At 58.1% G+C, this 57,671-nt stretch carries 48 protein-coding genes, 1 tRNA gene and 1 pseudogene (2 of these 50 cut by a window edge); 33 read left to right on the top strand and 17 right to left on the bottom strand.

Annotated features, from left to right (window positions below):
• From BLS30_RS04780 to BLS30_RS04770, 3 genes are all read left to right on the top strand, one after another.
• Nucleotides 1-64, top strand: partial view of an HpcH/HpaI aldolase family protein gene (locus BLS30_RS04780; RefSeq protein ID WP_090226935.1) — the 3' portion only. Its footprint begins 722 nt before the window's first position; the window shows 64 of its 786 coding nt (coding positions 723-786); the start codon falls outside the window, past its left edge; the stop codon is at nucleotides 62-64.
• Between the two features lie 262 nt (nucleotides 65-326).
• Nucleotides 327-1,247 carry a LysR family transcriptional regulator gene (locus BLS30_RS04775; protein ID WP_280136725.1) on the top strand — a complete coding sequence of 307 codons (921 nt, stop codon included), beginning with the start codon at nucleotides 327-329 and terminating at the stop codon, nucleotides 1,245-1,247.
• A gap of 124 nt (nucleotides 1,248-1,371) precedes the next feature.
• On the top strand, nucleotides 1,372-3,276 hold the full coding sequence (locus BLS30_RS04770; protein WP_090226932.1) for a sodium/substrate symporter small subunit: 1,905 nt from the start codon (nucleotides 1,372-1,374) through the stop codon (nucleotides 3,274-3,276).
• 18 nt (nucleotides 3,277-3,294) lie between these two features.
• Here the strand turns inward: BLS30_RS04770 and BLS30_RS04765 are convergent, their stop codons facing one another.
• The 4 genes from BLS30_RS04765 to BLS30_RS04750 form a co-directional block, all read right to left on the bottom strand.
• Entirely contained in the window at nucleotides 3,295-4,617 is a 1,323-nt protein-coding gene (locus BLS30_RS04765; protein WP_090226929.1) for an extracellular solute-binding protein, read from the bottom strand.
• 123 nt (nucleotides 4,618-4,740) lie between these two features.
• Entirely contained in the window at nucleotides 4,741-6,603 is a 1,863-nt protein-coding gene (locus BLS30_RS04760) for an AsmA family protein (RefSeq protein WP_090226927.1), read from the bottom strand.
• A 356-nt stretch (nucleotides 6,604-6,959) separates the two neighbouring features.
• The gene (locus BLS30_RS04755; protein ID WP_244512361.1) at nucleotides 6,960-8,687 is read right to left on the bottom strand and encodes an ABC transporter permease; all 1,728 of its coding nucleotides are present in this window, start codon (nucleotides 8,685-8,687) and stop codon (nucleotides 6,960-6,962) included.
• A 146-nt stretch (nucleotides 8,688-8,833) separates the two neighbouring features.
• Nucleotides 8,834-9,628: a sensor histidine kinase gene (locus BLS30_RS04750; protein ID WP_090226924.1), complete on the bottom strand. Its 795-nt coding sequence runs from the start codon at nucleotides 9,626-9,628 to the stop codon at nucleotides 8,834-8,836.
• A gap of 298 nt (nucleotides 9,629-9,926) precedes the next feature.
• Here BLS30_RS04750 and BLS30_RS04745 point away from each other — a divergent pair.
• Together BLS30_RS04745 and BLS30_RS04740 are read left to right on the top strand one after the other, a co-directional pair.
• Nucleotides 9,927-10,003: transfer RNA gene (locus BLS30_RS04745), tRNA-His, on the top strand.
• 49 nt (nucleotides 10,004-10,052) lie between these two features.
• Nucleotides 10,053-10,517 (top strand): nucleoside deaminase, encoded by a 465-nt coding sequence (locus tag BLS30_RS04740; protein ID WP_046477310.1) that lies wholly within the window; start codon nucleotides 10,053-10,055, stop codon nucleotides 10,515-10,517.
• A 68-nt stretch (nucleotides 10,518-10,585) separates the two neighbouring features.
• Here the strand turns inward: BLS30_RS04740 and BLS30_RS04735 are convergent, their stop codons facing one another.
• On the bottom strand, nucleotides 10,586-11,263 hold the full coding sequence (locus tag BLS30_RS04735; protein ID WP_076605287.1) for an SH3 domain-containing protein: 678 nt from the start codon (nucleotides 11,261-11,263) through the stop codon (nucleotides 10,586-10,588).
• A 257-nt stretch (nucleotides 11,264-11,520) separates the two neighbouring features.
• On the opposite strand from BLS30_RS04735, the gene BLS30_RS04730 reads away from it, so the two are divergent.
• Nucleotides 11,521-12,153, top strand: a complete 633-nt coding sequence (locus tag BLS30_RS04730) for a COG3650 family protein (RefSeq protein ID WP_090226922.1) — start codon at nucleotides 11,521-11,523, stop codon at nucleotides 12,151-12,153.
• 6 nt (nucleotides 12,154-12,159) lie between these two features.
• Here the strand turns inward: BLS30_RS04730 and BLS30_RS04725 are convergent, their stop codons facing one another.
• On the bottom strand, nucleotides 12,160-13,104 hold the full coding sequence (locus tag BLS30_RS04725; protein WP_090226919.1) for a LysR family transcriptional regulator: 945 nt from the start codon (nucleotides 13,102-13,104) through the stop codon (nucleotides 12,160-12,162).
• 120 nt (nucleotides 13,105-13,224) lie between these two features.
• Here BLS30_RS04725 and BLS30_RS04720 point away from each other — a divergent pair, with 120 nt between their 5' ends.
• Complete coding sequence (locus tag BLS30_RS04720; RefSeq protein ID WP_090226917.1) at nucleotides 13,225-13,560, top strand: hypothetical protein; 336 nt, start codon at nucleotides 13,225-13,227, stop codon at nucleotides 13,558-13,560.
• Nucleotides 13,561-14,131: 571 nt separating this feature from the next.
• Nucleotides 14,132-15,376, top strand: coding sequence for a zinc metallochaperone GTPase ZigA (gene zigA, locus BLS30_RS04715; protein WP_090227416.1), 1,245 nt, complete (start codon nucleotides 14,132-14,134; stop codon nucleotides 15,374-15,376).
• Nucleotides 15,377-15,492: 116 nt separating this feature from the next.
• Here zigA and BLS30_RS04710 read toward each other — a convergent pair whose 3' ends face one another.
• Nucleotides 15,493-15,879 carry a hypothetical protein gene (locus BLS30_RS04710; protein ID WP_090226914.1) on the bottom strand — a complete coding sequence of 129 codons (387 nt, stop codon included), beginning with the start codon at nucleotides 15,877-15,879 and terminating at the stop codon, nucleotides 15,493-15,495.
• Between the two features lie 180 nt (nucleotides 15,880-16,059).
• Here BLS30_RS04710 and BLS30_RS04705 point away from each other — a divergent pair, with 180 nt between their 5' ends.
• Both BLS30_RS04705 and BLS30_RS04700 read left to right on the top strand, forming a co-directional pair.
• Complete coding sequence (locus BLS30_RS04705) at nucleotides 16,060-16,452, top strand: hypothetical protein (RefSeq protein ID WP_139165288.1); 393 nt, start codon at nucleotides 16,060-16,062, stop codon at nucleotides 16,450-16,452.
• Between the two features lie 64 nt (nucleotides 16,453-16,516).
• The gene (locus BLS30_RS04700; protein ID WP_090226909.1) at nucleotides 16,517-17,122 is read left to right on the top strand and encodes a hypothetical protein; all 606 of its coding nucleotides are present in this window, start codon (nucleotides 16,517-16,519) and stop codon (nucleotides 17,120-17,122) included.
• A gap of 17 nt (nucleotides 17,123-17,139) precedes the next feature.
• Here the strand turns inward: BLS30_RS04700 and BLS30_RS04695 are convergent, their stop codons facing one another.
• Nucleotides 17,140-19,134 (bottom strand): PhoX family protein, encoded by a 1,995-nt coding sequence (locus BLS30_RS04695; RefSeq protein ID WP_090226906.1) that lies wholly within the window; start codon nucleotides 19,132-19,134, stop codon nucleotides 17,140-17,142.
• Between the two features lie 207 nt (nucleotides 19,135-19,341).
• On the opposite strand from BLS30_RS04695, the gene BLS30_RS04690 reads away from it, so the two are divergent.
• The 5 genes from BLS30_RS04690 (at nucleotide 19,342) to ada (ending at nucleotide 24,680) form a co-directional block, all read left to right on the top strand.
• On the top strand, nucleotides 19,342-19,821 hold the full coding sequence (locus BLS30_RS04690; RefSeq protein ID WP_090226904.1) for a DUF3617 domain-containing protein: 480 nt from the start codon (nucleotides 19,342-19,344) through the stop codon (nucleotides 19,819-19,821).
• A gap of 59 nt (nucleotides 19,822-19,880) precedes the next feature.
• Nucleotides 19,881-20,882, top strand: a complete 1,002-nt coding sequence (gene ahr, locus BLS30_RS04685; protein ID WP_090226901.1) for an NADPH-dependent aldehyde reductase Ahr — start codon at nucleotides 19,881-19,883, stop codon at nucleotides 20,880-20,882.
• Nucleotides 20,883-21,034: 152 nt separating this feature from the next.
• Complete coding sequence (locus tag BLS30_RS04680) at nucleotides 21,035-21,844, top strand: hypothetical protein (protein ID WP_090226897.1); 810 nt, start codon at nucleotides 21,035-21,037, stop codon at nucleotides 21,842-21,844.
• A 219-nt stretch (nucleotides 21,845-22,063) separates the two neighbouring features.
• Entirely contained in the window at nucleotides 22,064-23,494 is a 1,431-nt protein-coding gene (locus BLS30_RS04675; RefSeq protein ID WP_046477320.1) for a short-chain fatty acid transporter, read from the top strand.
• A gap of 106 nt (nucleotides 23,495-23,600) precedes the next feature.
• Nucleotides 23,601-24,680: a bifunctional DNA-binding transcriptional regulator/O6-methylguanine-DNA methyltransferase Ada gene (gene ada, locus BLS30_RS04670; protein ID WP_090227413.1), complete on the top strand. Its 1,080-nt coding sequence runs from the start codon at nucleotides 23,601-23,603 to the stop codon at nucleotides 24,678-24,680.
• Nucleotides 24,681-24,736: 56 nt separating this feature from the next.
• Here the strand turns inward: ada and BLS30_RS04665 are convergent, their stop codons facing one another.
• Together BLS30_RS04665 and BLS30_RS17955 are read right to left on the bottom strand one after the other, a co-directional pair.
• Nucleotides 24,737-25,042: a hypothetical protein gene (locus tag BLS30_RS04665; RefSeq protein WP_046477321.1), complete on the bottom strand. Its 306-nt coding sequence runs from the start codon at nucleotides 25,040-25,042 to the stop codon at nucleotides 24,737-24,739.
• 269 nt (nucleotides 25,043-25,311) lie between these two features.
• Nucleotides 25,312-25,677 (bottom strand): hypothetical protein, encoded by a 366-nt coding sequence (locus tag BLS30_RS17955; protein WP_046477322.1) that lies wholly within the window; start codon nucleotides 25,675-25,677, stop codon nucleotides 25,312-25,314.
• A 239-nt stretch (nucleotides 25,678-25,916) separates the two neighbouring features.
• Between BLS30_RS17955 and BLS30_RS04660 the strand changes: the two genes are divergently transcribed.
• Nucleotides 25,917-27,032 carry a DUF1236 domain-containing protein gene (locus BLS30_RS04660; RefSeq protein WP_170832407.1) on the top strand — a complete coding sequence of 372 codons (1,116 nt, stop codon included), beginning with the start codon at nucleotides 25,917-25,919 and terminating at the stop codon, nucleotides 27,030-27,032.
• Between the two features lie 54 nt (nucleotides 27,033-27,086).
• On the opposite strand, the gene BLS30_RS18490 is transcribed toward BLS30_RS04660, so the two are convergent.
• Nucleotides 27,087-27,506, bottom strand: coding sequence for a PilZ domain-containing protein (locus BLS30_RS18490; RefSeq protein ID WP_090226892.1), 420 nt, complete (start codon nucleotides 27,504-27,506; stop codon nucleotides 27,087-27,089).
• Between the two features lie 410 nt (nucleotides 27,507-27,916).
• On the opposite strand from BLS30_RS18490, the gene BLS30_RS04650 reads away from it, so the two are divergent.
• From BLS30_RS04650 to BLS30_RS04625, 6 genes are all read left to right on the top strand, one after another.
• The gene (locus BLS30_RS04650; protein ID WP_046477324.1) at nucleotides 27,917-28,576 is read left to right on the top strand and encodes a response regulator transcription factor; all 660 of its coding nucleotides are present in this window, start codon (nucleotides 27,917-27,919) and stop codon (nucleotides 28,574-28,576) included.
• Between the two features lie 278 nt (nucleotides 28,577-28,854).
• Entirely contained in the window at nucleotides 28,855-29,118 is a 264-nt protein-coding gene (locus tag BLS30_RS04645; protein ID WP_046477325.1) for a hypothetical protein, read from the top strand.
• 141 nt (nucleotides 29,119-29,259) lie between these two features.
• Entirely contained in the window at nucleotides 29,260-30,216 is a 957-nt protein-coding gene (locus tag BLS30_RS04640; RefSeq protein ID WP_090226889.1) for an HpcH/HpaI aldolase/citrate lyase family protein, read from the top strand.
• 55 nt (nucleotides 30,217-30,271) lie between these two features.
• A complete protein-coding gene (locus tag BLS30_RS04635; protein WP_046477327.1) occupies nucleotides 30,272-31,450 on the top strand; it encodes a malate--CoA ligase subunit beta in 1,179 nt (392 codons plus the stop codon).
• A gap of 16 nt (nucleotides 31,451-31,466) precedes the next feature.
• Nucleotides 31,467-32,366, top strand: coding sequence for a succinate--CoA ligase subunit alpha (gene sucD / locus BLS30_RS04630; RefSeq protein ID WP_090226886.1), 900 nt, complete (start codon nucleotides 31,467-31,469; stop codon nucleotides 32,364-32,366).
• Between the two features lie 58 nt (nucleotides 32,367-32,424).
• The gene (locus BLS30_RS04625) at nucleotides 32,425-35,292 is read left to right on the top strand and encodes a phosphoenolpyruvate carboxylase (protein ID WP_046477329.1); all 2,868 of its coding nucleotides are present in this window, start codon (nucleotides 32,425-32,427) and stop codon (nucleotides 35,290-35,292) included.
• A gap of 196 nt (nucleotides 35,293-35,488) precedes the next feature.
• Here the strand turns inward: BLS30_RS04625 and prmB are convergent, their stop codons facing one another.
• A complete protein-coding gene (gene prmB, locus BLS30_RS04620; RefSeq protein ID WP_090226882.1) occupies nucleotides 35,489-36,406 on the bottom strand; it encodes a 50S ribosomal protein L3 N(5)-glutamine methyltransferase in 918 nt (305 codons plus the stop codon).
• Nucleotides 36,407-36,518: 112 nt separating this feature from the next.
• Nucleotides 36,519-37,742, bottom strand: coding sequence for a hypothetical protein (locus tag BLS30_RS04615; RefSeq protein WP_052743729.1), 1,224 nt, complete (start codon nucleotides 37,740-37,742; stop codon nucleotides 36,519-36,521).
• Between the two features lie 134 nt (nucleotides 37,743-37,876).
• Between BLS30_RS04615 and BLS30_RS04610 the strand changes: the two genes are divergently transcribed.
• Nucleotides 37,877-39,289, top strand: coding sequence for an FAD-binding oxidoreductase (locus tag BLS30_RS04610; RefSeq protein WP_046477331.1), 1,413 nt, complete (start codon nucleotides 37,877-37,879; stop codon nucleotides 39,287-39,289).
• A gap of 232 nt (nucleotides 39,290-39,521) precedes the next feature.
• Nucleotides 39,522-40,324: pseudogene (locus tag BLS30_RS04605) on the top strand (phytanoyl-CoA dioxygenase family protein).
• Nucleotides 40,325-40,376: 52 nt separating this feature from the next.
• Here the strand turns inward: BLS30_RS04605 and BLS30_RS04600 are convergent.
• Entirely contained in the window at nucleotides 40,377-41,798 is a 1,422-nt protein-coding gene (locus BLS30_RS04600; protein WP_090226879.1) for a thermonuclease family protein, read from the bottom strand.
• 315 nt (nucleotides 41,799-42,113) lie between these two features.
• On the opposite strand from BLS30_RS04600, the gene BLS30_RS04595 reads away from it, so the two are divergent.
• Together BLS30_RS04595 and BLS30_RS04590 are read left to right on the top strand one after the other, a co-directional pair.
• Nucleotides 42,114-42,644: a tetratricopeptide repeat protein gene (locus BLS30_RS04595; RefSeq protein WP_090226876.1), complete on the top strand. Its 531-nt coding sequence runs from the start codon at nucleotides 42,114-42,116 to the stop codon at nucleotides 42,642-42,644.
• Nucleotides 42,645-42,764: 120 nt separating this feature from the next.
• Nucleotides 42,765-42,947 (top strand): hypothetical protein, encoded by a 183-nt coding sequence (locus tag BLS30_RS04590; protein ID WP_046477334.1) that lies wholly within the window; start codon nucleotides 42,765-42,767, stop codon nucleotides 42,945-42,947.
• Nucleotides 42,948-43,004: 57 nt separating this feature from the next.
• Here BLS30_RS04590 and ubiG read toward each other — a convergent pair whose 3' ends face one another.
• Complete coding sequence (ubiG, locus tag BLS30_RS04585) at nucleotides 43,005-43,769, bottom strand: bifunctional 2-polyprenyl-6-hydroxyphenol methylase/3-demethylubiquinol 3-O-methyltransferase UbiG (RefSeq protein ID WP_090226873.1); 765 nt, start codon at nucleotides 43,767-43,769, stop codon at nucleotides 43,005-43,007.
• A 281-nt stretch (nucleotides 43,770-44,050) separates the two neighbouring features.
• On the opposite strand from ubiG, the gene BLS30_RS04580 reads away from it, so the two are divergent.
• The 6 genes from BLS30_RS04580 (at nucleotide 44,051) to BLS30_RS04555 (ending at nucleotide 52,237) form a co-directional block, all read left to right on the top strand.
• Nucleotides 44,051-45,313, top strand: coding sequence for an aspartate kinase (locus BLS30_RS04580; RefSeq protein ID WP_046477336.1), 1,263 nt, complete (start codon nucleotides 44,051-44,053; stop codon nucleotides 45,311-45,313).
• Between the two features lie 231 nt (nucleotides 45,314-45,544).
• The gene (gene ptsP / locus BLS30_RS04575; RefSeq protein WP_090226871.1) at nucleotides 45,545-47,830 is read left to right on the top strand and encodes a phosphoenolpyruvate--protein phosphotransferase; all 2,286 of its coding nucleotides are present in this window, start codon (nucleotides 45,545-45,547) and stop codon (nucleotides 47,828-47,830) included.
• Nucleotides 47,831-47,917: 87 nt separating this feature from the next.
• The gene (locus BLS30_RS04570) at nucleotides 47,918-48,856 is read left to right on the top strand and encodes a RodZ family helix-turn-helix domain-containing protein (protein WP_046477338.1); all 939 of its coding nucleotides are present in this window, start codon (nucleotides 47,918-47,920) and stop codon (nucleotides 48,854-48,856) included.
• A gap of 99 nt (nucleotides 48,857-48,955) precedes the next feature.
• Nucleotides 48,956-50,044, top strand: a complete 1,089-nt coding sequence (gene prfA, locus BLS30_RS04565) for a peptide chain release factor 1 (RefSeq protein ID WP_046477339.1) — start codon at nucleotides 48,956-48,958, stop codon at nucleotides 50,042-50,044.
• Nucleotides 50,037-50,930, top strand: a complete 894-nt coding sequence (gene prmC, locus BLS30_RS04560; protein WP_052743731.1) for a peptide chain release factor N(5)-glutamine methyltransferase — start codon at nucleotides 50,037-50,039, stop codon at nucleotides 50,928-50,930. The genes prfA and prmC overlap by 8 nt, the downstream gene beginning before the upstream one ends.
• 596 nt (nucleotides 50,931-51,526) lie before the next feature.
• Entirely contained in the window at nucleotides 51,527-52,237 is a 711-nt protein-coding gene (locus tag BLS30_RS04555) for a DUF4167 domain-containing protein (protein WP_052743732.1), read from the top strand.
• Between the two features lie 71 nt (nucleotides 52,238-52,308).
• On the opposite strand, the gene BLS30_RS04550 is transcribed toward BLS30_RS04555, so the two are convergent.
• Complete coding sequence (locus BLS30_RS04550) at nucleotides 52,309-53,079, bottom strand: MOSC domain-containing protein (RefSeq protein ID WP_046477340.1); 771 nt, start codon at nucleotides 53,077-53,079, stop codon at nucleotides 52,309-52,311.
• Nucleotides 53,080-53,309: 230 nt separating this feature from the next.
• Here BLS30_RS04550 and clpB point away from each other — a divergent pair, with 230 nt between their 5' ends.
• Nucleotides 53,310-55,907 (top strand): ATP-dependent chaperone ClpB, encoded by a 2,598-nt coding sequence (gene clpB / locus BLS30_RS04545; RefSeq protein WP_046477341.1) that lies wholly within the window; start codon nucleotides 53,310-53,312, stop codon nucleotides 55,905-55,907.
• A 201-nt stretch (nucleotides 55,908-56,108) separates the two neighbouring features.
• Here clpB and BLS30_RS04540 read toward each other — a convergent pair whose 3' ends face one another.
• On the bottom strand, nucleotides 56,109-57,671 hold the 3' portion of the coding sequence (locus tag BLS30_RS04540; RefSeq protein ID WP_052743733.1) for a M23 family metallopeptidase. 471 nt of this gene lie beyond the right edge of the window; the window shows 1,563 of its 2,034 coding nt (coding positions 472-2,034); the start codon falls outside the window, past its right edge; it ends in the stop codon at nucleotides 56,109-56,111.

Genomic DNA, 57,671 nt, shown 5'->3' with positions numbered 1-57,671 from the left:
ATTGCTCATTGACGGAGCACGAGGCCAAGTTACGGCCCTAAGGGCACAGATCCCAGCGAAGTGACGGGCCTTAGCCCAATTCAGGGTACAATCTTAGATCAGTCTCTCGCCGACGCCCTTTTTGTTACGAAGCGTCGTTGTCTGCTCAAGAGATCCGCATCTATAGGGGATTTAATACTATATCAATTTTATCAAAAATTTGAATTGATCCCGAGACTGAGTATCTTGTTAATTAAGCCAAGCCAAAGCCCATAATTTCAAAGAATAAACCGCAATCGAGAAAAGATGTTTTCAGGAAAAAGCTACAAAAATTCGAGGGAACTGCTGTGAAGAAGAGAGCAGATCCCCGGCAGGACCTAAATTTGTTTATAGTCTTTGACGCAGTTATGGATGAAGGATCTCTCTCTAAAGCTGGAAAGCGTTTAGGGCTAACCCAACCTGCAGTAAGTCATGCCTTGCGGCGTTTGCGTGTAATGACGGGTGGCGAACGTCTGTTCGAGCGTACAGGGCGCGGCGTCAGGCCAACAGCGCGCGCACACGCGATTGCAAACAATGTACGTCCAGCTCTAGACGCGCTCCGCTCGACTTTGCGCCACACAGGCGTGCCGTTTGATCCGAAAACAAGCCGGCAAACTTTTTTGCTCGATTTCCCGTTCGGGATCGACGCAATCCTTGTTCCCGAATTGTCGGCAAGGGTGCGCGACTGTCCCAATATTGAATTTCGAATTGCTGGCGGCCGGGCCCGGGATATGCTTCGCGATCTTCGGTACGGCGAAACATGGCTCGCGCTTGATTATGAACCCATGAACGCGCCGGACTTTCATTCCGAGTTATTATATGAGGATCCGCTTGTTCTGATTTCACGGCGCAATCATCCGCTTTTGAACAAGCCATTGGACCTTGGGGATGTAAAAGCGCTGCCTCACGTAGTCGTTGGCCGTACTGAAGAGGAAGGGAAAGCCGCGACGTCTCTCCATCTCGAAAAGCACGGTGTCTTGCGGCGCATAATGTTTTCTGTGCCCACGATCGCAACGTTGCCCTTCGTCGTCGAGAACCAACACTACGTGGCTACGACAACTCAAAAGGTCGCGCGCTATTTCTCTCGTCTCTGTGAGATCGACATCCACCCTCTGCCGGCAGTTGTTCCCCCGCTGCCGACCTACATGGTCTGGCATCGCTGCTTTGACAGCCACGAGGGGCACGGCTGGCTGCGCAACATGCTGAACGATATCTGCACGGCCTTGTAACAATCAGTCTAGCCGAAGACATGTAACTGCCTTTGCCATAGACCGGCCCACAATTGTTTGCCATGTCCCTCATCTAGCTTGGCAAGCGTCGGCTCCAAGCCGTTCGAGGTCGGGGGACATTTACATGGCCGTGACATCACGCGAGAACGCACCACGATCAAAGCGCGCCCTGTGGGTACCACTTTTGATCTGGAGCATTTTCGCATTCGCGTTGCATTTCGCTGCCCCGCTTCTGAATGGCGTGCGTATCCTCGGCTTTCCTCTTGCCTATTATTTGGCAGCGCAGGGGGCCCTCATCATTTTTGCGATGCTTGGGTTCTGGGTAGCTCTACCTTGGCGCGGCGCGCCACGCGCAAACATTGCCCCCCTCTTCGTTGGTATGAGTACCGCAGGGTTGTGGATGTCGGGCGCGGCACCGGTTGCGCTCATCGGAGCGCTCTATGCCTACGGCTACGATGGGCTCGCTTTTGCGCTTGGCCTTACGGGAGGCTTCGTGCTCGTCGGCTGTGTGGTTGCGCCAGCGTTCGCCCGCGCGCAATCTGCATCGCTAGAGGATTTTCTGGCGAAACGTACCGGCGGCATTGCTGCGCCTTACGCTGCCACCGCCATGCTTCTGGTTTGTCTGACTCTATTGGTCAGTGCGGAGTTTGAGGTTGTACGCCGGCTTGTGTCCCCGCTCTTCGCGAACACGCGCTTTACGGACGCAAGCGGCGCGCTCGGAGAAGCTTGGGTTTTGGTGCTACCCGTCATCATGGCAACAATCATCGCTGTTATCCAAACGAGAGTTACGCTCTCGCTCCAGGCAGTGAGTTATGTCGCGATCCTCTGTCTCGTCGGCGGAGCCGCCGCCCTGATGTCCCTGGTGGCGTTCGACATCGCCATACCTCAGTTGGCGTACGGACACGGGTTGCAAGACCTGGCAGTATTGGAACGCAGTCTAATTCTCGATGGCTTATCCGACCCCGCCGTTGTCCAGCCCTTCGCGAAATCAAACAACAGCTTTTCGGCAGAGAACTTTGCTGCGCTTTCAATATCTTTGATGCTCGGCGCTGCCGTCGCACCCCATCTCTTGACTCGGATAAGCTCATCCGGGCCAGACCCGATTGCACGTCAAGCGAGCGCGTGGAGTCTGTTCTTTGTTGTTCTGCTGGTCATCACGCTGCCAGCGATCGCAACGCTCACCAAGCTGGATATCTACTCGAGTATCGCGCGCGGCATGACAATGAGCTCCGTTCCAAACTGGCTGGAGCAATCTGCGTATTCGACAACTCCTCCCCTCTGCGCGCATGAGTGTGCAGAGCCGGGAGGGCGTCTTCATGTTCAGGATGTCACGATAGATCCCGAAGCGATTTTACCTTCCGTGGCGGCAATCTCCCGCCTGCCCGAGGCGTTAAGCTGGCTGCTGATTGGTGCGCTTGCCGTTGCGGCTTTGCTCTGTGCGGGCAGCATGATTGCGGTGATGGCCGGCGCCTTGCGCTTTGTCCTGTCTGCCCCAGAGACCGAAGGAGGAGAACAGCCCAATCGGAAGTCCGCTCTTGTGAGAGCGGCTCTTACCGTGCCTCTTGCGGTCATCGCCGGCGTTGTAGCGGGACAGCTTCAGGCTGACCTGATAACGCGCATCGCATGGGCGCTTTCGCTGGCCGCATCGGGTCTGTTCCCAATGATACTTCTGGCGGCTATATCGCCGCGCGCAAATTCGATTGCGTTGGCGGTCGGTGGCATCACCGGGTTTGCCGTGGCTCTTTATTACATCGTCGGCACGCAGAATTTTCCGGTCCAATTCCTTGGTCTCTGGCACGAAGTCTCGAACATGCCCCCCTGGCGTTTGGAAGCCTTTGAGGAAGTTCGTCAAAACTGCCGGGACGCGGTGCCAGGCGCGTGCGCCGAAGCTCAAACAATGGCACGAGAGTTGGCCAACTGGTGGGGCATCGATACACGCGCTGTCGGCATCATCGGAGCCCCGATTGGTTTTGTTGTCGCCTGCCTCGTATCCCTGCCCACTCAGCTTCTCCGCCGCGCAACCGTCTGACGATTCCCAGATCTCAGTTTACTCAGGCTTCCGCACCGGCTTTGGCATCGGCTTGGGGCGCATGGCAGCTTCTCGTTCTTCTACCCATGTGGCGAAGCGTGCATCAATCTGTGTTCCGTTCTCGTCCCACCACGCCGCGTCAAAAGGCACTGCGCGTGCCATATTTTCAGGGCGCGTCGGGAGGTAAGGCGTAAGATCAAGCCCAATACTGACATGTTGCTTCACGAGTGCGGTCGCTGAAACGCGCGCTGGTCCGTAGGCAATCTCCTCCGCGACAGCCGCCAACTGCTTTGGGGCCGTAGCGAACCCAACGAACTCTTTCGCGATGTCTTGTGAAGACCCGTCGGCTGGAATGGCCCAGAAGCTCATAGTGTAAACCTGACCGTCCCAAATAATTCTGATTGGCGCGCCGTAGGCTGCTGCATAAAAGGCCTGCCCGTTGAATGTCTGCGCAAAGACCGCCGAACCGTTCATCAGGTCTTCTTCCGTTTGTTTCGCTGTCTCCTTCCACACGAGATCCTTGCCAAGGCTATCGAGCTTGGCAAATGCACGCTCTAGACCTTCATCGGTCGATAGGTGCTGATAAATAACTTCCGGCGCAACGCCATCGGCGATAAGGGCCATTTCCAAAAGATAGCGCGGCGATTTAATAAGTACCCGCCGACCGGGAAAACGGGTTGTGTCGAACACGTCCTGCAGAATATTCGGTGTACCGGCTTTCAAAGCGTTCTCATTGACCGCGAAGACAGCGGACCAGACCATTGAGGCTGGCCCACAGTCGTGCACACCATCCGCTATAAAGTCTTGTTGCGCCGTGTCGGCTGTATCCGGAGCGGGGGTAAGCAAAGAGGCGTCGACTTTGGCGAGTTCACCGGATTGGCACGCAGCATCGAGGGCTGCCGCGTTGAGTTCGACAACGTCACCTCTGAGCGCTTTGCCGTCTCCATCCGTCAGGACCTCGATGGCGACGTCGTGAGAACGTCCGAAGGGTACGGCAACGGCCTTCTTCTGGGCTTGCCCATAGGCGCCGCCCCACGTGCTCACCGTGAACCTCTTCTCTGGCGCTTCGGCCACCACGGCAGGATCAGCCTTTTGCTGGGAAGATGTCGACGACCCTACGTCCTTCGTGGGCGCGGGAGCCTCTACGTCCGCTGACGGTGTAGCGGCTGTGTCATTCTCGGGTTGAACATCAGAACGCGCGCCTGTCTTCGCTGCGTTCTGGCCATCGCTTGGCGTAGCCTGCTGCGCTGTTTCGTTGCTGGACGGGCTTTGTGCAAAGGTTGGCAGAACGCCAGCGGCAAATAACATCGCGACGGCAATGGAAAAACGAAATCGAAACATTTACGGGGGTTCCTCAACGACTACGAATGAGTATCGGCGGGCAAAAATACTCTACGGCAATCGATCCCGAGCGTCGACGTCGCAGGTTCGAAATTCCGTTAAGTGAGGGATTTTAGTCTGAGTTTAGCCCCGGCCCGGCGTGTCTGCAGGTCGTCCGTCTGGATCCCGTCGGCCGGCCTGTCGGCTCGGCGCACGGGTCACTGAGATTCCCGGCGCGTGCCAATCTCCCCGAAACTGGATGAGATCCCCCATGGGCGTTTCATCATTGGAAGTCGGTGCTTCGGCGCCAATCCAAATATTGGCGTCCAGGTTTTGAGCTGCAACGTCTATTGTGCCGCTTCCGAATACAAGTTGTGATCCCGATTTTGCAGAGAACGTCTCGACAAGGGCTAAACCATCCGTGAACGCCAACCGCATGTCGAACTCGCTCAAGTTCGTCAGGCCGGTCGTCGTGCCCCAACCAACTGGAGCGGCGACGCCGGTACTGTGCTCTGCGACCATCTTGGCGAGGTCGAGCGTAAGTGCAGCACCATCAAGAACACGAACCTCGATCCGACCGGACAGCGTGCTCATGATATCCGAGTACCGGTCGCCTGTGGCCTTGACATTGATGATGGCATCGCCGCGCCCGGTAACGACCGCCCCGCCAAACAAGGCCGTCGCGAGATTGCCGACCTCAAAACCTTCCAGGCGCCCGCGGACCCCCAATTTGGGGTCCGGCTCCGTCGCATCGAGGCTGATTTGTACCGTGCCTTGGCCGCCACCCTCGAACTCCAGTTCGGCAAGGTCGGCCAGCATCTTGCCATCGCGTAGTGAGACTGCAGTGGCGCTGCGTCCGAGAACGAGCGAGCCAATTTGAACGCGTTCAGCCGACAAGCGCAGATCAGCATCAACGTCTCGCAGCAGCGGCATTGTGATGGCTTCTCCGCTGAGCCCGAGCCGCGCTGGCAGCCAGTTCGACGACTTGCGCATCGTCGCTTCGATCAAACTTTCTTCACGCACATCATCTTGAACAAGCAGACCGGTGAGATTTAGTTCGTCAAACGCGAGGGTGCCATCGACTTGTGGACGCGGCGATTGGTAATTGACTGACATCGCGCCGGTTGCACGGTTTCCGTCAAACTTAAAGACCGCGTCTTGGAAAACCAAAATGCCAGCAGACCAATCGATCAGGCCCGTTGCGGAAAATGCTTCAATTGCGGATCGGGCTGGCCAACCGATATTAAGCCATCGAGCGGCCTTGCCGAGATCAGAGAACTTCAGTTCTGAGTTTGGAGCGATCAATCGGGCTCGGTTCCCAACGCTCAGGTGGCCTCGCAATGTGGTATCGATGAGATCGCCGGTTATCTTCGCTTGTATCGGTAGCCGTCGTTCCAGACGAGCGTGATTGCCGATATTCAGCGAGGTCCTGAAGGAAAGCTTTTCGCCGCGCAGCCAGAATGTACCGGTGACAGCAAGCGTGTCCCTGCTGGCAAGCTTGACCAGCGCTTCGACGCCGCGAAGCTCTTGCACGGTTTCCCGATCAGAATGAAGAACGATCGTACAATCGCTAAGCGCCAACGAACTGAACTGCATGCTGGCTAGGGCCGCTGCAAGTGGTGCGAAAAGCGAAGCTGGTGCGGCGTCTGCTGCCTCGGGGCCAACACCTGCGAGATTGACGGCGATACGTCCGTCGCTGAGCGTCAGCTGCGCATCGCCACTCATAATGATTTTGTCAGCTGAACCGGCGCCCTGAGCAGCCCTTTGGCTCCGTTCGCTAAGCGCGATCGTTCCACTCTCTACGACAACGTATGGGCCGCCAAACAGAGCGACGGGTACCGTCACCCTATAGTGGTGCTGGTCCGCGGCCATGACCGTGGATGTGTTGAGCACGACTTCAGAGCGATCGTGCGAGACGAAATACGGCATCGCCATTGCAAGCAGCGCTAAGCCGAGTACGCCGAAAACTGCGAGGAGATGACGCCGTATTTGCATCAATCGTTTCATAATGACGCCGCCAAGGGAGATGCTAATCCGAGCCACGCGAACATGCGCAAGAGCCTGCCTCCCCAATACCCTTCAGCAGCGACGCTGCTAAACGAACGTCGGCTCTCCTTGTAAGGGAGGGACCGGTATCGCACAAGCGCTGAGACAAAGGCAGTGGGCCGCGGCAGGCTAAAAATTCTGAGCCAAACCGTTGCAGCCAGACTACAGAAATCGCAGCAAAATGCGAGCGTGGTCCGCAGCTTACTCGATAACGACTGTGGGTAAAGCGTTGCTGAATTACCTCCGTAAACGGATGCATTATTGCGCGTTTACATGAGCTTCAGGCGGTAACCGACCTTCCTACCGGAGAATATTGCTCAGGTTCCGGGACGACCACCGGCAACAGCACGGTGCAGGAGAAGGACCGGCACCAGGCCAACGATGACGATTGCAACCGCCGATAGAGAGGCTTCTTCGAATTGCTCCAGTGCCGCGAAGCTATAGACGTGTGTCGCGAGCGTGTCGAAGTTGAATGGTCGCAGCAGGAGTGTCGCCGGCAACTCCTTCATGGCATCTACGAAGACGAGAAGCGCTGCCGTGCCGAGCGCCGGCGTCAACATCGGCAGGTGTACGCGCATGAGCGCTGACATCGGGCTTGAGCCCAGAGCGCGCGCGGCCGCATCCAGATTGGGCGATATGCGTTCAAGCCCCGCCTCGATCGTGCCGAGGCTGACGGCCAGAAACCGGATCGTGTAGGCAAGAACCAAAGCGAAGATCGATCCTGAAAGCAGCAATCCCGTCGAAACCCCAAGGCTCGAGCGCATGAATGCGTCAACCCAATTATCGAAGGCCGCAAGCGGGATAAGCAACCCTAGCGCAAGAACAGTTCCTGGTACCGCGTAGCCGAGTCCAGCCGCCCGTACGGCAGGCCGTACGATGTTGTTGTTGGCGACGCGACGGGCATAGCCAAGGGTAAGCGCGAGTGCTGAAGCGACGATAGCCGAAAGCGCCGCCAGCATAAGACTGTTGGCCGTCGCGCCAAGGAACCCGGCCGCGAGCCCTTCTCCGAGGAAGACAACGGCGTTACGAGCCAGCAGAAGAAACGGCACAGCGAACCCAAGAACGAAGGGAAGGCTGCAGACCGCAGCGGCCAGATAACCGCGGACTCCTTCAATGTCCTGGAACGATATGGAGCGATAGCGTCCGGTTGTGTGGTGTACTTGCGCGCCGCCGCGCGCGAACCGTTCGAGAAGAAAGAGCGCAAAGATGAATAGCAACATGATGCTGGCAAGCTGCGCGGCACCGCCGAGATTGGAGCGTTGCAGCCACGTTGAATAGATGCTCGCCGTCAGCGTCTGAACACCCAGATACTGCACCGCTCCGATGTCATTCAGCACTTCCATAAGAACGAGGGCCGAGCCGGCCGCGATCGCGGGGCGCGCCAAGGGTAGGGCGACGGCCCAGAATGTCCCCATGGGCGACCGTCCCAAGGTCCGTGCCACTTCCAACGCGCAAACGGACTGCTGCACGAAGCTCGCGCGTGCGGTCAGGTAGACGTAGGGGTAAAGAACGGCCGACATCACGAAGATCGCGCCGCCCAACGATCGGATATCGGGAAACCAGTAGTCCCGCGCCGAAGTAAATCCGAACACCGTGCGAAAGGCCGTTTGCACCGGTCCCGCAAAGTCAAGCAGTTCGACGTAAGCGTAAGCGATAATGTACGTCGGTACGGCCAAAGGAATGACCAGCAGACGGTCGAGCAACGCGCGGCCAGGAAAGCGATACATGGTGACAAGCCACGCCGTCCCTGTACCAACGGTCAAGGTCAGAAATCCAGTGCCCACCATCAATAAAATCGTGTCTCGCAGTGAGACGGGTAGAACGCTGCTGACCAGGTGTGGCCAGATGTTTTCATGTGGAGACACCGCGAGGACGAAGATCGTCGCGATGGGCATGAGCATGATGGCGAGGATGATCGCGACAGTCGCCGTCCATAGCGGGGATGCGCGCCGTCGCGCGCGCCAGCGACGAACGTGTTGCCCAAGTCCGGCAAGAGATCGCATCGCGTCCTGCAGCGAAGGACGCGTCCGTGTAAGCCAACTCATTGCTGCTGCAATCCCACCCAGTTCTCTGCAACACCGTTGAACGTGGCGAGAACAGTTTCGGGCATTGTGTCGGGTGGCATCACGGTAGGCTCCTAACAAAGGTCCCGCTGCCTTAGCGCATCTCGGTCGTTCTCGCCAGTTCTGCCCTAAGGCGCTCTGCTGACGGCCCAATGAGTGGCAGGATTGAAGGTGATCGTCGCGCGCGTACCTTGCCCAGGCTGGCTGGCCAGCGAAAATTCCGCACCGTTTGCTTGGCTGAGGGCCTTGACGAGACGCAAGCCGATGCCAGAGCCACCGCTGCCATCGGTTGGCGGATGAGACCTCACGCCGTCCAGTGCGCGCAGCAACTGGTCCTCGTCCATGCCACCGCCGTTGTCGATGATAGCGATAACCGTACGTCCGGAGGGATCGGGGTGGGCTTCAATTAAAACTTCGCCACCGCGCGGCGTGAACTTCAATGCGTTCGTCAGGAGATTGACGAGAATCTGTCGCACGCTGGTGGGATCAGCAACGAGCGTTGGCAGGCCCGGACCTACCGAAACCTGAAGCTTGAGACCGGCTTGTTCAGCAAGCGGCTGCAGGGCAGAGGCGGTCGCGCGAACCAGGGCCTCCGTATCGATTTCGACGGGCTCCAATTCGTCGCTTGCCTGCTCGAGAATGCGCCGCGCCAGAAGCCGGTCGATCAACTTCAGCATTTGCGCCGCGTTCTCGTGGATATCTCCCACGTAGCCGCGATAGCGCTCGTTCGCTAAAGGCCCCAGTCGCTCGTCGCGCATGATCTCAGCGGCAGCAACTATGGCGCTGATTGGTGTTTTCAGTTCGTGAGCAAGTTCGTGAACGGTGGAGCTGCACAACGACTTCGCCTCTTCACGCGCCACAACGTCACAGCGGCTGTCGGCCGGCCGGTCTTTCTGCTCCAACTGGTAACCGTTGTTCGTCATCGCCAATCTGGCTGACTAGCCCCAAGTCCGCGTGCACGAAGTCCTTGATGGTCCTTGTCAGGTGCCATCAAACCGCTGCGGTGCCCTCCCCCGAGATACACCTGCCCCATCCTACCGATGTATGACACACTTGGAAGCCCGGATACGCATTTCGCGGCAAATTCCCACTGTTTTGGCCGCACCCCCCTTGGCCTCTCTGTGCAGAGCGGCTATTTTCACTTGACGCGAGCACCCTCCGCGATGTTTTTGGGGGTTCTTTTTTGCGAGCGATGCCGTGAAAGACATCGCTACAGCGTGTGCCGCCTTAGCTCAGTTGGTTAGAGCGCTAGATTGTGGATCTAGAGGTCACTTGTTCGAATCAAGTAGGCGGTACCATTTTTCCGAATGACAACTTGAACAGCCCACCATCCGGGGGATCTTGGAGATGGCCGACGCCGTAGTCTGGCTGCGCCAGGCCTTGGAGCTGGCGCGTGAAAACGCTGTGAAGGGCGGCCGCCCCTTTGGTGCGGTTGTCGTCAAGGATGGCAAGGTCATAGCGACCGGCGTCAATGAGATCCTCAAGACGAATGATCCGACAAGCCACGCTGAACTCAACGCCATAAGGCAAGCGAGCACCGTACTAGGGACGCCCCGCCTGAATGGATGTGCCATCTATGCCAGTGGGCAGCCCTGTCCCATGTGCCTGGCGGCCATACACATGTCGGGGATCACGAGTGTCACCTACGCCTATTCCAACGCGGAAGGTGAACCCTTTGGGCTTTCGTCGGCGGCGGTTTATGACCAGTTGGCAAGGCCACTTTCCGAGCAATCGATCTCAGCACGCCATTTGCCCCTGCGGTTCGAAGACGGCGAAGAGCTTTATGCTCTGTGGAAGCGGTCAACCATCTAATCGCCTGACTGCCCAACGAAAAAGCCCCGGCGCAGGCGCCGGGGCTTTCGAATCACATCTTGCACCAATCAGTGGCGATCATGCCGGTGGTCGCGCCGGTCATCCCGACGATCGTCCCGTCTGTTATCCCGCCGATCGCGTCGATCGTCACGGCGATCCTGTCTGTACTCTTGTCTTGCATTGCGGCGATGACGTCGAGCCTCCTGGCGTATCTCGCGGGACGGGCGTTTCCAGCCGTGATGTGGTGGCGGGCGCAGCCCCGAAGGAGCGCGGTAGTTCTTGCGCCACCACCCCGCATTGCGTCTGCCGGAAGGCGGCCGATGCCAGTCGCGGCGTGGGCGGACATGGTGGGCATACCAGCGCGCACGCTCGCTATACCAGGGACGACCGACATAGTAGCGATCCCAGTAGCTTCGCGCGGCAAAGGTGACGAACGGGACGTGGTAAGCGGCAGGTCCAACGTCGAGAAGCGACACGTAGCCACCGGGGCCATCGAAGGCGAGATATTCGCTGAACACCCACCCCCGATCGCCGTCCCAGAGGACTTCGCACCAGGATTCATCATCCAGACACCCCATGATTTCAACGTCATCCCCCTCGGGGATCACGTCGATGGCGGGAAAGTCGATGTCAGGACCAGTCCTGAGGTTCACGTTAGCCGTAGAAAAGCCCGGTGCCGCCTGGGCTGCGGCGGAAGCAAGCACCATCAGAGCGGCGGCGGCGCCGATCAGCTTCAGTATTCTCATTTTTATTCCCTCGATGGGTCGGGTGAAACGAGCCGTTTTTCCCGCAGATTGGGAAAAAACAAAACCACGCAATCGTGACGCTATCACGACGCAGAGGGAGTCCTGGCCGTGAAGCCGAGGTCGGCTGCGTGCGGACAACCGCGCGACAAAATAAGAACGTAAGACGTGAGGAGTTCCGTCGTTTTATCCCGCTTGAGCCGATGCGACAAAGCGTGTCACGATTTGCCGCGAATAACCTAGCCCAATGAGAGACGCAAATGGCCAAGTCACCTGTCTTTTCCGTTTTCACCGTTTGTGCGCTCATCGTCGCGTGGTCGTGCGACACGGCCTGGGCTTTCGAAAGCTACAAGGTCGCTGGTGTCGCTAAGGGCGACAGCCTCACGGTTCGCGAAGAGCCTTTTGATGGCGGCAAGCCGTCGGAGTGGAAAGAGGTCGGACGTATCCCGGCTGATGCAACTGATGTGCTTGGAACAGGCCGCTCGAAGCGCGTCGAGGACCAGCGCTGGTTGGAGGTGTCCTTCGGAACGACAGGTGGTTGGGTGAACGCCAAGTTCCTGGAAGGCGCTGATGGATTTCCCGATCTCAAGGGCGAAACGTTTCGCTGTTCGGGAACGGAGCCGTTCTGGGGCGTTACGCTGGGCCCTAACGGAGGCGAATATTCCACGCCAGAGTCGCGGACCAAGCTCACCACGGACCGCGTTCAACCCGCCGTGGGGCGCCCATTCCCCTTGCTCTACCGGCTAACCGACGCCAACGGACGAAGGCTCCGTGCCACGGTCTCCCATCAGAATTGGTGCTCCGATGGGATGTCGGATTACGACTACGGCTTCCAGGTGCTCCTATCGGACGACGACAATCTCAACGAAGGCTGCTGCGTTATCGAGAGGTAGGCCCCTCTACCCTGTCAAATCCGCCTCGGCTTCCTGGCTGACTTTCACGATCGTATTTCGAAGCCAGACATGACCGGGATCGCTGTCGTAGGACGCATGCCACAGCAGCGAGGTTGTCAGCACCGGGAGCTCAATCGGCGGCGGGCTGAGCGTCAGCCCCAGCTCTTTCGCGAAATAGCGCGCCAGCCGCGCGTGCATGGTCGTGATGACAGGAGAGCTGGCAACGAGCATCGGCACGGCGACGAAGCGCGGCGTCACCACGGCGATCTTCCGTGAAAGCCCGAGCTTTTCCAGAACATCGTCGACAACACCGCGTTCGCCCCTGCGCAGGCTCGTCAGGATATGCGGCAGCCGCACATAGTCTTCGAGCGAGATCGGCAGCTTGAGATCGACTTTGCCCGCATTGAACATGCACAAGTAGGAATCCGTCGAGAGGACGCGCCGTTTGTGATGGATCTGGCCCTCGGGGAAGGTGCCGATCCCGATTCCAAGGTCGATGTGGTCCGCATCCAGTTCATCCAGAATGCGCCGCTCGTCGGTCGAGTAGAAACGGAAACGGATACCGGGTGCCTCCGCGCAGACATGCGCGAGCAGTTTCGGGCCGACGAGCACCTCCACACTGTCTGGAAGCCCGACGCGAAAGACCCGCTCGGCAGTACGCGGGTCGAAGTCTTCCGGCCGATTGACGAGAGATTCGATATTGGCGAGCACGATCCGCACCGGATCGACCAACGCAAGCGCGCGGGGCGTCGGTTGCATGCCGTCCGCACTCCGCGTCAACAGCTCATCGTCGAACAGCTTTCGTAGGCGCGCGAGATTGTGACTCATGGCCGATTGACCAAGCCCCACCCGCGCTGCCGCCTTGGTGACGCTCCGCTCCGCCATCAGGGCATCGAAGGCGACCAGCAAATTGAGGTCGATACGACTTAAATTGATGTGATCGATGGCCAATATCAATCCAATCTGTTTGATTAATTCAGCCCCTCATACCATTCTCTGGTCCAGACGGAAAGGCGCCAATGCCCTTCCAACAGAACAAGTGCCAACCCAAACCAACCAGGAGAATGGAAGATGAAAAAGTTCACCCTTGCGTTCGCCGCATTCGTCGTTGCTGCAACCTCTGCATTGGCCGCTCAAGCGGATGTCCTCACGCCTGCGTTCGGTCGCACGATCGATCTGGGCGGTGTCAACGGGGTCGCCTACTACACGGTCAAGAAGGAAGGTTTCCACGTCGTTGCGACGTTGGCCAATCCCGAGAGCCAGTCGGTTCGTTTCGAGGCTGTGCTGGCGCCAGGTCAGTCGGTGATCGTGTCTTCGCCGAATGCCTACGGTGAGGCCCCGACCAAGGTGGAGATCAGCCGCCAGAACGACGACGTCCACGTCGAGCGCCTGCCGGTCACGAACTAAGTGCGGAAAGCACCACCAGACAGAGACGCTAAGCCTGAAAGCCCGGGGACGCGACGAACAGTCCCCGGCCTGTTTGGACCGGTTCGGCTCAGTTAAGCGGCCATCTCCGCAAATGACTCGGACCGTTTGCAACGCGCGCCAGAGTGCTTCCGGAAAAGTGGGCACCGGTTTTCCGGTAAGAAGCACGACAATGAGCCCGGCGCGCCGCAAACGCGCGAAGATGGCCCGCCGATGCCTTCGTTCCCCTTGGGCATCGGTTGCGGAGTGGGGGCGCCTCCCTCCCCACTCCGCCTACTTCCTTTAGCCATCTTGATCAGGTGCTGCCCCACGCACGCCGCAAGCCGCTAAGCGTGGCGGTTATCGCGACGCCGCGACCCAAACTTCCCCGCCGCACGCTCCCGCCGCATTACCGCATCCACTCACACCGCGCATCAGCACCCCATTCAAACCAATGGCCCTTGATGGATGTTATAACATCCGTAATAAACTTAGATAGTGCTCCAGCGATGTCGTGCGCGTCCACATCGAACTCGCGTTGAAAAGAATGAGGGCTGCCTTGGATAAGAAGCTTATGACCCATCTCGACGAAGACGCCGCCACGCCGGACAAGCGCTTGCCCGTCACGGTGCTGTCGGGATTTCTCGGCGCCGGCAAAACGACCCTGCTCAATCATGTGTTGAACAATCGCGAGGGCCTGAAGGTCGCCGTCATCGTCAATGATATGAGCGAGGTCAACATCGACGCGGAACTTGTCTCCAAAGGCGGCGCGAACCTCTCCCGCACGGACGAGACACTCGTCGAGATGTCGAACGGCTGCATTTGCTGCACGTTGCGAGAAGACCTTCTGAGCGAAGTGCGCCGCCTCGCCGATGAAGGGCGTTTCGAGTATCTGCTGATCGAATCCACGGGGATCGCCGAGCCGCTTCCTGTCGCAACGACGTTCGAATTCCGCGACGAAGACGGCGCGAGCTTAGCTGATATCGCCCGGCTGGACACGATGGTGACTGTCGTCGATGCGGCGAACCTGCTGAAGGATTACGCGTCGCAAGACTTTCTCGCCGACCGGGGTGAAACGGCAGGCGAGGACGACGAGCGCCCGCTCGTGAGTCTACTGGTTGAACAGATCGAGTTCGCCGACGTCGTGGTCTTGAACAAAACCGATATCGCTGAGCCGCATCAGATCGACGCCGCGCGTTCGATCGTGCGGGCGCTCAATGCCGATGCCCGTCTGATCGAAACGAGCCAAGGCCAGGTCGCGTTGGGCGATATCCTCGATACAGGCCTCTTTTCGTTTGAAGCAGCGCACCACCATCCGACCTGGTTCCGGGAGTTGAATGGCTTCCGCGATCATCAGCCCGAAACGGAAGAGTACGGCATATCGAGCTTCGTCTACCGGGCACGAGGTCCCTTCGAGCCGGCAAAGCTGCACGCGTTCATGAACAAGTCCTGGCCCGGCGTCGTGCGCGCCAAGGGCTTCTTCTGGCTCGCCACGCGCCCCGCTTGGGTCGGCGAGCTATCCCAGGCAGGCGCCCTCGTGCGCCACGAGGCGGTCGGATACTGGTGGGCGGCCGTACCCAAGGAGCGTTGGCCAGCAGACGACGAGCTTGTGGCACGGATCAACAAGGGATGGCACCGCCTCTGGGGAGACCGCCGACAGGAGCTGGTGTTCATTGGCACCCGCGAGATGGACAAGGATGCGCTGACGGCGGAACTCAACGCATGTCTGCCGCCGCTTCCCCGGGAAGGCACCGTCGACACAAATCGCTGGCGCGACCTCGAAGACCCGTTTCCGGTATGGCGCCGCGACGCCGCCTAGAGTGCTTCCGGAAAAGTGGGAACCGGTTTTCGGTGAGAAGTGCCACCACAAAAGAATTTCGGGCTTTTCGCGATTCAACGAAAAGCGGAAAGTCTCTGGGGACGGTCTGTCGGCACTCAGAACCAGCCAAACCCATAGCCCGCGAGATACAACCCCAGAACAACGGACACGAGGCCGCCGATGGCATAGCCCGTTGGGTTTCTTAGGGCGCGCAGAAATTTCGCGAACATTGCGTCTGGCAGGAACAGGTACGTCGTCGCTTCGATAACGGCGAGCCACCCGCAAACCGTGATGAGGATGGCGGGCGGCGACGACCAGTCATTGTGCGAGACGACAAGAAACAGGCCGGCCAGAAGCTCGACCATCGACAACACGAGTCGCGTCAGGCGCTGTTCGATGAAGGTATCGATCACCGAAATGAAATAGTGCCTGCGCACAACGACGGCGGCGCCGACGATGATCATGAATATGCCGAGGACCTTGGCGAGAAGAACGGTAAGCATAGCAACTTATAAGTGGGTATTGGCCCCGTCCGCGTCAAATTCGAAGGGCTGTTCATCGCATCATTTCTCCACTCGCCCACCATAACCCAGATGCGATATGAACGAGCCACGCCGACCGTGGCGGCCCAGACCGGAACACACGGGGGACGGCGGCAGAAGGCTGTAGGGAGGGTGGGAAAAATGCGTGGGTTCGGGAAAGCGTTTTTTGCAACGGCGTTAGTCTACGGTGTGCTCGGAATTTTGCTGGGCCTTCACATGGCCATGTCCAAAAACCACGGCCAGTTACCAACACATGCTCATATTCTCGTCATTGGATGGGTGAGCTTCGCGATTTTTGGTTTGTTTTATTCCGCTCACGGCCACGCAGTTCCAAAGCTTCTGGCGACCCTTCACTTCTGGCTGGCCGAAATCTCATTCGCAGCCCTCGTCGTCGGCCTCTGGCTTCTTTACGAAGGGTACGGGCAATACGAGCCCATCGCAGCCGTCTCCTCCCTCGGCTACGCCGCCTCGTTCCTGATTTTCGTCATCGCCGCGATCTGCGGGATGCGAACGTCACCTACCGAAGTGGCTTAAGATTAAGCGTCGGAGTTTATTCGCTAACGCGGCGCCCGTGCCGAGCAACTAGCAGAGTGACCAGATGAATGACGAGCTTCAGAAGGCTGCCGTTCGGCGCTGCGCGTCCGAGCTTTCGCGTGCCATTTGGTATTACCGTGCGTGGAAGGCATTGCAGGAGGTTGAGCGGGACGACACTGCCAACTTCATTCGATTAGCCGAGCTTGCAATGGGCGATCAGATGGTCACCCATGTCATCAAGGTGCTTCGCAATCAAGAGGAGGCAGGCTTTTGGCGGTTGTGCAGGTTCCGGAAAGATGAGGTGCGGGACATTTGTAGGCGCCTCAACCTCGATCTCGCTCCAGTTAAAAAAGTCGGTGAACGCTTACAATACATCCGCAACAAAACCCATTTTCACTTGGACGAGATTGGGGTCAAGAATCCGAAAGCAATCTGGAAAGAGAAAGGAGGGATTACGCATAACGAGTTCGATGCGGCCCTAGAGACAAGCGCGGCAGTCGTTAGAGAATTGTACCAAGTCATCATGGGAGAGCCCTATGTTGCTGGGAATTATGACGGATCGGATGCCAAGGCGATTGCTGAGCACGCTAATGCGCACGATCTTATATACCGAGAACGCTGTCCCGAGACGGCACGTTGGTGGGCCGAGCTTTTTGAGGATGAAGATTAGCGCCTAGCTGGCCGTGCCTATCCCGCGATCTTCCCGCCGCCCCTCTTCGTGATGGCCACGATGGAGGGACGCGGCGGCAGGTTGGGATCGAAGTCGGGCCAGCGTGTGGCTGGGTCGTCGAAGGTGGACGCGCGGCCGAACGCTTTCCAGCTTTCACCGTCTTCGCCGGGGTGCTGAATCGCAACGAAGAAGGTCTCGACATCGGGCGTCGCTTCCGGACCGCAGAGTTCGGCGCCGACGGGGCAGCGGAAGAACAACTTCGAGGTGCCGCGCAAGGCACCCTCGGTCTCTACCGCATAAAGACCGTCGGTCCGGCCCGTGCTGTCCTCAGCCTGGCCGTCCGTTCCAACCCACAGGCGCCCCTTGGCATCCACGCATACGGTGTCCGGCATCCCGAGCCAGCCGTCGCGCGTGGTCGCCGGATTGAAGGTGGCGCCAATCTCAGCAATAGAAGGGTCCCCGCACTTGATGAGGATCTCCCATTTGAATGTCGTGGCCGCGTGGTCGTCACCGTCCGGGTGCATCTCGATGATGTGTCCGAAGGCGTTCTTCGCGCGCGGGTTCGCGGCGTTGACGTCTTCGGGCTTCCGCCGCGTGTTGTTCGTCAACATCACGTAGACTTTTTGGGTCTGCGGATTGACGTCCGTCCCTTCCGGCCGGTCCATTTTCGTGGCGCCCAGCAGATCCGCCGCACGCCGCGTTTCGATCAGCACGTCCGCCTGTGAGGCAAAGCCGTTGGTGTCCGTCAGCGGGCCCTCGCCATGAACGAGCGGCAGCCACTCACCCGTGCCATCCGCATCATAGCGCGCAACGTAGAGCGTGCCTGCGTCGAGCAGGTCCATATTCGCCGCACGGTCATCGCTGTTGACGGCACCCTGCGTGACGAACTTGTAGACGTAGTCAAAGCGCTGGTCGTCACCCTGATAGATTGCGAGGCGGCCATCCTTGTTGACGACGCTGGCGGCACCCTCATGCTTGAAGCGTCCGATGGCCGTGCGCTTCTTCGGCACCGAATTGGGATCAAGCGGATCAATCTCGACGACCCAGCCGAAGCGGTTCGGCTCGTTGGGCTCTTTGCTCACGTCGAAACGGTCGTAGTACTGGCCCCAGTTATACCAGCGACCCGCAACGCCATAGCGTTTGGCATTCCGGGCTTCCGGGTGATCGTCCGAGTAGTCGCCCCAGAAGTAGCCGTTGAAATTCTCTTCGCACGTCAGCCATGTGCCCCACGGCGTAACGCCGCCCGCACAGTTGTTCAGCATGCCGCGAACCTTGCGGCCTTCCGCGTCGTAGGATGTCTTCATCCGGTCCGAACCGGCTGCGGGACCACTGATGGTCATCTCGGTTTCCGGGGTGATACGCCGCGCGTATTTTGAATCCGGCACGACCGACCATGTGCCGTTCTCTTTGCGGATTTCGAGGACCGAGCCGCCATGCGCCATCATTTCGATGTCGACCAGCTCTTTCGTCATCTGGCCGAACGCCGCGTCCTTATCCTGCTTGGGCAGGCCCGGAAACATCAGCTCTTCGTTGGTGAACTCATGGTTCACGACGAGGAGGCCGTGCGTCGAAGGGTTCTCAGCGTCGGGCAGCGGAATGTAGCCGAGGTAGTCGTTATTGTAGCCGAACTGCTTTGCCTGAGCGTCAGCGGATTGTTTCTGCGGATCGAAATCCGGTGCACCGGAAAGCACGGGGTCGCCCCAGCGGATCAGGATCTGCGCGTCGTAGCCGTTAGCGACGTGATGCTTGTCGTCGACACCGGCGGTGACTTCCGGGAAGTCGAACACTGGTGCTGCGCCTTCCGCGCGTGCTGCCGAGGCCGCCGCGAGAGCCAATGGCGAAACCGTAGCCGTGATCGCGGTGACGGCGAGCGCCCCGCGCATGATGTCGCGACGGCTGTAGCGCTGGGCGATCACGTCACCCAGCGTCGGGTTCGCGCTTTCGTTGCGTCCGACGTTCTCTGCTTCTTCGTAAGCCTGTGAACGCGTCATCGCAGGATCAATCTCGCCCATGGTCTCGCCCGTCCTCAACACTGATGGCATGAGCGCATTTCTAGAAAGCTTCTATGACAGTGCGACAACAGCCGCTCTACGCCGGAGACAAAGCCTGGGGAAGTTTCCTAACATACAAGCAAGGCGGACTTTGAAAGCAAGAAACAGGTTGCCGTTTCTGAGGGTTGGCGCACCAGTTCCTTGAAATGAACCAACAGGGCAGCAGGTATGAAAACGCGGTACAAGTTGGTGCAATCCGTCTTCTGGGTGACGTTGATCTTGGAGGCGTTCCTGTTCGGTCCGGCCTACGCATTGGACCTTGGTCTTGCATCAGGCTCTTATGACGTGACCGTGCGTCTTGAGTTGCCGCATCTGGATACCGGCGCCGCGACCAAGGTCACGCGGTTGTGCGTTGAGGCAGCGGGCGAGAACCTCACTCTTGGTCTGGGCGTCTTGAGTGATAATAATCCGCTGGCCAAATGTCCGCACACGAAAATAAATTCAAGCGACAGTGGCGCCTTAGGGTTCGACATCGTCTGTCCGGGCACAAACAGAGGACAAGCTTCTGCAACGTTTGACCTTCGCGGAGACCGGTTCGAGGGGCGTATCACCATGAAGATGGGCGGCAAGAACATGACAATGACCGAGGTTCAGAGCGGCCATCGCGTTGGTCCGTGCCCTGCCGCTGCTCAGGAACTTTCAAAATAACTGACCGTTGAGCCTGCGGCGAACACGGGCAGCGCGACCACATCTATGGAGTATTTCGCATGATCAAGGCTTGGGCTGTAAGCGCGCCGAAGGAGAAGCTCGTACCCTACGAATACGATCCAGACGAACTCGGGCCCGAAGAAGTCGAAATCGCCGTCGAGCACTGTGGCATCTGCCATTCCGATCTGTCGATGATGCACAATGAGTGGGGCATCTCCAGTTATCCCGTCGTGCCGGGCCATGAAGTCATCGGCAAAATCACGAATATGGGCCCACTCGCGAAAGGCCTGTCCGTAGGGCAACGCGTCGGTGTCGGCTGGATGGCGGGAAGTTGCATGCATTGCAATCCCTGTATCGGCGGAGATCAAAATCTCTGCCCAACCGGTGAAGGCACGATTGTCGGCCGTCATGGAGGCTTCGCGGATCGCGTCCGCGTACAATGGCCTTGGGCGATCCCGTTGCCGGCCGGGCTCGATCCGGCCGAGGCAGGTCCGCTCATGTGCGGCGGCGTCACCGTCTACACGCCGTTTGAGCAATTCGAGATCATGTCTCGCGATCGCGTCGGGGTCGTCGGCATCGGCGGCCTGGGGCATCTTGCCGTGAAGTTCGCGAATGCATGGGGATGCGAAGTCACCGCCTTCACCTCAACGGACTCGAAGGCGGATGAAGCGCGCGCATTCGGCGCCCATAACGTCGTCAATTCTCGCGATGATGCGGCTCTGGCGTCCGTCGCCAATTCGCTCGACCTGCTCATCGTGACGGTGAACGTACCGCTCAACTGGCGGGCGATGATCAACACGTTGGGCCCCAAGGGTCGCCTGCACGTCGTCGGCGCAGTCCTGAAGCCGATCCCGGTTATCGCGATGGAACTCATTATGCAGCAACGCAGCGTGTCGGGCTCGCCAAACGGGTCTCCAATCACGATGCGCAACATGGTCGATTTCGCCGCCCGCCATAACGTCCTGCCAAAGACGGAACACTTCCCGATCGCCAAGGTGAACGAAGCCATGGCGCACCTCGAAGCCGGCAAAGCCCGCTACCGCATCGTGTTGGATATGTGAGCGGGGCGGGAGGGCCAGCTCCGGGGGCCCGGCAAAATGGGACGACGTGTCGGGTCATCAGCTAGCCGGTCGCTGCCGCTCCTTCCGCGTACTGCAGACTCTTCGGTCTATCCTGCCTATTATTTCGGCTTTTGGGTAGATTCGAGGGTGGTATGGCGACAAATATCGATAGAATCAAAAGCGACCTTGATAGATTGGTGGCGCTCGGCAGCTTGCTTGATCTATCTATGGTAAGATCAGTGGTCTCGGAAGAAGAATTTGAGAAACTGATGAATGGGGTGGTGCCAAAAGATAAGTTGAAAGCGTTCATCAAGAAGCTTCCTAAATTTAACGCGAGCTATGAAGCTTGGTATTCAGAAGCGCTTGTGCTGATTAAACAAGTTCTCCCGGATCGTGTTGCTAACTTTGTTAGTTTGTATGAAAAGCCTAGGGGGCGAAAAGAGGTCGAATACGGGAATTATGTAATTCAGGATTACTTGCAAGGTTTGGTTGTAACGCAGTACGGCAAAACGAAGGTTGAGACTTCAGCGGCGGTGCCACAATTTAGGCAGCAGCTCGCTATCTTGAAGGCGGCCGAGGCGCGGTTCGCAAGTTCGCTTTTTGAGATCAAACAGCTAGTGCAAGCTGATGTTTTTGACAGAGAGCTAGGGTCGGCCCGTGAGCTCCTAAAAAATAAATTCGTCAGAGCTGCTGGTGCGATCGCAGGTGTCGTCTTAGAGAAGCATCTACGTCAAGTTTGCGAAGATCACGGCGTGAAAATTGCCAAGAAGAATGCCGGAATAAGTGACTTAAATGAACTTTTGAAAGCAGGTTCGATAATCGAGATCCCTCAATGGCGACATATCTCAATGCTTGGCGACATTCGAAACCTTTGTGTCCACAATAAGGGGTCAGAACCCACTTCCGAACAGGTGAAGGACCTGCTGGACGGGACGGATAAGATCCTCAAAGCTGTTTCTTGAACATTCGTCGAAGCGCTTCTCGTGCACGAAAGGCGCCATATTTGAACGCCTATTAGGGTGAGCCGCAGCGACATTTCAAGCGCAACAACCTGTACCCAAGCCCGATACTATGGCGTAATATACAACGCCACCCGACACGGGGCATGCTGCGCGCGGAATCGAAGAGCCGCGCCAGCGCACTCATTTCCCACCGGATCTGCCTCTCGAAAGAAGCTCTCCATGGCCGTGACTGATGACGCCTCGCCGCGCGAGGACGGTTGGCTTGCGCGGACTGCGCTGAAATTTACCGCATGGGCCGAACGCTGGTTTCCAGATGCCTTTGTGTTTGTCGGTCTCGCCGTTGCCATCGTTGCGCTTGCCGCTTTGCTCAATGGGGCGCCCCCACTCGTCGTCGCGAAGTCGTTCGGGGACGGGTTCTGGAGCCTCGTTCTCTTCACGATGCAGTTGGCCGTGATGATGATCGGCGGCTACGTGCTCGCCGTCGCGCCGCCGGTGGAACGGGGTATCGAATGGCTCGCCAGCATCCCGAGGACAGGACGCGGGGCGGTGGTGTTTATCGGCGCCGTCGCGATGCTGGTCTCCATGCTGAATTGGGCGATGAGTTTGATCTTCGGCGCATTGCTGGCGCGTGCCTGCGCGCGGCGAACAGACATTCATATGGATTACAGGGCTGCCGGCGCGGCAGCATACCTCGGCGTTGGCGCCACCTGGGCATTCGGTATCGGTTCGGCCGCTGCACAGTTTCAAGCAAATCCCACAGGTCTGCCGGCCTCGATCCTGAACGTCACGGGCATCATCCCGCTGACGCAAACGATCTTCCTCTGGCAGTCGCTCCTCACCGGTGCACTCTTCTTCATTATGTCGATTGCGATTGCCTGGTGGTCGGTGCCCTCCAGAGGATCGACGCTGAGGGCGCAAGATATGGGCGTTGATGTCTCGCTCGACGCGCGCGATCTGGACCCGCCGTCGCGCCCCGGTGAGTGGTTGGAGTATTCGCCGATCCTGACGATAGCGCTCGTTGCACTGGGCGGGATGTGGCTCGTTCAGGAATTCGCGACGCGCGGCCTCATCGGCGGGATTTCGAACCTCAATACCTATAACTTCATTTTCATCATGATGGGCCTGCTGCTGCACTGGCGTCCGCGCAGCTTTTTAGCAGCCGTTCAAAAGTCGGTGCCGTCAGTCGGTGGCGTCCTCGTTCAGTTCCCTTTCTATGGTGGCATTGCCGCCATTCTGACGAACGCGACGAATGCGGCAGGTGTCAGCGTAACCGATCAGATGGCGCATGCATTTGCCAGTCTGGCGACACAGTCGACGTACACCATCGTCATGGGACTTTATTCCATCATTCTTGGCCTCTTCATTCCGGCAGGTGGGGCGCGATGGATCTTAGCTGCGTCCCACGTCATGCAGGCTGCGAACGATTTGAAGGTGCACCTCGGCTGGGCGGTTCAGGCCTTTAATGCGGTCACCATGTCAAATCTGATAAACCCATTCTTCATGCTGCCGCTGCTCGGCGTTCTCCGGCTGAAACCGCGCGATATCGTGGGCTACACATTTCTGCAGTTTCTCTGGCACGTCCCCATCGGGCTCTTCCTATTTTGGCTGTTCGCTCACACGCTGACATACATGCCGCCCGTAATGCCGTAGAGGCGCTTCTGGATTTGAAAGCAAGGATCGGGGTGCGTGGTCGTTGGCGCGGGACTAAGTTTCACGCAAGAGTGCAACTGAACCGATGGACTTTCAGGCTGTTTCTATGCCCCGGACCCGTACTAGGAATGATGCCGCACGCGCGGCCCAAGACGCCCAACGCTGGGCATCCGTGGTCGCGAAGGACAAGACAGCGGATGGCCAGTTCTATACCGCCGTGGCGACGACCGGCATTTATTGTCGGCCGTCGTGCGCCGCCCGCCGCCCCAAACGTGAGAACGTCACGTTCTACGATACGTGCGCTGAGGCAGAAGCCGCGGGATACCGGCCGTGCAAGCGTTGCAAGCCGAATGAGTTGGTGCCGGGCGCACAACACGCGGCGAAGGTTGCCGAAGCCTGTCGTTTGATCATGGAAGCTGAAGTCGTGCCAAAGCTGGATGACCTGGCGCGTGCGGTCGGGCTAAGCCCCTTCCATTTTCATCGGCTGTTCAAGTCCATCGTCGGCGTTACGCCCAAGGCCTACGCCACGGCAACGCGTCAGCAGCGGGTCCGTGAGAAGTTGGGAAGGAGCACGAGCGTGACGGAAGCGATTTACGATGCAGGCTACAACTCTAATGGTCGTTTCTATGCAACGGCGACAGACATTCTGGGCATGACCCCAACGAACTACCGGGGCGGTGGAGCGAACGCCGAGATTAAATTTGCATTGGCCCAATGCTCTCTCGGGGCGATCCTCGTTGCTGCGAGTGGCAAAGGAGTATGCGCGATCTTCCTAGGTGATGATCCTAACGAACTCGTACGCGAGGTGCAGGATCGCTTTCCGAACGCAAGCCTGATCGGAGGGGACAGAGAGTTTGAAAAGCTCGTCGCACACGTCGTCGGCTTCGTCGAGACGCCTCATGCCGAATGGGATTTGCCGCTGGATGTTCGCGGAACTGCTTTTCAGCATCGTGTCTGGCAAGCATTGCGCGCGATACCACCCGGTGAAACGGTCAGCTATGCGGAACTCGCCGGGCGCATGGGAGAGCCCAAAGCCGTACGCGCGGTCGCAGGCGCGTGCGCAGCTAACCACGTCGCGGTGGCGATACCCTGTCACCGCGTTGTGCGGACGGATGGGAGCCTATCGGGATACCGATGGGGTGTAGAACGCAAACGTACCCTCATCGAACGAGAAAAGATTAAGTAGCGTGTTCGCGCATGAATTGGCGACTTAGGCGCACACGCTACTCAAAATCCGATCGATCACCAGCGAGGCCCCGTGTCAGGCGGATCCTCACGGGCGTCGAGGCACCGAGCGCCATCCCAATAATGGTATTCGCCGCAGCTCGCAGGCCGCGCGGCTACCCAGCCATAAACGCGGGTTGGACCCGGGCCGGGAACCTCGACGACGGCAGCTGGCGGGGGAGGTGGAACTTCGACGATTTCGTAAGGGGGAGGATAATCGTCGTACGCGTCATAAACGATGGCATCTTGCGCACTCGCTGCGCTTGCGGTGAGCGCCAGACCGAATGCTGCCGCTGCGATGGGACTGAATAGTGTATTTCGCATCTACGCCTCCTACTGGTGCGGATGCGATTAACGTGCCCGGCTAATGTTTTGTTCCGTAAGCCCCTTTTATTATTCCGAGGGCTGCATGGGAAAAGAATGTAATATGAGAAAATAATCCCAACGTTTTTTTTCAAATCAGGTCTTCGGGCGATGATATGCGTCGTCAGCGCACGAATGTAAGTTGCCTGTTGTTGTACGCCATAGCACCGAAAGAATCTGACGTGTTTGTACGGAGGCCGCACAAGAAGCGCGCAGCCTCCAGAAAAAAATTAATCCGCGACCCCTGGATTCGGGGGATCGACGCGAGCGTCTAGGCAGCGAGAGCCATTCCAATACTGGTATTCTCCACAACCAGGAGCAGGGCCTCGCGAAACCCAGCCATAAACACGTGTTCCTGGCAAAGGAGCTGGGTACTCAACGTACCCAGAATAGCCCGTGCCCGCTGGGGGCACATTGGCGACGTCGCCTTGTCCAGTTGTCGGTGGATCTCGTGGTGTATCCCTGCCGTAATCGTAAATCGTATCGCTGTCGTAGTAAGTATCGTTGATAATAACGCCTTGTGCTTTTGCGCTTGAAATTGCCGCCATGAGTGCGATGACCGCCACGGCCGCAGACTTAAATCCAAAACGTATCATGTACGCCTCCATTGGATTGCGACCCCCTCACGGAACGCGGTTTGGCGGGTTATGTTCCTTCTCATTTGTCAATTTATTTCATGGAATTACGTGGCGAAGTGAACATCAGCGCACGCACTACTATTTCGCGGAACTCGGCCATTCGAAGTGAATTAAGTGAAGCGAGGGGCCCGCATAAAAAAATATGCGAAGCCCTTTTTAATTCCGATCAAATGGAAACGAATCCAAGGAGATGTTTCATGAAACCAGTACATATAGCGTTATCAGCCGTGCTGATGCTCGGTGGCATGAGTGCTGCCTATGCGCAGGAAGGGCCAGCACAGAACAAGGAGCGGCCAGCGCAAGAGCAAAGAAGCCAAGCACAAGAACGTGGTGCGGAGCGTGGCAATGCCCCGGAGAGGGCTGAACGAGGACAGTCAGAGTCTAAAGGTCGCCGTGCCGCCGACGAGAGTTCATCGCGCAAGGACCGCGAAGATTCGAAGCAAGCGAAGCAGCGTCAATCGAAAGACGAGGATTCGGCGGATAACCGCAGAAACGATGATCGAGCGTCCGAGAAGAGCGCATCGGACAACGACAAGTCTCGTGAAAAAGCGCGATCAAGCTCCAAGGAAGACAACGACAAGTCGGAACGAAAATCAGCGGATCGTTCGGACGAAAAGGCTGATCGCGACGATAGCAAACGCGCGTCGAAGAAAAATGATGACAGTGAGCGTCGCGCCCAGAAACAAGACGACGATAAAGCCGACAAGGGTGAGAAACGCGCTGACACCAAGTCTGACCGCGGCGAAAAAAAGGCTGCAAACGTTAAGCTTCAGGGTGAGAAGAAAGACCGCGTGCGCACGGCCTTCCGCGACCGCTCTGATGTAAAGGAGCATACTGACGTCGACATCGATATCTCGATCGGCCGACAGATGCCGCGCGACTGGCACTACTATCCGGTCCCCACGGCGGTTGTTGCCATCGTTCCTGAGTACCGGGGCTATGAGTACGTCTACGTGGACGATCGCTATGTCATCGTAGAGCCGGATACCTATGACGTTGTGGCTGTCATCGACTCGTCTGGCAACCGCACCTATGCAAGCGGTGGTGGTTCGGGTCGCTGTTCGCAAGACATTACTCTGAGTGCCGATGACCGAGCCTATCTGCTGAGGTCGGTGCAAATGCGTAATGAGGTAAATGTGGGAGGCGTATCTATCGGTTGGGACGTTCCGTCCTCCGTTGAGCTGAGAACGTTTCCCGATCCGGTCCTTAAGCGCGTGTCGCGATTAGGGTCCTGCCGCTATTTTATCGTCGATGACCAGATTGCAATTGTAGATCCGAATGACCATCAGGTTGTCGTGTTGATTCAGGACTAAGAGATATATGATGCCGAGGAGCGAGCCGGCGACAGTCGGCTCGCTTTTTTTCTCTCAGTCGAGAACGAAATTGAGCTGAGACAGGCGGGATCGATTGCGAAACCACGATAATCGTCGTGGCGATCCGACGAACTCAATTCCCAGATGTGCGTCTTCGCGCCGAACGACTGCGCAGCGAACGCTGAAATCATCCGCCTCAATCATGAGGCCGAACCTATCGGGTACACTTGAGGGATTGCTAAGTTTTAAGCGAGCGCCATTGTCTGAAATATCGACGACAAAGCATGCCGTCTGCACACCGTCTTCAGTAACGATGGTGGCGCGTTTGAGCGTCGAGCGCCTACCGAACCTTCGGCGCTCTGCGGATCGGCCAGCATCCCGTCCGTCTGAGTTCCCCAAGTTGGCGCCCTTTGCTTCGTTCCTGAGCAGTCCTGATAGCTCGTATATTAATGATAAAAAAAGAACGTAACGCATGACATAAGTAGCGAGGATCTAATGATAATCCTTATCTTATGCCGTGGGCGCACCACCTCGTCAGGCATTTATGTACGCTGACGAGGAATAGGCTACCCCCAACCGCGACGAGATCCGGACAGAGCCTCTGAAAATCAGAACTATGGTAAGAGAAGTATGAACTTTCCGTTGAGCGTGTCGCATCAGGAAAGGTTCAATCTCTACCTATAACCTAATACACTGGTTTAGGCCGCAGCCCTCCGAGTGCCCCAGTATTGCCTGGAGGGAGATAGCAAGTTCGATCATCTTCAACCAGGAAACTTGGCAGCGGGTAAGTCCAACGGCCAATGTTGAAGCGCAGGGAGCGGCGAAGTGACGATGGAAAAGCGGTTCAATGAAGAAGGCGAGCTGTCGACAAAGGAACGGCGTGTATGAATGAAGTGGCCCCACTAGCCGGTCCGAATGTCACCGCTGGTGGCGAAAACCCGATATGCGTGCTGATTGCCGACAAAAATCCCGTCGTTCGTGCCGGCCTTCGTGATTACATCGCCAAGGATGGTCGCTTCCAAGTGACGGAGATTGTCAGCGGCGGTAATGCTTTTCTTGCCAGCTGCGAAACGAAACCAGCCACGATCGGCGTCATTGGCTGGGGACTTCCCGACATGTCTGGAGCTGATGTGCTTCGGGCCGTGCGGCGCCGTAAACTGCCGATCCGTTGTGTGGTGTATACGGGCGACAGCAATCCGTCAGTGCTGCGTCAAGCTGTAATGCTTGGCGCTTGGGGGTTCATATCAAAGTCTGAAGACCCCTCGGTTTTGCTAGATACGCTAGCCAGTGTTGCTCGAGGACGTTTGAGCCTGCCCTATGTCGATATCGGCGCTCTGTCTGATGATCCACTTGAGGGGCTCACCACGCGCGAGCATGAACTTCTGCGTGCCCTGGCGAACGGGCTAACGAATGAACAGATCGCAAGTCGCATTGGCATCTCGCAGAACACCGTCAAATATCACCTCAAGAACCTGTACGATAAGCTGGGCGTCAAGAACCGTGCGATGGCGGTGGCCCTATCGTTGTCGAATCCGGAGCGCTGACCCACCCGTTCGAGTAGGTGGAAAACCACCCATATGGGTCAAAAAAAGCGTCGCCAACCGGCGGTGCTTTTTTGCCCGCCCGGGTGTTGCAGCCGTCCAAGCGAACGCCGATAGTGACTGCGCCGACTAATAACCGTTAGGGAAACGCGACCTCGTATCTTCGGCAGGTGCGAGTAGAGTCGCGATATAAATGATAAGCAGACCTGCCCTTCGTGGCACTCCGCGAAAATCAACAAAACCCTGACAACGTACGGAAACCAGCTGGGAGGAAACGGCTGATGCTTATCCAACCGCACCTGTTCATTTCTGATCGGGTTTGGCTCGCGATGGACATCCGCCGGGAGGACATGCCTTCACATCTCAGCACTTTGGAAAAAAACATATCTGGCGGCGCGCGGTGCGCCGTGGAAATGACTTTGCGCGCTCGCGGCGTTAAGATTGAGCCTGGCTCGGGAACAGGTGCCGCGGCAGATCACTTCCGCGAAATCGCAGTGAAATCGGCTGCAAGCCGCGATCAGGTTAGCCTAATGCTGGCAAGCTGACCCAAAAGCCAATAGCCCAGCCTGATTAGGCCGGGCAGAATAACAAGCGTTGTTGCAAACGGCGCGGCCCTTGCCCCGGGATAGAAACCCCAGGGCAGGGACGGTGAAGTCGTGCCTAAAACGTGAGGAAACCAAACACCTATGAGTCATACGCTATACAATCTGCGCAAAGCCCGCCTGCACCGTAGTGAATTGGCCGTGCCTGGCTCCAACCCTTCAATGATCGAAAAGGCCGCGCAAAGCGAAGCCGACTACATCTTCTTGGACCTTGAAGACGCCGTCGCTCCGCCAGAAAAGATCAAAGCGCGCGCCAACGTCATCCAGGCTCTTAACGACATCGACTGGCGCGGCGCCGGAAAGACCGTTTCCGTCCGCATCAATGGCCTTGATACGCACTACATGTATCGCGACGTCGTCGAAGTGGTTGAGCAAGCCGGCGAAAAGGTCGACACGCTGTTGGTTCCAAAGGTCGGCGTACCCGCAGACCTTTATATGGTCGACGCGATGGTCTCGCAGATCGAGCAAGGCAAAGGTTTCAAGAACCGTATTGGTCTTGAGGCATTGATTGAAACCTCGCTCGGCATGGCCAACGTTGAAGCCATCGCACAATATCCCAACCGCATGGAGGCATTACACTTCGGCGTTGCCGACTATGCCGCCAGCCTGCGCTCGCGCACGGTTGTGATCGGTGGTCTCAACCCAGACTATCCTGGTGACCAGTGGCACGCCTCGCTGACCCGTATGCTGGTTGCATGCCGCGCCTATGGTCTGCGTGCAATCGACGGTCCGTTCGGCGGCATTGACGATCCGGAAGGCTACAAGGACTCGGCACGTCGTGCTGCTGCCCTGGGCTACGAAGGCAAGTGGGCAATCCACCCATCTCAGATCACGCTCGCCAATGAGATCTTCTCGCCAACCGAGAAGGAAGTCGAAAAGGCGGAACGCACTGTCGTGGCTCTGAAAGAAGCCGAAGAGCAAGGCAAGGGCGCCGCTTCACTCGACGGCAAGATGATCGACGCTGCGTCAGAACGCATGGCACGAAACATCCTCGTGACCCGCGATGCCATTAAGGCCGCTGCCGACGCCCGTAAATCCTGATCTTTTGCGATGGGGCGTACCGGGCACTCCCGGGCGCCCCGAAAGGGAGGAATACATGGACATTCACGAATATCAGGCCAAAGAACTTCTGGCGAAGTTTGGCGTTCCCATCGCGCGCGGTGGGTTGGCTTATTCGCCTGAGCAGGCAACCTACCGCGCTAACGAAATCGGTGGCTCGGTTTGGGTCGTTAAGGCTCAGATCCATTCCGGTGCCCGTGGCAAGGCCGGCGGCATCAAAATCTGCCGGACGGACGACGAAATTTGGGAAGCCGCCGATTCCCTGCTCGGCAAGCGATTGGTAACGAACCAGACCGGCCCCCAAGGCAAGCTTGTCTCGCGCCTCTATATTGAAGAAGGCACGAACATCGCCAAAGAATACTATTTGAGTTTTATCATGGATCGCGGCCAGGAGCGCATCGTTGTCGTCGCTTCTTCGTCCGGCGGCATGGACATTGAAGAGATTAGCGAAAAGCAGCCTGACTCTATTCTGCGCGTCGTTGTCGACCCTGCCGTCGGCATGCAGGGCTTTCAGGCACGCGAGCTGACCTTTGGCCTCGGTATCGAGCCCGATCTCGTAAATAAATTCGAACGCACGATTCTCGGCTGCTACCGCGCCTTCCGTGATCTCGACGCGACCCTTCTTGAGATTAACCCCCTCGTTGTGACGGGTGAACGCTCTCTCATCGCTCTAGATGCGAAGATGTCGTTTGACGCAAACGCTCTGTTCCGCCGCCCACAGATCTCCGAGCTGCGCGACAAGAGCCAGGAAGATCCACGAGAAACTTACGCATCCGACCGCGGCCTGTCTTACGTCGGCCTCGACGGTGATATCGGTTGTGTCGTGAACGGCGCGGGTCTCGCCATGGCAACGCTCGACATGATCAAGCTTGCCGGCGGTGAACCTGCCAACTTCCTCGACATCGGCGGTGGCGCCAGTCCCGAGCGCGTCCAGAAATCGTTCCGCGCGGTTCTGAAGGACTCGAACGTCAAGGCGCTGCTCGTCAACGTGTTCGCAGGCATCAATCGCTGCGACTGGGTTGCGAAGGGTGTAGTCGATGCCATCACTGAGCTCGATATCAAGTTGCCCGTCGTCGTTCGCCTAGCTGGAACGAACGTCGAAGAGGGGCGCAAGATCATTTCTGAAAGCGGGCTTTCCGTGATCAATGCCGACAGCCTGCGCGACGCTGCCGAAAAGGCCGTGGCTGCCGCACGGCAGTCTTCCGCAGCAGCGTGAGACGAGGAGATAGAACATGGCAATCTTCATCAACGAGAATACGCCGATCCTCATCCAGGGCTTCACCGGACGCATCGGCACCTTCCACGCACAGGAAATGATCGACTACGGCACCAATGTTGTGGGTGGTGTGACTCCAGGTAAGGGTGGAACAACCCACCTCGGCCGTCCGGTCTTCAACACCGTCAAAGGTGCAGTCGAAGAAACGGGTGCCGAAGCTTCGATCGTCTTCGTGCCACCGCCCTTTGCGGCTGACGCCATCATGGAAGCTGCTGATGCAGGCATCAAATACTGCACCTGCATCACAGACGGCATTCCGGCCCAGGACATGATCCGCGTGAAGCGCTACATGCGCCGCTACAAAAAAGAAAACCGTATGCGTCTGACAGGCCCTAACTGCGCTGGCACCATCTCGCCGGGCCGTGCGATGCTGGGCATTATGCCGGGCCGCATCTACATGCAGGGCCGCGTAGGCATTATCGGTCGCTCCGGTACGTTGGGTTACGAAGCGGCCTCGCAGCTGAAGGCGTTGGATATCGGCGTCTCGACCGCAGTCGGGATCGGTGGTGATCCAATCAACGGCTCGTCGTTTAAGGACATTCTGGAAGAGTTCGAGAAGGACCCGGAAACGGACGCCGTCCTGATGATCGGTGAAATCGGCGGTCCGCAGGAAGCGGAAGCCGGCGCATTTGCCCGCGATCACATGAAGAAGCCTGTGATTGCGTATATTGCAGGTCTTTCGGCACCAAAAGGCCGGACGATGGGCCACGCTGGCGCGATCGTGACCTCTTACGGTGAAGCCGCCGAGGAGAAGGTGGCAATCTTGAAAGAATGTGGTGTAACCATCGCGCAAACTCCAGGCGATATGGGCACGACAGTTGCTGAAGTCCTTTCCCGCATTAAGAAGGTGGCTTAAGCCTCGAAAAAGGTCCCCGATGGGTCTAGGAGAAGGCAATCGGAACGGGAGGATAAATATGCTACAGGGCTCTAGGAATTCGGCGGAGCAACCGATCAATGAATTCGTGTTGCGCGATCGCCTACGCGCACTCCGCGCAGAAATTCCTGATGCCCCGTGGCTAAACCCAATCGTTGCGGTTGCCTTCGACCTGTCTCGCCAATTGGAAAGCGGAGAGATCAGCTTCGAACATCTGCGAGCACTGGCCGGTCGCTTAATGGACCGGGCATGCGTTAATCGGGCTGCTCAATTGCGCGAGCGGATCGGTTTTGTAGACTCTGCATCGACGCAGCGTGATTTCACGGAACTTGTCGAGAAAAGCATCGTCAACGGACCAGACGGTCCGGATCTGGAAGCCTTTCGCACCCATTGGTCACGCGCCCGTTCTGGGATCGTGCTAACGGCTCACCCCACCTTCGGTGTTTCAGAAGCGCTTTCCGAGCGCATGGTCGATTTGGCCGTCTCCGATAACAAGGTTCCAGATGTTTCGATCGGGCTACCGCATCGTCCTGATGATACGATTGATCTAGCGTACGAGCATCGCCTTGATCAGTTGGCCATTCGTAATTTGCGTGACTCTCTCGAAGGCCTTCTCAACGATTTTGTGCGCGTCGCGCAAACCAAATTCGGTGACGACGCCTACGCTATGCGGCCACAGTTGGCGACGATCGCCTCATGGGTCGGCTATGACCTCGACGGCCGCACGGACATTTCCTGGCTCAACTCGTTCAAGCTCAAGCTTGACGAGAAATTGGACGCACTCAACGATATCCGCGAACGTTTTCTGACGCTGCGTCACCGGTTGGATGAGTCACCAGAAGTCCAGCGCCTTGAACGCCAGATGACTGGCAAGCTTGATCTCGCCATAGCTGCTGTCATCGATCAGAAAAAAGCGATGGATGAGGTCGGTCCAGGCGGTAAGAACCTCGCCAAGGCGGCCAACCAGATCACGGTGGATGCCGGCTACAACCTGACGTCAGTCGAGCCGCTCACCGAACTTCTCGACCAACTGATCCGTGTCGTGGAGCCGGCCCAGCACAAACGCGCGCTGGCCGCGCTGCGTGGCCTCATTGAAACGACCGGCCTTGGCATGTCGCACATCCATGTGCGCATCAATGCCGCGCAGCTCACAAACGCCTTGCGCGCCTACGTCCATGAGCCGTGGACACGCGACCTTACTGAACGTCAGGCTCTTTCGCGGCTCGCTGAAATGATCGCGTCCGCCAAGGAAGAGACGGTCAACTTCGGCACGCTGGAACTGGAAACAGCCACGGCGATCCGGCAATTTGCGCTAATCGCTCAAATCAAGAAGTACGTCGACAAAGAAACGCCGATCCGCTTCCTGATTGCCGAATGTGAAAGCCCCGCCACGGTTCTCATCGCGGTATTTTTTGCCAAGCTCTTTGGCGTTTCAGACATCGTAGACATCTCGCCGTTGTTCGAGACCCCGTCTGGCCTTGAGCGTGGTCCCCGCTTGATGGCTCGCCTTCTCGACGAGCCGGGCTACCGCGAATACATCAAACTCCGCGGACGTATGGCCATTCAAACCGGTTTCTCGGACGCAGGGCGCTTCATAGGTCAGGTCGCTGCGACGCTAGCGATCGAGCGATTGCATCACTCTCTCGCCGAGTTAATGCAGGCAGCCGACCTCGAAGACGTCGAACTGCTCATCTTCTCCACGCATGGCGAGTCGATGGGCCGTGGGGCGCATCCCGGTGATCTGCACCGCCGTCTGCGGTACGTGTTGCCTCATGAGGCACGACGCCGTTTCGCCAAACGCGGTGTTTCTCTCAAACATGAAACCAGCTTCCAAGGCGGTGACGGCTTCATGTTCTTCGCGAACCGGGAGCTCACACGCAAGGCCGTCGCAACAATCATCTCAGACGCTTTCGAGGTCGAAAGCCAACCCGATCCGTTCTATGCCGACGAGAACCAGTCTCTGGATTTCTTCTTGAGGCTGCGCGCTTATCAGCAGGATTTGTTTGCACATCCAGGCTATCGCGCGTTGTTAGGCGCCTTTGGCCCCAACCTGCTTTTCAAGACCGGCTCTCGTGCCGTTAAGCGGCAAAGCGATGTCGGCACGCCGGTCGATCGTGGCGACCCTTCGCGAATGCGCGCGATCCCAAACAACGCGATTCTTCAGCAATTCGGATACTTGGCGAACGTCGTTGCCGGCCTCGGTGCCGCAACCGATCTCGATCGCGACCGTTTCATCGCGCTTGCCAAGCGTTCGCCGCGGCTGACGACGCTGTTCGAAATGGTGGCGCGGGGTAAGCAATTATCGAGTCTCAATGCCATGGGCGCGAATGCTTACATATTTGATGCGGGCTTCTGGGCGTCGCGGGCGTCTTGGGGACGCGAGCAGCATTTGGACACAGCCTTCCGTGTGCTCTCGACGACGTTGCTGTCGGACCCGCGCGCATCCGAGATTAATCGCCTGATCCATCACATGCGAATCGATGCGATCGATCTGCACGCTATCCTTGAAGAGCTGGGCCTGGAGGCGGGTAAGGTGCCCGACGACCGGCGCCTCGAACTGGATCTGCTGCAGGCCGTGCGTTTGGCGATCATTATGCGCATCTTCATCCTGGCGGCGCAGTTGCCGCGCTTTGCTGCGCGTAACGAGATGTCTCATGAGCGGATCGTCAATATGGCGTTGGCGCTTGATATTCCCGAAGTGTTGGACTTCATGCGCCAGGCATTTCCCTATGCAGCTGCCGAAGCTGCTAATGGAGCCGACTATGCGGAAAGGGCGACGTATCGCCCACACGGCGTCGATGACTACGCACGACTGGAAAAAGAAATTCTAGCGCCAATGGAAGAGGCGTACGAGGTCGTGCGGGAAATCGGCACCGGCATCTCCCACCACTTCGGTGCGTTCGGCTAAGCTCGAGAGGGCTTGTGCCTGCGTTGTGTCGCGCAGATCTAGCGCGACACGCGCCGCACGAGACGAAAAACGCGTCGGGCGCGTTGCGCCTCCTCCGGCCGTAGACAAACACAACAACAGCAGAAACGACGGCGGCGCGCGAGTTCCATGGCTTGCCGAAAGGGCCGGGTCGGAGGGGCGGGTGTCTCGGACATGCTCATCGCGATAGGTCCATCAGTTGCGAGGCCTGTACTGCAAAAACTTCGCCCTCGCTGGCTTCCGTGTCTAGCCAATCTAACGCCAGATCAGGGTAGATCGTTTCAAAGGTGTCGCGACCGGTCCCGATCTCGACGATCATAAGACCATCCGGCTCGAGATGGTCGGCGGCATTCTCCATGATCCGGCGTACGGTGTTGAGACCGTCAGTGCCTCCGGCATGCGCCAGCACAGGCTCAGCTTGATATTCCGGTGGAAAGTCAGCGACGGCGCCATCGGTAACATAGGGCGGATTCGCGATGATCAGGTCATAGCGCTGCCCCTCCAGGGCACTGAAGACATCGGACTCAACAAGGCGAACACGGTCGGCCAAGCCATAGTCCGTGACGTTCCTGGCAGCCACAGCCAAAGCGTCAGCAGAGATATCAACCGCGTCTACGTAAGCGTCTTCAAATTCCAACGCTGCGACGATCGCTAAACAGCCCGAGCCTGTGCATAGATCCAGAACGCTCCGGACTTCTTCGAGCTGCGGCACGGATGCCTCAAGCCCATTGATCAAAAGTTCTCCGATATAGGATCGGGGGACAATAACGCGTTCATCGATAGTAAATCGGTAAGGACCGAGCCATGCTTCGCCGGTGAGATATGCGGCAGGCTTTCGCGTTGTGATGCGTTGTTCAAACAGGTCCGCGATCATTTCGCGCTCGCGCATCGTCAAACGCGTATCGAGCCAGGGTTCCAGCTGATCTATCGGCAGCGACAGAGCATGCAGGATCAGATAAGCAGCCTCATCCAGCGCATTGGATGTGCCGTGACCGAAGACGACACCAGAGCGAGTAAACTCGCTTACGCCGTAACGTAACCAGTCCCGAACGGTAAAGAGGGTTTTGCAGGCATCGAGAACGGAATCTTTTGTCATCTAGGGATCAAGCTATGAGAGGGGCCGGCACAATTGCGCTAACGCGATCAATGCGTGCGTCGGCTACGCCCGTCAAGGCGCACCGGCCGCTATGGCCGTTCGTTCCCCCGAACTAGCGCCGCGCCCAAACCTCCACGACGGCCGCGCCCTTGCCGCGTGCAGCCTGGTCGATGAACCGTGATCGGTAACGCGCCTGGATCTCCTTGATACGTCGAGGAGCATGACGCAAGTCGACTGGACCGAACGCGCCCCCGGCATCGATGCGTGTGCGCACCGGAATGATGTCCTCGTCACCGTTGCCGTAAACAACACGGAGCTGATTGAGGGTGATGGCCCTGTCACGCACCACGACACGAATCTCTTTGAAACCGCTGACATGTTCGCCAACGGGAATGATATCGGTATCGAAGCCAACAAAGCCAGCCGATTGTGCTCCGAGCAAAATCCATCCGTCGTTGAATTTACCACCCTCGCCCGTCTCGCTAAGCCACCCTTCGGCGTGCTCGCCCATGACCTCAATCCGGGCATGGCCCTCGAAGCCAGGCTTCTTTCGGTAGCTGAGCTCAAGGTGATCTATAAAACGTGCGCCGTCGATATCGACCCAGTCGGTTGTGCGGCCTTCCGGGATATGCAGGTCGATTTTGTGCGTGTTCTCGGTTCCGTCCGCATACACAATCTTGAAGCTGTTGAGATAGACATCTTCGTCACGCACCTGAATGCGAACGCGTCCGAATTTTCCCATCTCTTTGGCGACTTTTATCTTGTCATGATCGCCATGGAACGTGACGTACTTGGAGGCGACCAGAAGCCCACCTGTTGCCTGCGGAAGAACTTGCGTCGTGCTGGTGGGCAGCGGTGGCGCCTCGTCTGACTTTACGTATTGCTCTCCTGCCGGACGTTGAGCCCGGCGCCCTCGCCAGCTTTGCAACCCGTGAATCTGGACCCTTGGTTCCGTACCTTGAACGACCGCGTAGCTGAGCCTGACGGAATTGATGAAACGGCCGCGCCGGAAAAAATCCAGCACCTTCGTGCTTTCTCCGTTGCGCAACTCGAACGCTTGATCGGCCGCGTAGAACGAGCCATCCGAATAGTTCAGCTTCAATTCGTTGAACTTCACCGTCCCCCCGACGACACGCATGCGAAAGGCCATGAAGGAGCCCGACAATGCACGCAGGTCGATGAGCGTGCTGGATTGTGAAGTATCGAGCGGGACTTCGCTAACTTGCGTCCAACGGTCTCCACGCGCGGCCCAAGCTTGCGGATTGAGCGAAAGCGCAACGAGGCAAAAGGCAAAGACATAAAAACAAATGCGTGCGAGCATTACATTAAGGCCCATGGTTTTCTTGATCTTGAAAAAGCTCTGGAGGAAACATCGTAAGGTGAAGCTTAGCGTGGATGTGTTTCGTTGCAATGCTGCGAACCAATCACATTGAGCCCTATGGGCGGCGGCGAACAGTGAGCTGACGAATTATGAGCGCAATAGGGCACCAGAAAGACTATGCCACGCCGGATCAGCGAGCCGATGCTATTGAGGCGTTGAAACAGCGCTTTGGGCCCCATGTTGAGACCGGCACAGGAATTCGGCGTCAGCACGCCAATACACTGACGTGGATCGCCAGCGAGCCGCCCGACGCCGTCGTTTTCGCAACGAGTACAGAAGATGTGCGCGATGCGGTGGTGCTCGCAGGACGACACCACGTGCCGATCATTCCTTTCGGTGCGGGAACCTCGCTCGAGGGGCATGTCAACGCCCCGGCTGGAGGCATATCTTTGGATCTATCGCGGATGGACCGAATTCTGAGTGTCTATGACCAAGACCTTGATTGTGTCGTTGAGGCCGGTGTCACCCGCGGACAGCTCAACCGGCATTTGCGCGATACGGGACTTTTCTTCCCGGTGGATCCAGGCACAGAAGAAGCAACCCTTGGCGGCATGGCCGCGACACGCGCCTCCGGCACCTGCGCCGTTCGCTATGGAACGATGCGCGAGAATGTTCTGAATCTGACCGCGGTGATGGCCGACGGCAGCATCATCAAAACAGCGCAGCGCGCGCGAAAATCGTCTGCCGGATATGACCTCACGCATCTGCTCGTGGGGTCGGAGGGCACACTCGGTGTCATTACGGAGCTCACACTCCGCCTGTACGGGCAGCCTGAATCCATACGGGCGGCGGTTGCCCCCTTCGCGACGCTCGACGGAGCCTGCAACGCGACCATGGAAGCCATTCAACTCGGGCTCGGTCTTGCTCGGATTGAGTTGCTCGATGCTTTGCAGATCAGGGCCATCAACTTGCACGCGAAGCTCGAGTTGGCCGAGACGCCAACGTTGTTTCTAGAGTTTCACGGGACGGAGGCGGCAACGCGCGAACAGGTCGCTGTGTTCGAAGACCTAGCGCGTTCGCATGGAGCCACATCCTTTGAAGTCGCCTCCAGCGAAGAAGATCGTCGACGTCTCTGGAAAGCCCGGCATGAAGCCTTGTGGGCCTGTAGGGAGGCATGGCCAGGACGCGTTTCATTCGTGACCGACGTCTGCGTTCCAATCTCGCGCTTGGCGGAATGTGTGGCAGAGACGGAAGCTGACATTGCAGAGAACGGCCTTACGGCTCCGATTGTGGGACACGTCGGTGATGGGAACTTCCATGTGCTGGTGATGTTCGATGCAGACAATTCGTCTGAGTTGAAGGCCGCGAAGTCTTTCGCGAACCGGCTTGCCCATCGTGCGATCGCAATGGGGGGCACCTGCACGGGCGAACATGGAGTGGGCCAAGGCAAAATGGACGTGTTGGAAGCCGAGCACGGTGCCGCGATCGCAACCATGCGGACCCTGAAGCAGGCGCTCGACCCCTTAGGTATCCTTAATCCCGGCAAGATTGTACGGCTCTAGTATCCTGCAGATCCACAAACGTTCGTTGCCTTCCAGCGTTTACGGATCATATTCAAGGAGCCATGATGTTTCAGATCTTCAATATCGCAGCAGCGTTCTTCGAACTGCAGTAAGCGCCGAGCCCGTTGCGCAATCGGGCTTCGACCCGGGCGTTTCACGTCCGGATGCTACTCTGCGCCCGGCCTCCAGATCGAAATACGCGACGGAGTGACGGGCTGATATTGAAAGATCCATGCCATTGAATAAGCACACGCCCGCTCTGAGCGGCGCGCAAATCCAACAGTTTATTGAAGATAGGCTCGTCAGGCTGGATGGTGCCTTCCCGCGCGATTTGGCCAACGAGGCCCGGTCCATACTGTGGAAGGATACGGGGTGCGATCCAGACGATCCGTCCACATGGACAAAACCGGTAATCCTGCTCAGCCACTATACTCAGGAGCCTTTCGTAAAGGCAGCGAACACGGCCACGTCGCACAAAGCGTTTGATGCCTTGGTAGGCCAGGAGCGATGGTTGCAGCCTGCCGCAATGGGCACATTTCCGGTGCGGTTTGCGTCGACGGAAGATCCTGGGGACGCGGGTTGGCACATCGACGTCAGTTTCGGGACTGAAAATCCAGACTTCATGTCCTGGCGTGCGAACATCACGTCGTGAGGACGGGTTCTCTTGATGCTGTTCCTGTTCTCAGATGTGGGGGATGCGGACGCTCCCACGCGTATCAGGATCGGATCGCATAAACAGATCGCTCGTACGTTGGCGCCCGCAGGTGAAGCGGGTCTCACCTTGGGTGAACTCGTCGTGAGCGGCATCCCAGAAACAGAGGGGCTACCCGAAGCGACTGCAACGGGAGCGGCTGGGACAGTCTATCTTTGCCATCCCTTCCTCGTACATTCCCCCAGCCGCATCGAGGAACGCGACCGCGCTTTCTGGCGCAGCCACCGCTTCTGCTAAGGCGACCTCTGAGTTTGCAACGCTCGGAGTCGAGCTATGCGCCCGTTGAGACAGCGATCCGCAATGCGCTGGGAACAATTGGATAGAGAGATGATATGGCCCGGCTGCACTCACGCTGCCGGGCGTTTTCCCTCCCCGTCAGCTATCCAGGGATTTCCAGCCGTCGCTGAGAGCTTCGTCCTCGCTACAAAACCACCGATCGCCGCGACCGTCGCGAACGCTGTATTTATCGTAGCTGCGAGACCACGGCAGGATATAGACCTTGCCGCCCGACAGCACGCGACCCTTTATCGGACACCCATCGGGAGCTGCGCGACTTGCTGCTTCCCAGCGTTCATCGCGATAATCTTGCGGGCTCTTCGAAGAGCCGCTCCAAAGTCCGGCTTTTGCAGACTGGGCTTCCGCTTGCTGGCTTCCATAAGTTGGAAAGAGGGTCCCCGTCGCGAAGATATGACCGCTGCGCACCATTTCGGCGGCCAAGTCCGTATCCCCGTTGCGGCACGTTGAAACTTTGCGACCGGAGCTATCCGTGTAGTGCACGTCGCACGAGATGGTGGCGCGTCCGGTCAGCCTGCGCAGTGCATCAAGCGCTGATTGTCCGCAATTCCAGCTTCTGGAATCTTCGCGATCGCAAGTCTGCGTTAGCTCCGGCGCTTCGACATCCGCCAACCGGACCACATGTCCCTCGATCCTCATGGAGTCACCCGTGAGCGATACCGCATAGCCAGAGACAACCTCCGGGGGCGAGCTGAAATCGGGAAGGATGTCGGCGACGCCAACCGGCGAGCGCAGTGACACCCAGCCCATCAACAACGACGCAATTAGCCCGACAATCGCGATGGCCGCAGCACCCAGGGCCCACGTGGCGGGTTGTCGGGGAAGCGTAGACCACTTGGGCGCAGGGAGCCATGAAGGCCACTCGATTTTCCCGGTGCTGATAAGTGGAAAGGCGGCGAGCCCGAGGAGCATGATCCCGATGAGCGCGGCGATAAGCGTTGTCGCGTCAAAACCATGCAGAGGAATCCGCGCTACCGCGCCAAGTACGGCCGCACCTCCAGCGATGGCCAGCGGCATGGCGGTTTGCGGCGTGGAAATCGTTCGCAAGGAGGGGCCGAGCTTTGCTGCGCCGCGAGCGAGAACAGGAGCGGCCTTGGCACCACTGCTGCGTGCGGCGTGGCCAAGGTAGCGGCCTCCTTTGATAGCGGCGCGACCGGCGCGCTGTCCGGCTGCGACACTCGCCCGCCCTGCAGCCTGCGCCGCTGATTTTCCCATAGGAACCAGCGTAGCCGCAGCTCGGCGAAAGTTGCCGCGTGCCCAATGCGCTGCGAAAATGCTGAAGTGGCCGGCCCGGCGTCCGGCCTGTCCAAGCCCGCGCTGAGCCGCAGCCGCGCCGTGACGACCGGCTGCAGCACCGCGCCGTCCCGCTTCAGCCAAACCGTCAATGGCGGCCTTCCCGGCCTCCTCGACGCGCTCACGTCGCTTTTTTCGACGTACCAGAATCGTCGTGCGCACGTATTCGCGCCATTCGAAACCGTCGCGACGTTTGCGCCAGCCGAACATGTTCAAAGTGCCCCCGCATGCTTGATCGGGACGATCTACCGATGAAGTGTGTAGACGATCCACGAGTCGTTCAATTTGCGTTGAAAAAATGGCGCTGCTTTGTCAATTATTTTGCAGCAATATCAAAGGTGTGCATTGTTTGGGCTCGGGAAGCCGGGCCGTGGACGGAGATCTATTTGCTTGAGGGCTGTCCCAGCAGCCGCAATTTGCGATTTGCCCGCGTCGCGGCGATGTGGTTTTCCTCTGCCCAGCGGCACACGGTGATTTGGAGCGGTGGAGCCGCAGTCACGACGAAAAACCAGAAAGGCGAAACGGATGGCACGGCGATATTGGGCTCTTGCGCTTTTGGGCTTCCTCCTGGGCGCGCTTCCCACAGGTTCAGTCTTAGCCAAGGACATAGGCCCAGCCAATCCGGCCTGCGACTCTTTCGCTAAAGCGTCGCCCGAATGGCGCGCCTGCGTAGCCCGAATTGCGGCCACCGACGGTGAACTATTCTACGCCGGGTATTGGCTGGCACGGAACGGGCGCTACGAAGAAGCCCTGACGTACCTCAATGAGGCGGAGCCGCGGACCACACGCGTTCTCACCTATATCGGCTTTGCGACTCGCAAGCTCGGAAACGTCGACAAGGCACTCGGCTACTATGCTGAAGCGCTGGCGATGAATCCCGACAATACCGTAGCCCGCGCGTATCTTGGCGAGGCGCATCTGCAACGCGGGGAGCTTCTCAAAGCCGAAACAGAGCTGAAAGAAATTGCCGTTCGCTGTGGCACGTCCTGTGTCGAGTACGGTGAACTCGCCACGCATATTGCGGATTTCAAGAAAGGCAGCCACCTGCCGGGATAATCCTGCCGGTATGATTTTCCGCAGTGGCAGGCGCGGCTGCGCTAATTCTGAACCGTCGGGGGTGGATCGCGTTCTTTCAGGTCCTATCTTGAGGAGAGGCCAGAATGAACGGAGGACCCCATGAGAGCAATGGACGTTCAGGAACGCGCCCGCCAGATGCGTGAGGCGCTGGGAGATAAGGCAATCGCCGAGGCAGCGCAGAAGGCTGCTGAACTTGAGCGCGGCGGCAAAGAAGATGATGCCGCCGAGTGGCGCCAAATCGAAAAAGCGCTGCTGCAAATGCGTGGGCCGCACGCAAGCTGACAAAAAAAGTCTCGGACTGACTGGATCTCTTCGCTTTAAGGGCAGGGTTCGGTCGCGTTAGGTGGCGTGCGGCTTTAGAGCCGCCGCCATATAGTTGACGTCTGTATCCGCCGCAGTTGACCAGCGATCCTCCAACGGATTGTAGACGACCCCTTCAAAGCGGACATCGGTCAAACCCGCGTTTTCAAGCGCGGATTGCAGCTCATCAGGTGTTACGAACCGATCCCAGCGGTGCGTGCCGCGATCAACCCATCCAAGGACGTACTCGGCGGCAACGATAGCCAGCGCAAACGACTTCAAAGTCCGATTTAATGTGGATGCGATCATAAGCCCGCCCGGCTTCAATGCTGTGGCACAGAGGCTGATGAATGCGGCTGGGTCCGGCACATGCTCGACCACTTCCAGGCACATCACGGCATCAAACCGTTCTTCGCTCGACGCGATTTGTTCAATGCGCGCTGCGCGATAATCAATATCCAGCCCGTTGATGTTGGCGTGGACCTCTGCGGCGCTGATGCTTTCTTCCGCGGGATCAATGCCTGTTACCTGCGCACCAAGCCTAGCGAGCGGTTCACAAATAAGACCACCGCCGCAACCCACATCCAAAATCTTCAGTCCATCTAGGATGCGAACGCCGCCCGAGTCGCGCTGATAGTGCCGGGCGAGTGCGTTGCGAATAAAGCTGAGCCGCGCGGGACCAATCTTGTGCAAAGGCCGGAAGGGACCATTCGGATCCCACCAGGTTTCGGCAATCTCGGCAAACCGTTGAACTTCGCGTGGATCGACGTTGCCGTCGGAATGGCCCTGCGTCGATACTGTCATGGAAAACGGAGCCTTGTTTCGTGTGGATGCTGAATGGTCTGCGATAATACAGGCATTCGTCGCGCGCGCTCAGACCATAGTCAAGGTGCCTGATCCTGTTGCTCTGTGTTCACCAAGCCGCTATGACATGCCCCAATCCGTCGGGACGGCAATGAATTTGTAACGCGGTGCTGGATAAAACCGGTGAGCCGTAGAAGCGGTCTTTTGCCGCGCGAGAGTGTTCTCGTGTTCTCCCAGGTCTTTAACCGGCTATTTACTCTAGATGCCACGCGGGATTCGCCATGGCTTTGGTTGTTATGAAGTTTGGCGGTACGTCCGTCGCCAACATCGAACGTATCCGGAATGTGGCGCAGCACGTCAAACGCGAAGTCGATGCTGGCAACCAGGTTGCGGTCGTCGTTTCGGCGATGGCGGGAGCTACAAACCAGCTTGTTGGATTTGTCCGCGAGGTCTCGCCGTTGCATGACGCGCGGGAATACGATGCCATCGTCGCGTCGGGCGAACAGGTAACCGCAGGCTTGTTGGCAATCGCACTACAGACGATTGGTATCCGGGCGCGGTCCTGGCAGGGCTGGCAAATTCCGTTGGAAACCGACACGGCCCACGGCGCCGCACGCATCACTAAGGTTGATGCAGGCCGTTTGGTTGAGCGCGTCGCAGGCGGTGAGGTCGCGGTTGTCACTGGATTTCAGGGAATCGAGCCGACGCACGGACGCATCGCGACGTTGGGACGCGGCGGGTCCGACACGAGCGCGGTCGCTGTTGCCGTCGCACTGAATGCCGATGTCTGTGATATCTACACCGACGTAGACGGAGTATATACGACCGATCCGCGAATTGTGCCTGAGGCCCGTCGCCTGTCGCGGATTTCATATGAAGAAATGCTGGAAATGGCCTCTCTCGGTTCCAAGGTCCTGCAAACGCGGTCCGTGGAGCTGGCTATGGTTTATGGCATCAAGCTGAGGGTGCTTTCCAGCTTTGCTGCACCGGACTCGATTAAACCGGTCAGCATTGGAAATCTACAGGACTTGGGTACGACCGTTTGCAGCGAGGAAGAGATTATGGAAGGCCAGGTCGTTAGTGGAATCGCCTACGCCAAGGATGAGGCGAAAGTCACGATCCTCAAGGTCCAGGACAAACCGGGTATCGCCGCGCGAATCTTCGGGCCACTCGCGGAGGCTGGCATAAACGTCGACATGATCGTCCAGAATGTCACGCCAGACGGTGCACACACCGACATGACGTTTACCGTCGGGGCCAACGAGTTGCCGCGCGCCTTGCAGGTTCTGGAAAAGGTTAAGCAAGACCTTGGCTATCTCGACGTGCGTAGTTCTGCCGATGTGGTAAAGGTGTCCATCATTGGTATCGGCATGCGGAGCCATGCGGGCGTTGCTGCAAAAATGTTTCAAATCCTCTCGGATAAAGGCATCAACATTCTCGCAATCTCAACATCTGAGATTAAGGTCAGCGTGCTGATAAACTCCGACTATGCTGAACTTGCTGTGCGCACCCTTCATGAGGGATTTGGTCTGGACGCAACCTGAAGCGAGCGGTGTTGCGGCGCAAACGAGCGCCAAACAACGCGTACCTTTCGCGGCCTTATTTGACCTCTAGGAAGCAGGCCACGGCGGCGCAATTGCCAGTGCAATAAGGCAAGTCGGTTGCGTCCCTCTGGCGTGGCTGTAATTTCTACCTACGGTCGGGCAAAGATTTCCTTCTGAGCGGGTCGGACTAGCTATAGTTCGGAACTTTGAAGCGGCGGTGGGCCTGTTGAAATGAGACGAGGCGGTGACGAACCCCGCATATCGGCGTCCGAGCCAGCACTGCGTGTCATCATGCGGCGCTTGCGCGAGATTCTGGCCGAGCCTGGCGATGGTCAATCACGCCTGGACAAGATCGTGCGCCAGATTGCCGGCGTCATGGTTGCCGAGGTCTGCTCTATCTATCTCAAACGCCGCGACCATTCTCTAGAGCTATTTGCTACGGAAGGTCTCCACCGGGAAGCAGTGCACAATACGCGACTGAATCGCGGCGAAGGCCTCGTTGGGCGCTGCGCCGAACTCGCGGTGCCCATCAACGAGCCCGACGCGCAATCCCATCCGGCGTTCTCTTATCGTCCTGAGACGGGCGAAGAAGCTTATCACTCACTGCTTGCGGTGCCGATCCAGCGTTCCGGACAAGTCATTGGGGTTTTGGTCGTACAGAACCACACGGCAAAGCATTACTCCGAGGACGACACCGAGGTGCTCCAGGCCACGGCGATGGTGATCGCTGAGCTTTTGGTTTCCGGTGCCGTCTCGGGAACCGAGGCCGACATTGAGATCTCAAAATCTCTCTCAGCAGTCATCAAAGGCGAGGTTATCTCCGACGGCATCGCACTTGGACATGCCGTGCTCCACGAACCGAGGGTCGTCGTCAGCACCTTGATGGCCGACGATCCGGCCGTGGAACTTGGGCGTCTCGAGGCGGCGTTGGCGGCCTTGCACACCTCTCTCGACGAGATGTTTGAGCACGACCGGCTACTGGCAGATGGCGAACACCGCGACGTTCTCGAAGCGTATCGGATGTTTGCAAAGGATCGTGGCTGGCAACGTCGGCTGGGTGAGGCTGTTAAGGGAGGGCTGACCGCCGAAGCTGCTGTCGAGCGCGTTCAAAACAGCACGCGCGCTCAGATGTTGCGCCATGCCGATCCTTACTGGCGTGAACGTGTCCGCGATCTGGATGATTTGTCTGATCGGCTGCTGCGGATTTTGACGGGCCACACGGGCGAGGATCGGCCAGTCGAATTACCACCCGACGCAATTCTCATTGCGCGCACGATGGGGCCGGCCGAATTGCTGGACTACGACCGGACTCGGTTGCGTGGCCTGATTGTTGAGGATGGCAGTCGGCAAAGTCACGTCGCGATCGTCGCCAAGGCACTCGGAATTGCAGCGATCGGCCAAGCGCGTCGCATCGTGGAGCATGTCGCGAACGGGGACGCGGTTATTGTTGATGGGGAAACCGGCGAAGTCCACGTCAGGCCGTCCGCCGACCTTGTTAAATCATACTCCGACAAGGTTCGCTTTCGCGCAAAGCGGCAGGAGCGTTACCACAAGCTGCGAGACGTTCCTGCAGTCACAGTCGATGGCATCCCTATTCGACTTTCTATGAATGCCGGCCTAATTGCTGATATGCCTCATCTTGAGGAATCGGGCGCCGAAGGCGTGGGGCTGTTCCGCACCGAAATTCAATTCATGCTGTCTGAGAAAATGCCGCGCCTCATGCAGCAGGCCGAGGCTTATCGCGCGGTGCTCGCCGAAGCCGCCGGTAAGCCGGTCGTGTTCCGAACACTCGATATCGGCGGCGATAAGATGCTCCCTTATTTAAGCGCGTTGCCCGAAGAGAACCCCGCGATGGGGTGGCGCGCTACGCGCATGGTTCTGGATCGTCCAGCGCTCTTCCGGGCGCAGGTTCGCGCGCTTCTGCGTGCGGCGAATGGTCGACGCCTAGACATGATGGTTCCGATGTTGAGCATGTCATCGGAGATGGATGAGCTGCGCAGCCTGCTCGACAAGGAGCTCGTGCATGCCAAACGTCATGGTTACCCGTTGCCGAGTACGTTGAACGTTGGCGCAATGCTTGAGGTGCCGAGTCTTCTGTACGAATTGGACGCACTGCTGCCGAAGGTGGATTTCATCTCGGTGGGATCCAACGACTTATTGCAGTTCCTGTTTGCGGCCGATCGCACCAACGCCCAGGTGGCGAGCCGCTATGATCCGTTGTCCATCGCACCGATGCGTGCGCTTAAACACCTCATCACGAAGGCTAGTGAGCAATCTGTCCCACTAACCGTTTGCGGTGAAATGGCTGGAAGTCCTCTGAGTGCGATGGCCTTGATCGGTCTCGGGTGCCGTTCGCTGTCAATGGCGGCTTCCTCAATCGGTCCGATTAAAGCGATGGTCTTGTCGCTGAATGCGGGTCAGTTGGCGGAACGGCTGGATATCCTTCTGGGAAAAACGGACATCGATTTGCATGCAAATCTGGTGAATTTTGCTGAACGCCACGGTGTCGAGTTGTGATGCAACAACTCTGAATAAGGCGCACTCGGCCATATGGCCGTCCAGAATTCATCGCAACAAGGAAGCGCAACCGTTCCACGAGCTCTGATGCCCGGCCGCTCCGGGCTAAAGGCGTGTGAAGGACGATTAGGGGATTTCGGCCTCCCGGAGGCCGCAACAGTTCGACGAGTAAAGGGTTTTCCACCTCCAGTGGCCGCGAAATGGAACGATGGCAGTTTTGGGATTGGTCCAGGGCCCTCCACCGCGATCGTTGAGGCGGCTCAGCTCTTTGCTGGGTTGCGAAAGGTGCTTAACCTATCGCTGGACGCAGCCGCAGACTTGCTCGCTACGGAACCGAACGTTATCGCTGCGCTCGAAACAGGCCAGATCGACGCGCTTCCACCCTGGCCCGAAACGCAACGGCTCGTCAGCGCCTACACCGGGCTCGCCGGGTGCGATCCCGGGCCGGTTCTCTCAATTTTACGGGCCGAACTCGATAGGCGGCATAACGACAGCTCAAGAGCTACCGGAGCCACTGTTTCCGAGTTCTCGGACAGGGCTGCGCCCCCGACGTTTTTGACACGCCAACCTGGGCCGTCCCCCAATGCCCCTGAAGATCCGGTTGAGATACAACAGGCCGGTCCCCGTTGGCGAAAAGGTAGGGGCGGGCGTCCTGTTCCTGTCGGGAGCGCTTTAGTAGACCAAGCGGAAAATGCACGCCCACGCCTCAAGTACAGGTTAAGTACAGCAGGGATAGGTGCAGGTCTCGTAAGAGGTGTGTCGACAGTTGTTCTTAATCGCGGCGTATATATCGGGATTTTGAGCGTGGGACTGGTTGCGGCAATTGTTTTTGCATTATGTCAGCCTACCGTTGTCAGCATCTTGTCTTCGAGATTGCCCGATCCCATGTCTCGAGGACTAAGGTCTGTGCATGATTATTTGCTTATTCGCTTTGCGCCGGAGCGCGAAGGTTTACGCTGGATCGAGGTCGATGATCCCCGGGCAAGACGCACCGACAAATTGCACAATGTCCGTCAAACCGATTAGATGCGCGCCTTCGAACCTCTAGAGACGGAATGCCTCCGCTAATGGACCGCGTGGACGAAAGCGCGCCCCTAACCCTTTCGACGGATTGAAAGACGGACGATGAACGCCATCCCCGAGGAAAAACTCGATCGATTGATAGAGCGCTGGGAAAATGTGCAGGCCGAACTGAATTCCGGCGTAGGACAGGCGACGTTTGCCAAGCTGTCTAAGGAGTTCTCAGACCTCGACCCGCTCATTGCAGCGATTCGCAAATTGCGCGCGGCTGAGCAGGAGCAGCGTGATTTACAGGAACTTGCGCAGGACGCCTCTGCTGATCGCGAGATGAAGGCAATGGCCGCGGAAGAGCTTGATGCTTTGCGCCCTCGCATTGCGACCCTGGAGCATGAACTCAAAATTTTACTCCTGCCCAAGGATGAAGCCGATGAGCGCAGTGCGATTCTTGAAGTGCGCGCCGGTACTGGCGGGGATGAAGCGGCTCTTTTCGCAGCAGACCTATTCCGCATGTACACCCGATATGCCGAATTGAAGGGCTGGCGCACGGAGATTATCTCGCTCTCCGAGAACGACCTCGGCGGTTATAAAGAAGTCATCGCCTCCGTCACCGGCCAGGGTGTGTTTGCCAGATTGAAGTTTGAATCCGGCGTCCACCGCGTGCAGCGGGTTCCTGAGACAGAGGCCAGCGGTCGTATTCATACGTCCGCAGCGACGGTCGCAGTACTCCCCGAGGCGGAAGACGTCGACATCGATATCCACCCTGACGATATTCGAATCGACACGATGCGCGCCGGTGGGGCCGGCGGTCAGCACGTAAATAAAACCGAGAGCGCCGTGCGCATGGTGCATATTCCGACCGGTATCACAGTGGTCTCTGCGGAAAAATCCCAACATCAGAACCGGAGATTGGCAATGCAGGTGCTCCGGTCCCGTGTCTATGAGCAGCAAAGGATGCGCGCAGCCGACGAACGTTCTGAAGCGCGGCGGTCTCAAGTCGGTAGCGGTGACCGCTCGCAGCGCATTCGCACATACAATTTTCCGCAAGGCCGGGTCACGGACCACCGGATCAATCTAACCTTGCACAAGCTGGATCAGATCATCGAGGGCAATGGTCTCGACGAGTTGTTTGACGCTCTCATCACGGATCATCAGGCTCAGCAATTGGCAGACATGGAAAATCGCGCCGATGCCTGAAGCTTCAATGCGTAGCGGTCATAAATTCGCGGCTGAGGACAGCTTAGTCGACGCGGTCGTGCGCAGTGCTGCCATGCTCGCGGGCTTCGATGAGCCGCGCCGTGAAGCACGAAGACTGGTTGCGGCCGCCGCGGAAATGGACGCCGCGCAGCTCATTGCTGCCCCAGATTCAAAGCTGGGCGCCCCGGCGGCCCTCCGTCTCGATGAAATTTTGGTCCGGCGTCTCGCCCATGAGCCTTTGTCCCGAATTCTCGGTAGTAGAGAGTTCTTCGGTCGCGAATTTGCATTGTCGTCTGAAACGCTCGACCCACGGCCGGATACGGAAGTACTGATCGAAGCCGCAAAGGAATTGGCGCACGAAGAGGGTTGGTATGACCGACCGTTTCACCTGATCGATGTTGGAACCGGGACCGGCATTCTCGCGATCACAATGCTCGCAGAGTTTTCCAACGCGACAGCGTTGGCGACTGATATCAGCGCCCAGGCGCTGGCTACCGCGCAGTCAAACGCAGAGCGCCTTGGGGTTGCCGACCGTATTCGTTTCCTCGAAGCGCGGAGTCTAAAGGGTGTCGAGGGTTCCTTCGACCTTCTGATGTCGAATCCCCCCTACATCGTATCGGCTGACATCGGCACTCTGGACGCGGAAGTCCGCCTTTACGATCCTCTAGCCGCCCTTGACGGAGGCCCCGACGGCCTCCAAGTATATCGTGAAATCGTTGCTGACCTCAGCCATTCCGTGCCCCAAGGGTGGGCCCTTTTCGAGGTCGGAGCGGACCAAGCCTCGGACGTTGCTGGATTGTTGAAAGGCCAGGAGGTTCGGGAGTTACGGATGTGGAAGGACCTCGGAAACCACACCCGGTGTGTTGCGGGTCGGACACAATTCTAACGGCCCAGCGAAAAAAGCTTGGATTTATCCAGCTTACGCGATACTCTCATGTTAGGCGAAACTTGTGACACGCGCAGGCCCGGATCAGATAGCATAGATAGATCTGTAGGGACGCACAGTGCACGCTGCGAAGTGATTGGCGAGGACGCGCATAGCGTTTTCAGCTTTTGAGGCCCATCAAGATTGGTGGCTTCGTCGCTCGCGGTACGCTTTTCCGACAGGTTGGATGATTACCAAGAGCAAGACGGGATAAGGGTTGTTTGAGCGCGCAGCTGCCCCATGGGAGTGCGCCGCGCTGTTGGCTTTGGCTCAGACTCGAGCGATCACGGCTTCCGCGCAACAATTGCGCAGAAGAGCGAGGGTGGGCGTGCTGTTTCACGCACCAGACCCGCTTCACGGCTTTGGTTTTAGATGCCAGTAGGGACTGGATTAGCACCTAACAAAATTCGGACAGGCCGCGACTGATGGCTTTGTCCAAAGAATATGGTCATTGCGGCTGCAGTGATGCCGGTTACCGAGCCGGGCGGGCACCGACTTTGATTGGGATCTGCAATAATCTTTTTGGAACGTTAAGTTAATATAGAGAACGGGAGCCCATGAGGCAGGGACAACAGCAAAACCGTCGTGGTCGCGGCCGCAATCGTAAAGGCCAAAGCCCTCTCACGCGCAGCTTTGAAAGCAACGGGCCGGATGTGAAGATCCGAGGCACCCCTGCGCATATCGCTGAAAAGTATATGGCGCTTGCCCGCGACTCGATGTCATCCGGCGATCCGGTTCTTGCCGAAAATTATCTGCAACACGCCGAACACTACAATCGCATCATCATGGCGTTCCGTGAGCAGCAGTCTCCAAACGCGAACGACGTCGTGAATGGAAATAATCGGTTCCGCTCCCCCGTTCCGGACCAATATGACAACGATGACGTGGGCGACGAAGACGGCGAAGACAATCCCGTTGAGGCTAATCAGCAGGCAGTCGTCCAGCCGAATGATCCTCAGCCGGCGATAGCAGGCGTAACGCGCAATGAGCGCCCTGAGCGTGCGGAACGGTCTGAACGGACCGGAGAGCAACGCCCGCAGCGCGACCGGCGCAATGGCTCCAACGGTCCACGGCAGCGATCCGATCGGTCCGATCGGGAACCACGCCGTCGGGAACGGCAGCGGTTTGGTGAGTCCGGCGATCAGCCTGACTTCCTGCGTCGGCCCGTTCGCCGCACGCGCCGGGAAGATACGGCTGATGACGCAGAGACGACAGCCGCAGCTCCGCCGGCAGAGACCGTTGCTGCGGTCGAGGAAAGCCAGGAATAAATCCACAAATTGGTTCGTAAGGCGTGTGCGACGATAGGTGGAGCTGATCCCTTTGTGTCGCCCGAGCTTCCTTAGCCGATTGTGACAGGATCCCCGAGCGTGACCACGCCACCATCTCGAACGGTGGCGTAGATCCCGAAATTGGCGTGTCCCCATGTTCGTTGCAGAACGGCTGGGATCGATGTATCGCGCCGACCGTTTTCTGGATCGACGTTCGTCGCGGCACACCGGTCCGTCGGCGCAAATGGGATAAGCAAGGCCGAGCCGATACGAATTTCCTTGCCGACGAGGTCGAGTTCCTGCCACGGCGCTAATCCGTCTATGACGACGTTGGGCCGAAAGCGCAGCGGCGAAAGCTCTCGCCCCATCACCCTTTCCAGCTCCGCCAGCGTTGCAAGATTGATGACGTGCACGCATTTTTCGGCAACGTCAGAGAAGCTATGACCTTCGGCTGAGATGATCTTGGGTGGCCCAATCAGAGAAGCCTTGAGATAGGCCGCGAAGAATTGCTCGAGCAACTGGCGCCCCAGCGGGGTTGCCAGCGCTCCACGTGCAACCTGACGCCCATCGCGAAGCAAGGTCAGCGTCTGACTGTCTTCCTCGAACACCGATTGTAGCGTTGCCAGGCGCTCGTCGCGCATCAGCATCAGAAACGAGGTCTTCGGCAACCATTTGGGATCCTCCGGATCAAAGCGTCCGCGGCCGTTCTCAATGGCCCAAGCTCGATCAAAAGGCAGGGTATGTCCCGGTTCAAGCTGAACGCGCTCTAGCGCAGCCGCGGACAGTCCTTTGACTGGGTAGCGGTAAAGCGCGGTGACGCGGCCTGCTTGTCTCTCATCCATCCGTAAACTCCTCGCCAGCTAGGACTGGCCTGTGCAACCCGTAAAATGCCGCGTAATTACCGTAGTTAATGACCCTTTTTCTCGTCCGGGTTGAACCTATATCTGCTGAGGGACGTACCTATGCCTCGCTGAGGATAGGCGTCACGAACCTGTCAACCCATTCTACGACGACGTGCTGACCGCGCTTCCCAGATAAGGCGATGAGTTACGTGCTGAGGAGGGAATAACCTATGAATTTCGATCGATATACAGATCGGGCTAAAGGATTCGTCCAGGCTGCCCAAAGTCTCGCATTGCGCGAAGGCCATCAGCAGTTCTCGCCCGAACATGTCCTCAAGGTGCTGCTCGACGATCCCGAGGGGCTCGCGGCAGGATTGATTGCACGGGCTGGCGGCGACCAAGCCGGAGCGTTGCGTGCGGTTGAAGAGGCTCTGTCGCGCAGACCCAAGGTTTCGGGTGGCGGTTCGGGGCAGCTTTATATGGCCTCTGAGCTTGCGCGCGTTTTCGATACCGCTGAAAAGATCGCCGAAAAGGCGGGAGACAAGTACGTCACTGCCGAGCGTCTGCTTTTGGCGCTTGCCACGGAGCAGTCCGAAGCGTCCAAAATCCTGTCAAACGCAGGGGTCACGGCGCAGACCCTGAATCAGGCGATCAACGAACTCCGCAAAGGCCGGACAGCCGATACGGCATCAGCCGAGGAAGGCTATGATGCGTTGAAGCGTTATGCACGTGACCTCACGGAAGTTGCTGCGTCGGGTAAGCTTGACCCGGTTATCGGTCGCGATGAGGAGATCCGCCGCACCATCCAGGTGTTGTCGCGGCGTACCAAGAACAACCCCGTTCTGATCGGGGAGCCCGGCGTTGGCAAGACCGCAATCGCTGAAGGATTGGCGTTGCGTATCGTAAAGGGCGATGTCCCCGACAGCCTGCGCGATAAAAAGCTGTTGGCGCTGGACATGGGCGCACTCATCGCCGGTGCGAAATACCGCGGGGAGTTCGAGGAGCGCTTAAAGGCCGTCCTTCAGGAAGTCACGGCGGAGAGCGGACGTATCATCCTGTTCATCGATGAGCTGCATACCATCGTCGGAGCAGGCAAAGCAGATGGCGCAATGGATGCGTCGAACCTGCTGAAGCCGGCCCTGGCGCGTGGTGAGCTGCACTGCGTCGGTGCTACGACACTCGATGAATATCGCAAACACATCGAGAAGGATGCGGCGCTGGCCCGTCGCTTCCAGCCGATCTTCATTAGCGAACCGACAGTCGTCGATACGATCTCGATTCTTCGTGGTCTCAAGGAGAAGTACGAGCTGCATCACGGCGTGCGCATCACGGACAATGCCTTGGTCGCGGCGGCGACGCTGTCGAATCGTTACATCACGGATCGATTCCTGCCGGATAAGGCGATCGACCTCGTCGACGAGGCCGCGTCCCGGCTCAAGATGGAGATCGATTCCAAACCCGAAGAGCTTGACCGCATCGACCGCGATCTCATGCAGATGAAGATCGAGCGTGAGGCTCTGCGCAAAGAAACCGATCAAGCCTCCAAGGACCGCCTGGAAAAACTCGATTCTCTGATTGCCGAATTGGAGGAAGAGAGCCGCGTGCTGACGCAGCGGTGGGAAGCGGAGCGTGAGAAGCTGGGATCTGAACAGAAGATCAAGGAACAGCTCGATCAGGCACGCACCGAACTGGAGCAGGCGCAACGTCGCGGCGACCTCGCCCGCGCGGGTGAACTTCAATATGGCGTCATTCCGCAGCTCACCAAACAGCTTGAGAAAGCGGAAGGCCAGGATGGACGCGATAACGTGATGGTCGAGGAGGCGGTTACAGCCGACCAAATCGCCGGCGTCGTATCGCGTTGGACGGGCATTCCCGTTGACAAGATGCTCGAAGGCGAACGCGAGAAGCTGCTCAGTATGGAAGACGCTTTGGGGCAGCGGGTGATCGGTCAGCGCGAAGCGGTGGCCGCAGTGTCGACGGCGGTCCGGCGTGCGCGTGCGGGGCTTCAGGATCCGAACCGGCCAATTGGCTCGTTCATGTTCCTTGGTCCCACGGGTGTCGGTAAAACCGAGCTGACGAAAGCCCTGGCGACCTTCCTGTTCGACGACGAGCATGCGCTGCTGCGCATCGACATGTCCGAGTACATGGAGAAGCACTCCGTCGCGCGGCTGATCGGTGCCCCTCCGGGCTACGTCGGCTATGAAGAAGGCGGTGCGCTAACCGAAGCGGTACGTCGCCGGCCGTATCAGGTCATTCTCTTCGATGAAATCGAGAAGGCACATCCGGACGTCTTCAACGTGCTTCTGCAGGTTTTGGACGACGGTCGCCTGACCGATGGGCAGGGCCGCACGGTCGACTTCAAGAACACACTGATTATCCTGACGTCGAACATCGGTGCGGAGTATCTCGTTAATCAGAAGGAAGGCGAGGATACTGACGCCGTGCGCGATTTGGTGATGGCGGAGGTTCGGGCGAAGTTCCGGCCAGAGTTCCTGAACCGGCTCGATGACATCATCCTGTTCCATCGCCTGCGTCGCGAGGAAATGGGGGCCATCGTCGATATCCAGGTTGAGCGTTTGCAGAAACTACTGGCCGATCGCAAGATCACCATCGACCTGGATGACGGCGCGCGCACGTGGCTCGCCAATCGCGGTTACGATCCCGCCTATGGTGCGCGGCCTTTGAAGCGTGTGATTCAAAAGCACGTTCAAGATCCGCTCGCCGAGCAGATCCTGGCCGGTGGCGTGAAGGATGGGGATACCGTTCGTGTTTCGGTACGTGACGGTAATCTCACCATCAATGATTGGCCGGTCAATTTCGCCGCTTAAAGTCAATCGCAAATACTGCAAATCAAAACCGCCGAGGTTCCAAATCTCGGCGGTTTTTGAGTTTCGCGCTGCATTCCGAACATTATGCAACGAATAGAGGGCGCGCTTATTTCAAAATTTCGAACGGTCGAATTTTCGTTTGAGAGGGACATTCCAAAATTGCGTTGAGACGGGCGTCTCAAGGAGATGAGAAGTCGAACACTACCTGCTCGACGTCATCACGGGGGCACGGCGGATGAGTTCATCAATGCGTGCGCGTTCACGTTGGAACTCGGCCAGTTCGCGGCCGGTCAACTGACGTTCCTGCGGCACCTGGATCGACATCGGGTCGACGCGACGCTTGTTGACGAGAACCTCAAAGTGCAAGTGCGGTCCCGACGAGAGACCCGTGGTTCCGATGTACCCGATCACCTGTCCCTGGCGGACTTGCACGCCCTCCTTCACCCCGCGCGCGAACTTCTGCATGTGCGCATACGACGTGTGATAACCGTTCGCGTGCCGGATGCGGACGTAGTTGCCGTATTGGCCGTTGCGCGCGGCAAACTCAATGGTGCCGCGGCCGGCGGCCAGGATTGGCGTGCCCGGTGGCGAGGCCCAGTCCACGCCGCTGTGCATACGCTGGCGGTTGAGCAGAGGATGGTGGCGCATGCCGAAACCGGAGGTCAGGCGCACGTCCGAGCCGCGCACAGGTCTACGCATGAGGAACTTTTTCGAGTTGTTCCCTTGATCGTCGTAATAATCGATTTCGCCATCACTGGTGCGAAAACGATAGAAACGCGAGACCTCCCCGCCGCTCGTGATTTGCGTAAATAGCAATTCACCCGGCGGCCCGTCGGTGACGTTTTCGTCGGGAAAATCGAAAAAGAACTCGACCGAGTCGCCCGCCCTCACGCGTTGTCCGAAGTCGACCTCATAGGCGTGAATACGCATGATTTCTGAGAGCGTTTCAGGAAGGACATGCTGCAATAAACCGGCGTGATAAACGCTGCCATAAAGACTCGACGCGCGGCTGCTCTTACTGCCGCTTTTGTCATCGTCACTCGTCACGATACGCAAATTAACGCCGCCCGCCGTCGGTTCCTTCGAGGCAACAAATTCACCCGTAGCGTTACGCTGAACACTCACCAGATGCTCGTGCCCTTCGGTAAAGAGGCTGAAGCTTGTTGGTTCGACTTCGCCCGGCGTCGTTAGAGACGGCAGGAGCGTGATATGGATTTCCTGGCCTTCCGAGAGAGCATTCCCGGAAAATACTGGTCGAGCAGCTTCCATCATGGCATCGACAAGCCAATTGTCCGCTCCGTTACGCGCCAAAAGGCCTGCGAGGGTTTCCTGCTTGCCCACTTTGACGACGATGTGCTTCGCACCTTCTAAATCGTCTTGCGCGTAGTCTTTTTCGATCACGCTCTTCGCCAGCACGGTAGTGTAAGCCGCTGGCGTGGACCCGGCGGAATTCAGGTCGTTATCTGCCTGAGCTATGTCTGCGTTGATCTCGGCGTCAGCCTTTTCCAAGGCTTCCTCGGATTGCACGCGCCGAACGAGGTCGACGACCTCGCGAGCCTCAAGCTCTTGCTTATCTTCGTCAGGCAGGACGCCGCCGATAAGTTCGACCACCTTGATTTTGACGTCCTTGCGTACCGTTTCGCCATGTGCGCCTTCTCGGCTTGAGCCAATCGGGTTGGAGTCGGCGTAAAGCTTGAACGGATTGAAGGGCGGCACGACGTCCAGATACTGTTCCGGCACTGGCGCCAGTCGCGCAACGACCCG

Origin of the sequence: Filomicrobium insigne (assembly GCF_900104305.1) — a bacterium.
In the GTDB taxonomy this organism is placed as follows: Bacteria; Pseudomonadota; Alphaproteobacteria; order Rhizobiales; family Hyphomicrobiaceae; genus Filomicrobium; species Filomicrobium insigne.
Note: the sequence above shows the minus strand (reverse complement) of the source record. Positions and strands in the feature narration are given on the sequence as shown.

Bases quoted from the DNA above. Each gene is read 5' to 3' on its own strand.
- BLS30_RS04770 (WP_090226932.1), top strand. From the start codon at position 1,372: ATGGCCGTGACATCACGCGAGAACGCACCACGATCAAAGCGCGCCCTG.
- BLS30_RS04765 (WP_090226929.1), bottom strand. From the start codon at position 4,617: ATGTTTCGATTTCGTTTTTCCATTGCCGTCGCGATGTTATTTGCCGCT.
- BLS30_RS04760 (WP_090226927.1), bottom strand. From the start codon at position 6,603: ATGAAACGATTGATGCAAATACGGCGTCATCTCCTCGCAGTTTTCGGC.
- BLS30_RS04755 (WP_244512361.1), bottom strand. From the start codon at position 8,687: ATGAGTTGGCTTACACGGACGCGTCCTTCGCTGCAGGACGCGATGCGA.
- BLS30_RS04750 (WP_090226924.1), bottom strand. From the start codon at position 9,628: ATGACGAACAACGGTTACCAGTTGGAGCAGAAAGACCGGCCGGCCGAC.
- BLS30_RS04740 (WP_046477310.1), top strand. From the start codon at position 10,053: ATGGCCGACGCCGTAGTCTGGCTGCGCCAGGCCTTGGAGCTGGCGCGT.
- BLS30_RS04735 (WP_076605287.1), bottom strand. From the start codon at position 11,263: ATGAGAATACTGAAGCTGATCGGCGCCGCCGCCGCTCTGATGGTGCTT.
- BLS30_RS04730 (WP_090226922.1), top strand. From the start codon at position 11,521: ATGGCCAAGTCACCTGTCTTTTCCGTTTTCACCGTTTGTGCGCTCATC.
- BLS30_RS04720 (WP_090226917.1), top strand. From the start codon at position 13,225: ATGAAAAAGTTCACCCTTGCGTTCGCCGCATTCGTCGTTGCTGCAACC.
- zigA (WP_090227416.1), top strand. From the start codon at position 14,132: ATGACCCATCTCGACGAAGACGCCGCCACGCCGGACAAGCGCTTGCCC.
- BLS30_RS04710 (WP_090226914.1), bottom strand. From the start codon at position 15,879: ATGCTTACCGTTCTTCTCGCCAAGGTCCTCGGCATATTCATGATCATC.
- BLS30_RS04705 (WP_139165288.1), top strand. From the start codon at position 16,060: ATGCGTGGGTTCGGGAAAGCGTTTTTTGCAACGGCGTTAGTCTACGGT.
- BLS30_RS04700 (WP_090226909.1), top strand. From the start codon at position 16,517: ATGAATGACGAGCTTCAGAAGGCTGCCGTTCGGCGCTGCGCGTCCGAG.
- BLS30_RS04695 (WP_090226906.1), bottom strand. From the start codon at position 19,134: ATGGGCGAGATTGATCCTGCGATGACGCGTTCACAGGCTTACGAAGAA.
- BLS30_RS04690 (WP_090226904.1), top strand. From the start codon at position 19,342: ATGAAAACGCGGTACAAGTTGGTGCAATCCGTCTTCTGGGTGACGTTG.
- ahr (WP_090226901.1), top strand. From the start codon at position 19,881: ATGATCAAGGCTTGGGCTGTAAGCGCGCCGAAGGAGAAGCTCGTACCC.
- BLS30_RS04680 (WP_090226897.1), top strand. From the start codon at position 21,035: ATGGCGACAAATATCGATAGAATCAAAAGCGACCTTGATAGATTGGTG.
- BLS30_RS04675 (WP_046477320.1), top strand. From the start codon at position 22,064: ATGGCCGTGACTGATGACGCCTCGCCGCGCGAGGACGGTTGGCTTGCG.
- ada (WP_090227413.1), top strand. From the start codon at position 23,601: ATGCCCCGGACCCGTACTAGGAATGATGCCGCACGCGCGGCCCAAGAC.
- BLS30_RS04665 (WP_046477321.1), bottom strand. From the start codon at position 25,042: ATGCGAAATACACTATTCAGTCCCATCGCAGCGGCAGCATTCGGTCTG.
- BLS30_RS17955 (WP_046477322.1), bottom strand. From the start codon at position 25,677: ATGATACGTTTTGGATTTAAGTCTGCGGCCGTGGCGGTCATCGCACTC.
- BLS30_RS04660 (WP_170832407.1), top strand. From the start codon at position 25,917: ATGAAACCAGTACATATAGCGTTATCAGCCGTGCTGATGCTCGGTGGC.
- BLS30_RS18490 (WP_090226892.1), bottom strand. From the start codon at position 27,506: ATGCGTTACGTTCTTTTTTTATCATTAATATACGAGCTATCAGGACTG.
- BLS30_RS04650 (WP_046477324.1), top strand. From the start codon at position 27,917: ATGAATGAAGTGGCCCCACTAGCCGGTCCGAATGTCACCGCTGGTGGC.
- BLS30_RS04645 (WP_046477325.1), top strand. From the start codon at position 28,855: ATGCTTATCCAACCGCACCTGTTCATTTCTGATCGGGTTTGGCTCGCG.
- BLS30_RS04640 (WP_090226889.1), top strand. From the start codon at position 29,260: ATGAGTCATACGCTATACAATCTGCGCAAAGCCCGCCTGCACCGTAGT.
- BLS30_RS04635 (WP_046477327.1), top strand. From the start codon at position 30,272: ATGGACATTCACGAATATCAGGCCAAAGAACTTCTGGCGAAGTTTGGC.
- sucD (WP_090226886.1), top strand. From the start codon at position 31,467: ATGGCAATCTTCATCAACGAGAATACGCCGATCCTCATCCAGGGCTTC.
- BLS30_RS04625 (WP_046477329.1), top strand. From the start codon at position 32,425: ATGCTACAGGGCTCTAGGAATTCGGCGGAGCAACCGATCAATGAATTC.
- prmB (WP_090226882.1), bottom strand. From the start codon at position 36,406: ATGACAAAAGATTCCGTTCTCGATGCCTGCAAAACCCTCTTTACCGTT.
- BLS30_RS04615 (WP_052743729.1), bottom strand. From the start codon at position 37,742: ATGGGCCTTAATGTAATGCTCGCACGCATTTGTTTTTATGTCTTTGCC.
- BLS30_RS04610 (WP_046477331.1), top strand. From the start codon at position 37,877: ATGAGCGCAATAGGGCACCAGAAAGACTATGCCACGCCGGATCAGCGA.
- BLS30_RS04600 (WP_090226879.1), bottom strand. From the start codon at position 41,798: ATGTTCGGCTGGCGCAAACGTCGCGACGGTTTCGAATGGCGCGAATAC.
- BLS30_RS04595 (WP_090226876.1), top strand. From the start codon at position 42,114: ATGGCACGGCGATATTGGGCTCTTGCGCTTTTGGGCTTCCTCCTGGGC.
- BLS30_RS04590 (WP_046477334.1), top strand. From the start codon at position 42,765: ATGAGAGCAATGGACGTTCAGGAACGCGCCCGCCAGATGCGTGAGGCG.
- ubiG (WP_090226873.1), bottom strand. From the start codon at position 43,769: ATGACAGTATCGACGCAGGGCCATTCCGACGGCAACGTCGATCCACGC.
- BLS30_RS04580 (WP_046477336.1), top strand. From the start codon at position 44,051: ATGGCTTTGGTTGTTATGAAGTTTGGCGGTACGTCCGTCGCCAACATC.
- ptsP (WP_090226871.1), top strand. From the start codon at position 45,545: ATGAGACGAGGCGGTGACGAACCCCGCATATCGGCGTCCGAGCCAGCA.
- BLS30_RS04570 (WP_046477338.1), top strand. From the start codon at position 47,918: ATGCCCGGCCGCTCCGGGCTAAAGGCGTGTGAAGGACGATTAGGGGAT.
- prfA (WP_046477339.1), top strand. From the start codon at position 48,956: ATGAACGCCATCCCCGAGGAAAAACTCGATCGATTGATAGAGCGCTGG.
- prmC (WP_052743731.1), top strand. From the start codon at position 50,037: ATGCCTGAAGCTTCAATGCGTAGCGGTCATAAATTCGCGGCTGAGGAC.
- BLS30_RS04555 (WP_052743732.1), top strand. From the start codon at position 51,527: ATGAGGCAGGGACAACAGCAAAACCGTCGTGGTCGCGGCCGCAATCGT.
- BLS30_RS04550 (WP_046477340.1), bottom strand. From the start codon at position 53,079: ATGGATGAGAGACAAGCAGGCCGCGTCACCGCGCTTTACCGCTACCCA.
- clpB (WP_046477341.1), top strand. From the start codon at position 53,310: ATGAATTTCGATCGATATACAGATCGGGCTAAAGGATTCGTCCAGGCT.